General features: G+C 62.0%; 54 protein-coding genes. 25 read left to right on the top strand and 29 right to left on the bottom strand.

Annotation, left to right across the window (positions count from 1 at the left end; translation table 11 throughout):
• Positions 1-98: 98 nt before the first annotated feature.
• Entirely contained in the window at positions 99-500 is a 402-nt protein-coding gene (locus tag VEJ16_09275) for a hypothetical protein (GenBank protein HYB09849.1), read from the bottom strand.
• Positions 501-735: 235 nt separating this feature from the next.
• On the opposite strand from VEJ16_09275, the gene VEJ16_09280 reads away from it, so the two are divergent.
• The 7 genes from VEJ16_09280 to aqpZ all read left to right on the top strand — a co-directional run bounded on the left by VEJ16_09280 (position 736) and on the right by aqpZ (position 6714).
• Positions 736-1665: an SPFH domain-containing protein gene (locus tag VEJ16_09280; protein ID HYB09850.1), complete on the top strand. Its 930-nt coding sequence runs from the start codon at positions 736-738 to the stop codon at positions 1663-1665.
• The gene (locus VEJ16_09285) at positions 1665-2108 is read left to right on the top strand and encodes an NfeD family protein (GenBank protein ID HYB09851.1); all 444 of its coding nucleotides are present in this window, start codon (positions 1665-1667) and stop codon (positions 2106-2108) included. The genes VEJ16_09280 and VEJ16_09285 overlap by 1 nt, the downstream gene beginning before the upstream one ends.
• Before the next feature lie 43 nt (positions 2109-2151).
• Entirely contained in the window at positions 2152-2535 is a 384-nt protein-coding gene (locus VEJ16_09290) for a VOC family protein (GenBank protein ID HYB09852.1), read from the top strand.
• Between the two features lie 75 nt (positions 2536-2610).
• Complete coding sequence (locus VEJ16_09295; protein ID HYB09853.1) at positions 2611-4134, top strand: UbiD family decarboxylase; 1524 nt, start codon at positions 2611-2613, stop codon at positions 4132-4134.
• A 6-nt stretch (positions 4135-4140) separates the two neighbouring features.
• Complete coding sequence (locus VEJ16_09300) at positions 4141-4443, top strand: hypothetical protein (GenBank protein ID HYB09854.1); 303 nt, start codon at positions 4141-4143, stop codon at positions 4441-4443.
• Between the two features lie 80 nt (positions 4444-4523).
• Positions 4524-5867, top strand: a complete 1344-nt coding sequence (locus VEJ16_09305; GenBank protein ID HYB09855.1) for a TldD/PmbA family protein — start codon at positions 4524-4526, stop codon at positions 5865-5867.
• A gap of 145 nt (positions 5868-6012) precedes the next feature.
• Positions 6013-6714, top strand: a complete 702-nt coding sequence (aqpZ, locus tag VEJ16_09310) for an aquaporin Z (GenBank protein HYB09856.1) — start codon at positions 6013-6015, stop codon at positions 6712-6714.
• A gap of 24 nt (positions 6715-6738) precedes the next feature.
• Here aqpZ and VEJ16_09315 read toward each other — a convergent pair whose 3' ends face one another.
• Positions 6739-7629 (bottom strand): YegS/Rv2252/BmrU family lipid kinase, encoded by an 891-nt coding sequence (locus VEJ16_09315; protein HYB09857.1) that lies wholly within the window; start codon positions 7627-7629, stop codon positions 6739-6741.
• A gap of 211 nt (positions 7630-7840) precedes the next feature.
• Between VEJ16_09315 and VEJ16_09320 the strand changes: the two genes are divergently transcribed.
• From VEJ16_09320 to VEJ16_09350, 7 genes are all read left to right on the top strand, one after another.
• Entirely contained in the window at positions 7841-8614 is a 774-nt protein-coding gene (locus VEJ16_09320; protein ID HYB09858.1) for a UDP-2,3-diacylglucosamine diphosphatase, read from the top strand.
• Positions 8614-9645 carry a glycosyltransferase family 1 protein gene (locus VEJ16_09325; protein HYB09859.1) on the top strand — a complete coding sequence of 344 codons (1032 nt, stop codon included), beginning with the start codon at positions 8614-8616 and terminating at the stop codon, positions 9643-9645. The genes VEJ16_09320 and VEJ16_09325 overlap by 1 nt, the downstream gene beginning before the upstream one ends.
• A gap of 318 nt (positions 9646-9963) precedes the next feature.
• A complete protein-coding gene (locus tag VEJ16_09330) occupies positions 9964-11790 on the top strand; it encodes an ABC transporter ATP-binding protein (protein HYB09860.1) in 1827 nt (608 codons plus the stop codon).
• Between the two features lie 3 nt (positions 11791-11793).
• The gene (locus VEJ16_09335; protein ID HYB09861.1) at positions 11794-12543 is read left to right on the top strand and encodes a lysophospholipid acyltransferase family protein; all 750 of its coding nucleotides are present in this window, start codon (positions 11794-11796) and stop codon (positions 12541-12543) included.
• On the top strand, positions 12540-13856 hold the full coding sequence (locus VEJ16_09340; protein ID HYB09862.1) for a 3-deoxy-D-manno-octulosonic acid transferase: 1317 nt from the start codon (positions 12540-12542) through the stop codon (positions 13854-13856). Before VEJ16_09335 ends, VEJ16_09340 begins: the two co-directional genes overlap by 4 nt.
• Positions 13843-14838 carry a tetraacyldisaccharide 4'-kinase gene (gene lpxK, locus VEJ16_09345; protein ID HYB09863.1) on the top strand — a complete coding sequence of 332 codons (996 nt, stop codon included), beginning with the start codon at positions 13843-13845 and terminating at the stop codon, positions 14836-14838. Before VEJ16_09340 ends, lpxK begins: the two co-directional genes overlap by 14 nt.
• Positions 14831-15736 carry a lipid A biosynthesis lauroyl acyltransferase gene (locus VEJ16_09350; protein HYB09864.1) on the top strand — a complete coding sequence of 302 codons (906 nt, stop codon included), beginning with the start codon at positions 14831-14833 and terminating at the stop codon, positions 15734-15736. Before lpxK ends, VEJ16_09350 begins: the two co-directional genes overlap by 8 nt.
• Before the next feature lie 181 nt (positions 15737-15917).
• On the opposite strand, the gene VEJ16_09355 is transcribed toward VEJ16_09350, so the two are convergent.
• The 3 genes from VEJ16_09355 to xseA form a co-directional block, all read right to left on the bottom strand.
• Positions 15918-16676 carry a ferritin-like domain-containing protein gene (locus VEJ16_09355; GenBank protein HYB09865.1) on the bottom strand — a complete coding sequence of 253 codons (759 nt, stop codon included), beginning with the start codon at positions 16674-16676 and terminating at the stop codon, positions 15918-15920.
• Between the two features lie 640 nt (positions 16677-17316).
• Positions 17317-18174, bottom strand: coding sequence for a M23 family metallopeptidase (locus VEJ16_09360; GenBank protein ID HYB09866.1), 858 nt, complete (start codon positions 18172-18174; stop codon positions 17317-17319).
• Complete coding sequence (gene xseA / locus VEJ16_09365; GenBank protein HYB09867.1) at positions 18171-19712, bottom strand: exodeoxyribonuclease VII large subunit; 1542 nt, start codon at positions 19710-19712, stop codon at positions 18171-18173. The genes VEJ16_09360 and xseA overlap by 4 nt, the downstream gene beginning before the upstream one ends.
• A 55-nt stretch (positions 19713-19767) precedes the next feature.
• Between xseA and purD the strand changes: the two genes are divergently transcribed.
• Positions 19768-21063: a phosphoribosylamine--glycine ligase gene (gene purD, locus VEJ16_09370; protein HYB09868.1), complete on the top strand. Its 1296-nt coding sequence runs from the start codon at positions 19768-19770 to the stop codon at positions 21061-21063.
• Between the two features lie 73 nt (positions 21064-21136).
• A complete protein-coding gene (locus tag VEJ16_09375) occupies positions 21137-22195 on the top strand; it encodes an MBL fold metallo-hydrolase (GenBank protein ID HYB09869.1) in 1059 nt (352 codons plus the stop codon).
• A gap of 146 nt (positions 22196-22341) precedes the next feature.
• On the opposite strand, the gene VEJ16_09380 is transcribed toward VEJ16_09375, so the two are convergent.
• Positions 22342-23853: an adenylate/guanylate cyclase domain-containing protein gene (locus VEJ16_09380; protein HYB09870.1), complete on the bottom strand. Its 1512-nt coding sequence runs from the start codon at positions 23851-23853 to the stop codon at positions 22342-22344.
• A gap of 513 nt (positions 23854-24366) precedes the next feature.
• On the opposite strand from VEJ16_09380, the gene VEJ16_09385 reads away from it, so the two are divergent.
• The 3 genes from VEJ16_09385 to VEJ16_09395 are packed head-to-tail and all read left to right on the top strand — an operon-like array spanning position 24367 to position 25329.
• Positions 24367-24612, top strand: coding sequence for a hypothetical protein (locus tag VEJ16_09385; protein HYB09871.1), 246 nt, complete (start codon positions 24367-24369; stop codon positions 24610-24612).
• 50 nt (positions 24613-24662) lie between these two features.
• Positions 24663-24848 (top strand): DUF4169 family protein, encoded by a 186-nt coding sequence (locus VEJ16_09390; GenBank protein HYB09872.1) that lies wholly within the window; start codon positions 24663-24665, stop codon positions 24846-24848.
• Positions 24849-24906: 58 nt separating this feature from the next.
• Positions 24907-25329: a VOC family protein gene (locus VEJ16_09395; protein ID HYB09873.1), complete on the top strand. Its 423-nt coding sequence runs from the start codon at positions 24907-24909 to the stop codon at positions 25327-25329.
• Positions 25330-25336: 7 nt separating this feature from the next.
• On the opposite strand, the gene msrB is transcribed toward VEJ16_09395, so the two are convergent.
• From msrB to VEJ16_09410, 3 genes are read right to left on the bottom strand one after another with little or no spacing between them, the layout of a single operon-like run.
• The gene (gene msrB, locus VEJ16_09400) at positions 25337-25768 is read right to left on the bottom strand and encodes a peptide-methionine (R)-S-oxide reductase MsrB (GenBank protein HYB09874.1); all 432 of its coding nucleotides are present in this window, start codon (positions 25766-25768) and stop codon (positions 25337-25339) included.
• A gap of 55 nt (positions 25769-25823) precedes the next feature.
• Complete coding sequence (locus VEJ16_09405) at positions 25824-26288, bottom strand: carboxymuconolactone decarboxylase family protein (GenBank protein HYB09875.1); 465 nt, start codon at positions 26286-26288, stop codon at positions 25824-25826.
• 28 nt (positions 26289-26316) lie between these two features.
• A complete protein-coding gene (locus tag VEJ16_09410; GenBank protein ID HYB09876.1) occupies positions 26317-26781 on the bottom strand; it encodes a nucleoside deaminase in 465 nt (154 codons plus the stop codon).
• Positions 26782-26929: 148 nt separating this feature from the next.
• Here VEJ16_09410 and VEJ16_09415 point away from each other — a divergent pair, with 148 nt between their 5' ends.
• From VEJ16_09415 to rsmD, 3 genes are read left to right on the top strand one after another with little or no spacing between them, the layout of a single operon-like run.
• Positions 26930-27640, top strand: coding sequence for a gamma-glutamyl-gamma-aminobutyrate hydrolase family protein (locus VEJ16_09415; protein ID HYB09877.1), 711 nt, complete (start codon positions 26930-26932; stop codon positions 27638-27640).
• Positions 27641-27652: 12 nt separating this feature from the next.
• A complete protein-coding gene (locus VEJ16_09420) occupies positions 27653-28435 on the top strand; it encodes a pseudouridine synthase (protein ID HYB09878.1) in 783 nt (260 codons plus the stop codon).
• Positions 28416-29024 (top strand): 16S rRNA (guanine(966)-N(2))-methyltransferase RsmD, encoded by a 609-nt coding sequence (rsmD, locus tag VEJ16_09425; protein HYB09879.1) that lies wholly within the window; start codon positions 28416-28418, stop codon positions 29022-29024. The genes VEJ16_09420 and rsmD overlap by 20 nt, the downstream gene beginning before the upstream one ends.
• A 21-nt stretch (positions 29025-29045) precedes the next feature.
• Here the strand turns inward: rsmD and mutL are convergent, their stop codons facing one another.
• The 7 genes from mutL to VEJ16_09460 form a co-directional block, all read right to left on the bottom strand.
• Positions 29046-30920, bottom strand: coding sequence for a DNA mismatch repair endonuclease MutL (gene mutL / locus VEJ16_09430; GenBank protein ID HYB09880.1), 1875 nt, complete (start codon positions 30918-30920; stop codon positions 29046-29048).
• 176 nt (positions 30921-31096) lie between these two features.
• On the bottom strand, positions 31097-32518 hold the full coding sequence (locus VEJ16_09435; protein HYB09881.1) for a glucose-6-phosphate isomerase: 1422 nt from the start codon (positions 32516-32518) through the stop codon (positions 31097-31099).
• A 143-nt stretch (positions 32519-32661) separates the two neighbouring features.
• Positions 32662-33219, bottom strand: a complete 558-nt coding sequence (locus tag VEJ16_09440; GenBank protein HYB09882.1) for a DUF3035 domain-containing protein — start codon at positions 33217-33219, stop codon at positions 32662-32664.
• Between the two features lie 62 nt (positions 33220-33281).
• Positions 33282-33803 (bottom strand): signal peptidase II, encoded by a 522-nt coding sequence (gene lspA, locus VEJ16_09445; GenBank protein HYB09883.1) that lies wholly within the window; start codon positions 33801-33803, stop codon positions 33282-33284.
• 22 nt (positions 33804-33825) lie between these two features.
• Positions 33826-34833: a bifunctional riboflavin kinase/FAD synthetase gene (locus tag VEJ16_09450; protein ID HYB09884.1), complete on the bottom strand. Its 1008-nt coding sequence runs from the start codon at positions 34831-34833 to the stop codon at positions 33826-33828.
• Positions 34834-35024: 191 nt separating this feature from the next.
• Positions 35025-35498, bottom strand: a complete 474-nt coding sequence (locus VEJ16_09455) for a MaoC family dehydratase (protein HYB09885.1) — start codon at positions 35496-35498, stop codon at positions 35025-35027.
• Positions 35499-35701: 203 nt separating this feature from the next.
• Positions 35702-37087: an amidase family protein gene (locus tag VEJ16_09460; protein ID HYB09886.1), complete on the bottom strand. Its 1386-nt coding sequence runs from the start codon at positions 37085-37087 to the stop codon at positions 35702-35704.
• A gap of 331 nt (positions 37088-37418) precedes the next feature.
• Between VEJ16_09460 and VEJ16_09465 the strand changes: the two genes are divergently transcribed.
• On the top strand, positions 37419-38129 hold the full coding sequence (locus VEJ16_09465; GenBank protein ID HYB09887.1) for a Crp/Fnr family transcriptional regulator: 711 nt from the start codon (positions 37419-37421) through the stop codon (positions 38127-38129).
• Positions 38130-38366: 237 nt separating this feature from the next.
• On the opposite strand, the gene VEJ16_09470 is transcribed toward VEJ16_09465, so the two are convergent.
• From VEJ16_09470 to VEJ16_09485, 4 genes are all read right to left on the bottom strand, one after another.
• The gene (locus tag VEJ16_09470) at positions 38367-40598 is read right to left on the bottom strand and encodes an adenylate/guanylate cyclase domain-containing protein (GenBank protein ID HYB09888.1); all 2232 of its coding nucleotides are present in this window, start codon (positions 40596-40598) and stop codon (positions 38367-38369) included.
• A 222-nt stretch (positions 40599-40820) separates the two neighbouring features.
• The gene (locus tag VEJ16_09475) at positions 40821-41219 is read right to left on the bottom strand and encodes a (deoxy)nucleoside triphosphate pyrophosphohydrolase (protein HYB09889.1); all 399 of its coding nucleotides are present in this window, start codon (positions 41217-41219) and stop codon (positions 40821-40823) included.
• An 84-nt stretch (positions 41220-41303) separates the two neighbouring features.
• The gene (gene argJ / locus VEJ16_09480; GenBank protein HYB09890.1) at positions 41304-42533 is read right to left on the bottom strand and encodes a bifunctional glutamate N-acetyltransferase/amino-acid acetyltransferase ArgJ; all 1230 of its coding nucleotides are present in this window, start codon (positions 42531-42533) and stop codon (positions 41304-41306) included.
• 86 nt (positions 42534-42619) lie between these two features.
• On the bottom strand, positions 42620-43543 hold the full coding sequence (locus VEJ16_09485) for a peptidylprolyl isomerase (GenBank protein ID HYB09891.1): 924 nt from the start codon (positions 43541-43543) through the stop codon (positions 42620-42622).
• Between the two features lie 281 nt (positions 43544-43824).
• Here VEJ16_09485 and secA point away from each other — a divergent pair, with 281 nt between their 5' ends.
• Positions 43825-46611 carry a preprotein translocase subunit SecA gene (gene secA, locus VEJ16_09490; protein ID HYB09892.1) on the top strand — a complete coding sequence of 929 codons (2787 nt, stop codon included), beginning with the start codon at positions 43825-43827 and terminating at the stop codon, positions 46609-46611.
• 172 nt (positions 46612-46783) lie between these two features.
• Here secA and VEJ16_09495 read toward each other — a convergent pair whose 3' ends face one another.
• The 3 genes from VEJ16_09495 to VEJ16_09505 form a co-directional block, all read right to left on the bottom strand.
• A complete protein-coding gene (locus tag VEJ16_09495) occupies positions 46784-47740 on the bottom strand; it encodes an acetyl-CoA carboxylase carboxyltransferase subunit alpha (GenBank protein HYB09893.1) in 957 nt (318 codons plus the stop codon).
• A 246-nt stretch (positions 47741-47986) separates the two neighbouring features.
• Positions 47987-49144 carry an FAD-dependent oxidoreductase gene (locus VEJ16_09500; GenBank protein HYB09894.1) on the bottom strand — a complete coding sequence of 386 codons (1158 nt, stop codon included), beginning with the start codon at positions 49142-49144 and terminating at the stop codon, positions 47987-47989.
• 9 nt (positions 49145-49153) lie between these two features.
• Positions 49154-49846 (bottom strand): HAD family hydrolase, encoded by a 693-nt coding sequence (locus VEJ16_09505; GenBank protein HYB09895.1) that lies wholly within the window; start codon positions 49844-49846, stop codon positions 49154-49156.
• A gap of 164 nt (positions 49847-50010) precedes the next feature.
• Between VEJ16_09505 and VEJ16_09510 the strand changes: the two genes are divergently transcribed.
• The gene (locus VEJ16_09510) at positions 50011-50775 is read left to right on the top strand and encodes an AraC family transcriptional regulator (protein ID HYB09896.1); all 765 of its coding nucleotides are present in this window, start codon (positions 50011-50013) and stop codon (positions 50773-50775) included.
• A gap of 276 nt (positions 50776-51051) precedes the next feature.
• Here VEJ16_09510 and VEJ16_09515 read toward each other — a convergent pair whose 3' ends face one another.
• The 6 genes from VEJ16_09515 to VEJ16_09540 form a co-directional block, all read right to left on the bottom strand.
• A complete protein-coding gene (locus VEJ16_09515; protein HYB09897.1) occupies positions 51052-52029 on the bottom strand; it encodes a CoA ester lyase in 978 nt (325 codons plus the stop codon).
• 238 nt (positions 52030-52267) lie between these two features.
• Positions 52268-52396: a hypothetical protein gene (locus VEJ16_09520; protein HYB09898.1), complete on the bottom strand. Its 129-nt coding sequence runs from the start codon at positions 52394-52396 to the stop codon at positions 52268-52270.
• A gap of 11 nt (positions 52397-52407) precedes the next feature.
• Positions 52408-53781 carry an OFA family MFS transporter gene (locus VEJ16_09525; GenBank protein HYB09899.1) on the bottom strand — a complete coding sequence of 458 codons (1374 nt, stop codon included), beginning with the start codon at positions 53779-53781 and terminating at the stop codon, positions 52408-52410.
• 322 nt (positions 53782-54103) lie between these two features.
• Positions 54104-55006 (bottom strand): site-specific tyrosine recombinase XerD, encoded by a 903-nt coding sequence (locus tag VEJ16_09530; GenBank protein HYB09900.1) that lies wholly within the window; start codon positions 55004-55006, stop codon positions 54104-54106.
• Positions 55007-55224: 218 nt separating this feature from the next.
• Positions 55225-57099 carry a hypothetical protein gene (locus VEJ16_09535; GenBank protein HYB09901.1) on the bottom strand — a complete coding sequence of 625 codons (1875 nt, stop codon included), beginning with the start codon at positions 57097-57099 and terminating at the stop codon, positions 55225-55227.
• Positions 57080-57220, bottom strand: coding sequence for a hypothetical protein (locus tag VEJ16_09540; GenBank protein ID HYB09902.1), 141 nt, complete (start codon positions 57218-57220; stop codon positions 57080-57082). Before VEJ16_09540 ends, VEJ16_09535 begins: the two co-directional genes overlap by 20 nt.
• Between the last annotated feature and the right edge of the window lie 61 nt (positions 57221-57281).

Raw genomic sequence — 57281 nt, forward strand, 5'->3', positions numbered from 1 at the left:
CGAGCTTCGACGTTACACCGTTCCAACCACTTGCGAACTCGAGGACCGCGCGAGCCGTGAGGTCGCGATTTATCGCGTTAACGCCTCGGAATGACCGGTCACCCCGTCGCCCGTCGCTCGCCGAGGATGCCGAGCCAACCCGATGCAGCAATGCCCCAGGCACTATTGGCGATGAGGGGAATGAGCGCTGCCGTGAAACCCCAATCGAGTCCGAATACACCAGCACCAAGCGAAAACGGATAGATCACGAACCATACGCCGGCCGAAGGCCCAAGGCCGAATACGAGGCCGCGGAGCCACCAAGGTGCGCCCCACGGGATAAGGAAAAGGAAACCCCAGAGCCCGCCCCACGTGATCGCCTGATAGAGCCATTCTTTCGAAATGTCGGGATGATCCATCAAACCCATGACGCCGAGCAACACCAGTGCGCCGCGATTGACCAAGCCGCCGATGGCGCCGGCGGAAAAGGCGAGGGCAGCGGAGCGCAGCAATTCTCTCATCGCAAACGACCCATCCGGTTAAATCGGCGCAAAAGCGCGCCCGAAACAGTGGCACTCAAGTTCGATCGCCCGGATTTGGCAAGCCTTCTAAGTGCTAATTAACGAATTCGCTCTAAATAAGTAATTACTTAACAATGGTCGCGCGACTGGATCATTTCGGATCGCCGGATTATTCTCCCGCCCGTCGGGAAGCTTCGATGGACTTGCAATAAGATCAAGGTGACAGGAGTACAGGATGTTTGCTGGGTCGGCACTTTTCGCGATTGCCCTCCTCATCCTTGCGATCGTGGTGTTGTTTATGGGGGTCGTGACGGTACCCCAAGGGCGCGAATACACGGTCGAGCGCTTCGGCCGTTATACCCGCACGCTCCGTCCCGGCCTGAGCCTTCTCATGCCGTTCATCGATCGTATCGGCGCGCGGATGAACATGATGGAAGCCGTGCTCGACGTGCCCTCGCAGGAAGTGATCACGAAAGATAACGCCGTCGTCACGGTAAATGGCATCGTGTTCTTCCAAGTGCTCGACGCGGCGAAGGCCGCCTATGAAGTGAACCGGCTCGAGGTGGCGATTCTCAACCTCACCATGACCAACGTCCGCACGGTGATGGGATCGATGGACCTCGACGAGCTCCTGTCCCAACGCGACCGGATCAACGCGCAACTTCTGACCGTTGTCGACGACGCGACGACGCCGTGGGGCATAAAAGTGACCCGCGTCGAGATCAAGGACATCACACCACCCAAGGACCTCGTGGAGTCGATGGGTCGCCAGATGAAGGCGGAGCGCGACAAGCGTGCCGCGGTCCTCGAGGCGGAGGGTCTGCGCCAGTCCGCCATCCTCAAGGCGGAAGGGGCCAAGCAAGCCGCGATTCTCCAGGCCGAGGGTCGCCGTGAGGCTGCCTTTCGAGACGCCGAAGCGCGCGAGCGCGCCGCGCAAGCCGAGGCCAAGGCGACCTCGCTTGTTTCGTCCGCGATCGCGGAAGGAAACGTACAGGCGATCAACTATTTCGTGGCGCAGAAATATGTCGATGCGCTCGCCCAGTTCGCCCAGTCGCCCAACCAGAAGACGTTCTTCCTGCCGCTCGAGGTCACGAGCCTGGCCGGGCTCGTGGCCGGCATCGATGCGCTCATCCGCGACGCAAGTGCTAAGCGCGGGGGCACCTGATGAATTCCTTCGCCAGCATCCAGTTCTGGCATTGGTGGGTGCTCGGGGCCCTGCTGCTTGCGCTCGAGGCGATGGCGCCGGGTGCAATATTCCTTTGGCCCGGCATCTCTGCGGGGATCGTCGGCCTGCTTCTTCTCGCCTTCGGCGATATTTCGATCGAGGCGCAGATTGTCGTTTTTGCGATCCTGTCGCTTGTCACCGTTGTGGGCTGGCGCGCTTATCTGCGCTGGCGGCCGGTCGGTACGGACGACCCGCGCCTCAATCGTCGTGGTGAGCAGTATGTCGGCCGCGAGTTCACCCTAGCCGAGCCAATCGTGAACGGCAGGGGTCGCGTGCGGATCGACGACACGCAGTGGCGCGTCGAGGGGCCAAATAGTGACGCAGGTACCACGGTGCGCGTCACGGCCGTGAATGGCGCCATCCTCATCGTCAAGCCGAATTGATGCCAGCGGACGACTCGGTTCGCCCGCCGGGCGGTAAGGCACCGTGATCGATCACGTCTCCATCACCGTGCGCGATCTCGGCACGGCGCAGAAATTCTACGACTCGGTAATGGCTGCCCTCGATTTTCCCTGCGTCTACCGGACCGACCGCGCGATCGGCTATGGCGTGCGCGATCGCCCGGCAAGCAAGGATCCCTACATTTCGATCTTCCAGAGCGACCGCGTCGTCGCGGACCACCGGCACTGGGCATTTCGCGCCAAAAGCCGTTCCGCGGTCGACCGTTTTCACGCCGCGGCCCTTGCGGCCGGGGGTCACGACGATGGCGCGCCCGGGCTTCGCCAGGACTACCACGCCGACTACTACGCCGCATTTGTGCGCGACCCGGACGGCAACCGCATCGAAGCTGTCTGTCACATACCCGTGTAGTAGCGCGCGGCGACCCGCTTGACGCAAAGCGGGGCGCAGGCGTTGATAGCAAGACAACCGACGGAGGGACGCGGGATGCCCTACGGCTCACTCCGGGATTTCATGGCGCGGCTGGAGCGGGACGGCCGGCTCGTGCGGGTCAGTGCACCCGTTTCGCCCATCCTCGAGATGACCGAAATTCAAACTCGGCTCCTCGCCGAGGCGGGGCCGGCAGTCCTGTTCGAGAACGTGGCGACGGCCGAGGGCAGGCGGTTCGAGATGCCGGTGCTCGTCAACCTCTTCGGAACGACCGAGCGTGTCGCTTGGGGCATGGATCGTGCGCCGGGCGATCTACGGCGCCTGGGCGAAACACTCGCCTTCCTGCGCCAACCGGAGCCGCCAGGCGGCTGGCGCGAGGCATTCGACATGTTGCCGCTTCTCAGAACGGTGATGGCGATGAAGCCACGGACCGTTTCGCGAGCGCCCTGCCAGGACGTCGTTCTGCAAGGCGACGAGATCGACCTTCATCGCCTGCCCGTCCAAACCTGCTGGCCGGGCGAGCCGGCACCGCTTATCACGTGGCCGATTGTCGTCACGAAAGGCCCCGGCCAGTCTCGCGAAGACGATTACAACCTCGGCATCTATCGCATGCAGCTCACCGGTCGAAAAACGACCTTCATGCGATGGCTCAAGCATCGCGGCGGCGCCCAGCATCATGCGCGTTGGAAGGCTGCCGAGGAAACCGGGGGTAGAGCGGTACCGTTGCCCGCGGCTGCGGTCATCGGTGCGGATCCGGGCACGATCCTCGCCGCCGTGACGCCCGTGCCCGATACCATGAGCGAATACCAGTTCGCCGGCCTCCTGCGCGGCCAAAAGGTCGAGCTCGTCGACTGCAAGACCGTTCCCCTGAAGGTGCCGGCACAGGCGGAGATCGTCCTTGAAGGGCACGTCTCGCTCGACCGCTACGGCGATGAAGGGCCCTATGGCGATCACACAGGCTATTACAACGCGATAGAGCGCTTTCCCGTCTTCACCGTGAGCGCAATCACGATGCGTTCCGACGCGATCTATCTGTCTACCTTCACCGGTCGCCCGCCCGACGAGCCGTCCGTGCTCGGCGAAGCGTTGAACGAGGTGTTCATTCCTCTCCTCCAACAGCAATTTCCGGAGATCGTCGATTTTTGGTTGCCCCCCGAGGGCTGCTCGTATCGCATTGCCGTGGTCGCGATCAGGAAGGCGTATCCAGGGCATGCGAAGCGGGTCATGATGGGCGTGTGGTCTTATCTGCGCCAGTTCATGTATACAAAGTGGGTCATCGTCGTGGACGACGACATCGACGCGCGGAACTGGAAAGACGTAATGTGGGCGGTGTCGACGCGAATGGACCCCGCGCGCGATATCACCCTCGTCGAAAACACGCCGATCGATTATCTCGATTTCGCTTCGCCGGAGTCTGGGCTCGGCTCCAAGATTGGCCTAGATGCCACGAATAAATGGTCGCCGGAGACGACGCGCACTTGGGGTGACAAGATTCGCATGTCGGACGACATCGTGGAGACCGTGACCCGCAAATGGCCCTCCCTCGGCCTGCCGGGCAGCGGCAAGCCGATTTGGAGGTGACCGCCGGTGGAAGCGGTTCTTGAGTACCGCAACGTCATCGGTTACGTGCTTCTCGTGGCGTTGGCGGCTTTGATCGTCCTCCGCCTCCGGGCGGGGCGCGGTCGGCGAATGAATACCGGCCTGAGGCGACGTGTGGCGGCGGAGCGCTTGGCGGAACGCCGCAGTGCTCAGGAGACGGACCGTGGCGCGGCATTGCCCGAATTACCCGGCAAACGGATGAGCTTCGGCGAAGCACGGCTTCAGTTCTATGTCATGGTCATGGCCGCCCTCGCCATGATGATCGTATGGCTGGTCCACCAAATGGCTTGAAGGTCCGACTGGCCTTATACGCCCCCTATTCAGTATAAACGGCCGCGTTCCCGTGACCTCTTATTCCGGCGGAGTATTCCATGGTGCACGACGACGAAGCCCTCGATCTACTCAGTGCGCTGCTCGCCCAGGCAAAGAAATCGGGTGCCGACGCGGCGGACGGCCTCCTTGTTCGAAGCGCGTCATTGAGTCACACCCAACGGCTCGGCAAGGTCGAGAAGCTCGAACGGTCGGAAAGCCGGGACCTTGGCCTGCGCGTTTTCATCGGCGCGCGCCAGGCCGTGGTTTCGACGACCGATCACGACGCCAAGTCGCTCGACGCGCTCGTGGAACGCGCCATCGCGATGGCCCGCGTGGTCCCGGAGGACCCCTTCTGCGGATTGGCGCCCGAAGCGATGATTGCGCGGAACATCCCCGTCCTCGACATCTGCGACGTAGTCGAGCCGTCGCCCGAAACGCTCATCGAGCGCGCACGCGAATGCGAGGCGGCGGCACGGGCCGTCCCGGGTGTTACCAATTCCGAAGGGGCCGACGCGGGATGGTCTACCGTGAGCGTGGCCCTCGCCGCCTCGAACGGCTTTGCCGGCCACTATCGCACATCCGAGCATTCGGTCGGCGCCGCCGTGCTCGCGGGCCAGGGCACTGGAATGGAACGCGATTACGATGCGTCTTCCTCCGTTTATGGGAGCGACCTCGAAGCGGCGGCGGCCGTCGGCACGCGTGCCGGGGAGAAAGCCGTGCGGCGATTAAATCCGCGCAAGATAAAGACGACGAAGGCGCCGGTCGTCTTCGATCCGCGCGTTTCCAACAGGATCCTCGGCCACCTCGCGGCCGCGATAGATGGTAGTGCCATCGCCCGCGGCACCAGCTTCCTCTTGGACAAGATGGGCAAGCGCATCCTGCCTTCCGGCATGAACGTGATCGACGATCCGCTACGCCCGCGCGGATTCCGCTCGAAGCCGTTCGATGGCGAGGGCATTGCGACGAAGCGCCGTGCCGTCGTCGAAGACGGTGTGTTGACGACATGGTTTCTCGACCTGCGTTCTGCACGCCAGCTCGGCCTGACCACGACCGGCCATGCCGCTCGCGGCACCTCTTCGCCGCCGGTGCCGGCACCGACCAATCTTTATCTCGAGCCGGGAAAAATCTCCGCGACGGGGCTCATCAAGGAAACGGGCAGCGGCCTCTACGTGACCGAGCTGATCGGCTTCGGCGTCAACGGAGTCACCGGCGACTACAGTCGAGGGGCTGCAGGCTATTGGATCGAGAACGGCGCGTTGGGCTATCCGGTGAGCGAGATCACCATTGCCTCGAATCTGAAGGAGATGCTTTTAAACCTCACGGCGGCGAGCGATCTCGTCTTCCGCTACGGCATGAACGCGCCGACATTGCGTATCTCGGAAATGACGATCGCGGGAGCTTGATCGCGTTATCCTTGGCTCGCACTGGCGGCATTGAACTCCAGCGGCGAAATCCTCACAATCGAAGGCCAAATATCAAGTGCTTTGCGAATGCCGTGCAGGGGGTCGCCGGCAAAAATCGAGTGTCCAATTTCAACGGGGGCCAGACATGGACATGACGCGACGACTTGGCGCTGAGTTCATAGGAACCGCATGGCTCGTTCTTGGAGGTTGTGGGAGTGCCGTGCTGGCAGCGGCATTTCCGAATGTCGGCATCGGGCTCCTGGGCGTCGCCTTCGCTTTCGGGCTGACGCTTTTAACGATGGCCTTCGCGATCGGCCACATATCCGGCTGCCACATCAATCCGGCCGTGACGGTAGGCCTTTGGGCCGGAGGACGTTTTCCGGCCCGGGAGATCATTCCCTATGTAATTGCCCAAGTGCTGGGTGGGATCGCAGGGGCTGCAATCCTCTACGCGATCGCGAGCGGCAAGACGGGCTTCGACGTATCCGCCGGATTCGCGGCGAACGGTTATGGCGATCATTCGCCGGGACATTACGCCTTGCCGGCATGCATCGTCTCGGAAGTCACGATGACCTTCGCATTCATTTTCGTGATCCTGGGTTCGGTCCATAAACGCGTGCCCCAGGGCTTCGCGCCGATTCCGATCGGCCTCTGTCTCACGCTCATCCATTTGATCAGCATTCCCGTCACCAATACCTCGGTCAATCCCGCACGCAGCACGGGGCCAGCCCTCTTCGTGGGCGGCTGGGCGCTCGATCAGCTTTGGCTGTTCTGGCTTGCCCCTATTGTGGGCGCGGTGCTTGGAGGACTCGTCTATCGCTGGATCGGCGGCATGTCCGGAGACTAACTTGGCAGAACCGGATTTGCGAAACTAGGCCGCGGTCACCAGCGCAAGGGGTCGCTCGGCAAGCGCCACCGATAATGGCAGCGAGGCGATCAGATCCCCGTCGGCGTGCACCCCCTCGCCGTCGGGTCCGTGAACCGTAAGCTTGGTCGCCGGAAGGATGACGACGTCGCGAAGCCGGTCCAGCCTGTCGGTTATGAGCGCCCAGGCATAGCGTACGAGGTTCCAGCGCCCCGGCCGCTCGAAGATCGCCACATGAAGTTGCGGGTCCTCGAGGCGCGCGCGTGCTGCGATCACGAAACGCCCACCATAATAATGTCCCTTGGCGACGACGATCGCAGCAGCGCTGAAGCGCTCGTGGCCGATCTCGACTTGGTAACGTTGCGAGCGATAGGACATGAGCTGGCCGAGTGCAGAAAGCGCATAGGCGGCTTTGCCGATCAGCCGCTTGAGCTTGAGATCGAGTTCCTCGACGACACGGGCGTCGAATCCGACGCCGACCATGAGCGCGAAACGCCGCCCGTTCGCGGTCCCCAAGAAGATGGGACGCGGCGGTCGGAACGCTATCGCCTCGGCGATCGCGTATGCATCGCCGTCGAGACCCACTTCGGCCGCCAGCACATTTGCCGTGCCGAGGGGTAGAAGTGCGAGCGGCAGGGCACTCTCGGCCAATCCGTTTATGACCTCGTTGATCGTACCGTCACCCCCCGCCGCCACGACCAAGTCGTAGCGCCCGGGCTCGGCCACGCGAGCAAGTCGCTCGGCATCGCCCCGCTCGCGCGTCCGCACCACCGTGACCGCACACCCGAGTTTTTCGAGAAGTGCGATCACCCGAGCAAATTGCCGGCGCCGGCGCCAACCGGCCGCCGGATTGTAAATGACAAGCAGGCGGCGCGGCCTCAAAGGATCGATCGGCAAGTTCGGGGAACCTCGTCCGGACGAAAAGGAAAGATCGATGTCGCTTTTATTAAAGATGATCCTTGAAAATTCGTGAAGTGACAGTTTTATGTACAATTTTTTACACATATTGTCATATAGTTTGTATGACTATTATTGTCTTGCTCTATATATTGATGTAGTCTTTCAAATCGCGAATCGGTTCTTTTCGGGCACGCTTAGGCATGGGCGGATGAGTAGAGCACAGCATTTCCGAACCATCTGGATTTCGGATATCCATCTCGGTACGCGTGGCTGCAAGGCTGAGTTCCTCCTCGACTTCCTCAAGCATACCGAGTGCGACATGCTCTACCTCGTGGGCGATATCGTCGACGGGTGGCGCCTTAGACGCTCCTGGTACTGGGCGCAGACTCACAACGACGTGATCCAGAAAATCCTGCGCAAGGCACGCAAGGGAACGAAAGTCATTTACATCCCCGGCAATCACGACGAGGTTTTGCGCGACTATGTCGGCCTCGTGCTTGGCGGCATCCAAGTCCTGGAAGACCATATTCACGAAACCGCGGACGGCAAGCGGCTCTTGATCCTGCACGGCGACGAGTTCGACGGCGTGGTCAAGTACGCAAAGTGGCTCGCCCTACTCGGCGACGGTGCGTACGCCGCATGCCTCACGTTGAATCACTGGTTCAACCACGTTCGCCGGAAGCTCGGCTATCCCTATTGGTCGCTCTCCGCTTATCTTAAGAACAAGGTCAAGAACGCGGTCGAATATGTTTCGAACTTCGAGACGGCGGTGGCGCAGGAGGCGCGGCGTCGCGGCGCCGATGGCGTGGTCTGCGGCCATATCCACAAGGCCGAGATGCGCGTCATCGATGGTGTGCTTTACTGCAACGATGGCGACTGGGTCGAAAGCTGCACGGCCCTCGTGGAGCATCCTTCGGGCCAACTCGAAATCATCGATTGGACCCGAGCCAAGGAGCTCGTTCTCTATCACGCGGCGGAGTAATGCGAATATTGTTGGTCACCGACGCCTGGTACCCGCAGGTGAACGGGGTGGTGCGCACACTCGACACCGTTGCAGCCATCCTTCGCCAGCAAGCCCATGCAGTTCACCTTCTCACGCCCCAAGGTTTTGCCACACTCCCCTGCCCGACCTACCCGGAGATCAGGTTGAGTCTTTTCCCGGGCCGGCGCGTCGCCCGGGTTCTCGACGAATACGCGACCGGTGCAATACACATTGCAACTGAAGGACCTCTCGGAATCGCCGCACGGCGCATCTGCCTCCGCCGCGGCCTTCCTTTCACGACCTCGTTCCACACAAGATTTCCCGAATACGTGAATGCGCGAATTCACATTCCGGTCGGGTGGCTCTATGCCTGGTTGCGGCGTTTCCACAATTCGGGCGCCGCCGTCATGGTGGCGACCCCGACGCTTCATCGCGAACTGGCGGAACGTGGCTTCGAGAATATTCGGAGCTGGAATCGCGGCGTCGATACGCACCTCTTTCGGCCCCGTGACAAGAGCTTCCTCGATCACCTTCCACGCCCGATCTGGCTCAATGTGGGCCGCGTCGCGGTCGAAAAAAACATCGAAGCCTTCCTTGCTCTGCCGCTCGATGGCACCAAGCTCGTGGTCGGGGACGGCCCGCAACTCGCCGAACTCAAGAACAAATACCCCTACGTTCGCTTCGCCGGCGCCAAGCGCGGCGAGGAGTTGGCCCGGTTTTATAGTGCGAGCGACGTCTTCGTCTTCCCGAGCCGTACCGACACCTTCGGCCTTGTGATCCTCGAAGCACTCGCTTCGGGGCTTCCCGTCGCGGCCTTGCCAGTTGCCGGCCCGGTCGATGTTATCGGCGGCTCGCGAACCGGCATCCTCGACGAGGATCTTGCCAAGGCATGCCGAGCGGCCCTTGAGATTCCGCCTGAGCGCTGCGTCGCCTACGCGCAACAATTCTCCTGGGAGGCGTGCGCGCGCCAGTTCCTCGAAAATCTCTACCCTGCCTCCCAGAACGATCTCGCACTTGCCACAGGCGACTAACGACAAAAAACGGGTCGCAACGCGGCGATTGCCCACGAGCCCGGAAAAATACGTCGGGAGATGTATATTCGCGGGTGCGCCCTTTCGCCACCGTCAGATCACGCCAAATCGGTAAAACCTGTGGAACAGCTTTTGCTGCGGCCGAAAACACGGCTCCGGCCGGAGCGACGCGTCTTCGACCAATCGAATAAACGCGTCGGCAGGGCTTGAAAATCCGTGCCGATTGAGGCAAATGGCCCTTCCGCGCGGCCCATGCTATGGTCGCGCCGTCGGACGCCCCCCGGGGCCGCCGCTGGTTGGTTTTGGGGATACAGATCCTTGGCTAAAAAAGCGAAATTGAAATATCGGCTGGACTCGACGACGGTTTCTCTGGTCACGCGTCTTGCGCGCGATCACATCCGGCCACTGGTGCCACGGCTTATCTTCTCGCTCGTCTGCATGGCTATTGCTGCCGCGATGACGGGTGCTATGGCCAAATTGATGGAGCCGATCCTCGACGAAGTGTTCAAGTCGGCCAACGTCGTCCGGCTCAACCAGATCGCAGTCCTCATTCTCGTCGTGTTCGCGGTCAAGGGTCTCGCCACGTACGGCCAGGGCGTGACCATGAACTACGTCGGGATGCGCATCATTGCCGACGTACAGCGCAAGATGTTCGAGCACGTGATCGGCGCCGATCTGGCGTTTTTCCATTCGAATTCGACGGGCACCTTGATTTCGCGCTTCACGAACGACGCGAACATGCTGCGTGGCGCAGTGTCGAATGCGCTCACCGGCATCGGCAAGGATACGCTTACGCTTGTCTCGCTCATCGGCGTCATGTTCTACCAGGACTGGGTGCTCGCGCTCGTTTCATTCTTCGCATTCCCGACTGCCATCTGGCCGATCGTCCGGCTGGGTCGACGCATGCGCAAGGTTTCTGCAAACACTCAGGCGGAATACGGCCAATTCACGACGATCCTCGAGGAGAGTTTCCAAGGTGCGCGCCACGTAAAAGCATACGGGATGGAGCATTATGAGGCCTCGCGTGCCAATGCACTCGTCGAGCGCCTCTTCCAACTCGCGCAGAAGGCAGCGCGCACGCGCAATGCCTCCTCGCCGATCATGGAAATGCTGGGCGGCTTTGCGATCGTCGCCGTGATCTTCTACGGCGGCTATCAAGTCATCCACAGCGTGCGCACGCCGGGCGCCTTCTTCTCGTTCGTGACGGCACTCCTCCTCGCCTACGAGCCGTTGAAGCGCCTCGCCAACTTGAACGCAAGCCTCCAGGAAGGCCTGGCCTCGGCACAGCGTATCTTCACGCTTCTCGACGAGAAGGCCACGATCGTCGATCGTCCGGGTGCTGGCACGCTCAAGGTCGAAAGGGGGGTCATCCAATTCGAGCGTGTGCGCTTCGGCTATGGGCAAGGCCACACCGCCCTTCACGACCTCACGCTCGAAGTGCCGGCGGGAAAGACCGTGGCGCTCGTCGGCCCATCCGGGGCCGGCAAGTCGACCATTCTCAACCTCATTCCGCGCTTCTACGACGTGGGGGCGGGCCGCGTTACCATCGACGGCGCCGACGTGCGAGATGTGACCCTCACCTCCTTGCGCGCCAATATCGGCCTCGTCTCCCAGGAGATCTCGCTCTTCGACGACACGGTGGTCGCGAACATTGCCTATGGCAAGCCGGACTCGGGCCAGGCGGAGATCGAGCGGGCGGCGCGCATGGCCGGCGCTCATGACTTCATTGTCCAACTCCCCAAGGGATACGAAACACAGGTCGGCGGACACGGCGCTCGCCTTTCCGGCGGTCAGCGCCAACGCATCGCGATCGCTCGCGCGATGCTCAAGGGAGCGCCCATTCTGCTGCTCGACGAGGCGACTTCGGCACTCGATACCGAGACGGAGCGCGCGGTGCAGGCAGCCCTCGCCGAGCTCATGCGGGGGCGCACCACGCTCGTCGTCGCCCATCGCCTTTCGACCGTGGTCGATGCCGACCTCATTTATGTGATCGACGATGGCCGGGTCATGGAAGCCGGCAATCACGCCGAGCTGCTTGCACGCAAGGGCATCTATGCGCGGCTTTATGCCCTCCAGATGGCGGAGGAAGGCACGGTCTCCGAAGTTCCCGCGCCGGATATGCGCGGAGCACGTGCTCGAGCTTGAGCCATGCACCCCCTCAAGAAGCTCGCGCGATCGGATGCGGTGCGGCGCGGACTTTGTTGGGCAGTCGCCCGCTATATCCGATTCGTGCATCTGACGAGCCGGTGGGAGGTACACGGCGGCGCAGCGCCACAAAGGCTGTGGGCCGAAGGCAAGCCTTTCATTCTCGCCTTTTGGCATGGCCGGCTGCTCATGATGCCCTATTGCTGGAATCCGCGGGTACGCATCAATATGCTGATTTCCCAGCACGCTGACGGGCAGCTGATCGCGCACACGGTCAAGCATTTCGGCATCCACACGGTAGCTGGCTCCTCCTCGAAGGGAGGGACAGCAGCCCTGCGGGCGATCCTCAGGGTGCTAAAGGCAGGCGAATGCGCCGGATTCACGCCCGATGGCCCCCGCGGGCCCCGTATGCGCGCGAGCGCCGGTGTCGTCAGTGCGGCAAAGCTTTCAGGCGTACCGATACTTCCCTGTGCCTATGCCGTGCGCCGCCGGCGCGTTTTGCGGAGCTGGGACCGTTTCGTCCTCGCGTTTCCGTTCACGCGAGGTGTGTTCGTATGGGGCGAGCCCATCGACGTATCGCGCCGGGGAGGTGACCGGGCGCTCGAGACAGCGCGCCGGCTTGTCGAGGACCGTCTCAACGCGCTCACGCGCGAGGCCGATCTTCTGTGCGGCGAGATGCCGATCGAACCCGACCCCACCCAGCCGCGGGATAAGGCGGCATCCTATGCGGTTGCCGGCGGGCAGCGAGCGTGAGCGCGCTCAACCTTTATCGCGCATTTACCGTCTTGGCGGCGCCCGCGATCATTGGATACCTCGGGTTTCGCCGCCTGCGTGGCAAAGAGGATCGGGGGCGATTTTCCGAACGCCTGGGAAAGGCGTCCCAATCGCGCCGGCCGGGGCCGCTCGTTTGGATTCACTGCGCCAGCGTGGGCGAGGCGCAATCGGCCCTCGCCCTCGTCGCGCGTATTCTCTCCCGGGAAGAGGGTGCCACCTCGCTCGTCACCACGGGTACTGTGACCTCGGCGCGGCTTCTTGCCAGTCGTTTGCCGGGGCGCGCCATTCACCAGTACGTACCTGCGGATCACCCCGCGTGGGTGCGCCGGTTTCTCGATCATTGGCAACCCGATATCGGGCTTTGGATCGAAAGTGAGCTGTGGCCGAACCTCGTGATCGAGACGGCGGCGCGAAATATACCGATGGTGTTGATCAATGCGCGTATGACCGCGCGCTCTTTCGCCAACTGGCGCTTGGTGCAGGGTGCCGCGCACGAGTTGCTTGGATGCTTTCAGCAAGTCCTTGCACAGTCCGAGGCGGATGGCGAACGCTACCGCGCCCTCGGCGCGCGCCAAGTCGCGGTAACGGGTTCGCTCAAATATGACGCGGACCCGCTGCCGGCCGGTACGGCGGAACTCAAGCGTCTTGCGGTCGAAATTGGCGACCGGCCCTCTTGGCTTGCGGCGAGCATCCATCCCGGTGAGGAGAGCGCGGTCGCCGCGACTCATCGCCTGCTCAAGGTACGGCATCCCGGACTGCTCACCATCCTGGTGCCGCGCCATGCGGGACGCGGCACTGAATTTGCCGCTATCTTGCGCGCCGACGGCCTCGTGGTGACGCAACGCTCTACCGGCGAACCCTTCGCACCCAACACCGATATCTACCTTGCCGACACGATGGGCGAGCTTGGCATATTCTATCGTCTTACCCAGATCGTTTTCGTAGGCGGCTCGCTCGTACGCCATGGCGGGCAGAACATGCTCGAACCGGCGCAATTCGGTTGCGCACTACTCTACGGTCCGCACGTGCATAACTTTCTCGCGATCGCCGCCGATTTGTCGGCCGCAGGTGCTGCGCAGGAGGTGCGCGACGCCAGCGAGCTTGCCGAAGCAATCGGCGCGCTTCTCGTTGACGAGACTGCCCGCGCCAAGCGTGGTGCCGCGGCAAAGCGCACAGTCGAGGCCGGCCGGGGCGTGCTCAACGACGTGATGGCCGCACTCGCCCCGGAACTCGAGGTCCTTGCCCGGACGCCGAATTCGGCCGCGAATGTCGTTGGCCGTGCGCGCGCCTGATTTCTGGCACCGTCCGGAGAGTGCGGTCGGCGCCATGCTTGCACCGTTTGGCGCGCTCTACGACACGGCTGGGCAGCTCCGTTCCGCTTTGACGAGGGCTCAAAGGCTCCCGCGGAGCGTCATTTGTATAGGCAACCTGACGGCGGGCGGGGCCGGAAAGACACCAACGGCAATCGCCATTGCGCGTTGGTTTCTCGCGCGCGGCAAAACACCTCACATCCTGACCCGGGGCTATCGCGCGCGCGCCGCCGGCCCGCTTCGGGTCGATCCCGATCGCCATGGTTTTCGCGACGTTGGCGATGAATCGCTTCTGCTCGCAGCGATCGCTCCGACCTGGATCGGCGGCAATCGCATTGCAAGCGGGCTCGCGGCATGCGACGCGGGGGCGGATCTTCTCGTCATGGATGACGGTTTGCAGAATCCTACTTTGGCCAAGGACCTTTCACTGGTCGTCGTCGATGGCGGATACGGTATCGGAAATGGGCGCGTTTTTCCGGCGGGGCCTTTGCGTGAAAGCGTGGCGCACGGCCTGACGCGTGTCGACGCCGCCGTGATGATCGGCGCCGACGCAACCGGCCTCTCTCGCGTTTTCGCGAGCCGTCTTCCCATGCTCGAAGCACGACTCGTTCCCAACCCGTCGGCAAGTGCACTCGCGGGCAAACGCGTGCTGGCCGTCGCCGGAATCGGACGGCCTTCAAAATTCTTCGCAACGCTCGAAGGACTCGGGACCACAGTCGTGAAACGCGTCGCCTTCGACGATCATCATGCCTACCATGCCGATGAGATCATGCGGCTCGTCGAGGAGGCACAGGTTTTGGAGGCACAACTCGTAACGACGGAGAAGGACTTTGTTCGTTTTCCACTGGAAGCGCGACCGATGGCGACGGCGGTGCCGGTCCATATCGAGTGGAGCGATGAGGAGGCGCTCGAGCGCCTCCTTAGCCCTTTCCTCAGGGCCGATGGCCTGAGGCCCCATGCTTGAGTGGCGGACACCTGTCTCGAGAGCGCTCGGTACGGTCGTGCACTGGATCGAGGGCGTCGCCCTTCTCGCGGCGTTTGCCATGTTCCGCCTCATGCCGCTTGACTGGGCGTCGGCGTTGGGTGGCCATCTTTGCCGAACGTATGGGCGATTTCTGCCAGTATCGCGCTATGCCAAAAGGAACCTTCGCGCCGCCTATCCGGAGAAATCGGATGCCGAAATCCGCAAGATCTTCGTCGATATGTGGGAAAACCTCGGCCGCATGTTCGGCGAATATCCCCATCTCGGTGGAATACGGCTCTATGAGCCGGGTAGCCGTGTCGAGGTGATCAATCCCGAATATCTCGACCACCTTCGCGATGACGGCAAGCCCGGCATCTTTTTCTCGGCACACATTGGCAATTGGGAAATCGCCTCGATGGGGGCTACGCAGCGCGACCTCCCGCTCATACGTATCTACCGTGCCCCCAACAATCCGCTGGTCGACCGACTCGCTCGCTGGACGCGCCGCAAGATTACAGGTGAACTCTTGCCCAAGGGTGAGGAGGGTGCTCGGCGCACTATCGCAATGATGCGCAAGGGCGGGCATCTCGGCATACTCGTCGACCAGAAACTCAATAACGGCATTCCAGTACCCTTCTTCGGCCGGCCGGCGATGACCGCACCCTCATTGGCCCAGCTCGCCCTCAAGTTCGATTGCCCCGTCATTCCGGCCCGGGTCGTTCGCTTGAACGGCGCCCATTTTCGCTTGTTCATCTATCCCCCGCTCGAAATCGTCAAAACCGGCGACCGCGCGCACGACACACTGGCGCTCATGATTCGCGTGAACGCGATCATCGAAGGCTGGGTTCGCGAATACCCCGGACAGTGGCTTTGGCTACACCGACGATGGCCGGACTAAAAAGGTACCGCCGCCAAGTCGGGTGAACGCTAATGTAAATAAAATTGAAGACGGACTCTGATGACCACGCGATCGCATTCCACTATTGTCGAACGAAGGCGGCGCCATTCCGATTATTGCCACCATCGTCACTTCTAGCCAGACTGACAAAGCGGTTGCGCTAAATACCCCTCACTTTGCTTCAAGTCCGCCAGGATTGTATCCGCGCCGCTAACGCCTCGGGGTTCACCCTTGCGCTGATTAGAGCTTCAGAAAATAAGCCGACATGACGACTAAAGTCGGATTTCACTTGCTCAAAGAGTGGCGTGGGCTCAGCTCTTTCGCGGCCAAGATAGCTACGACAAAGCCGTACATGGTTCGCTTCGTCCGCTCGAATTCGACGCAACACGCTGCTAACCACGTCAATCTCGCCGAGCTTCCCTTGCAGGAGGGCGGACAACACGATGCACGTGAGTGAATCTATCACCACAATCACGCGGAAACGAGTTGCTGCGTCCGATCCACGATTTTGACGGAAGAATTCTGCGGCATCTGGGGTGCGGTTGGCCAAACGACAATCCGAACATACTTCCTCAAGCGCCCGCAGCAGCAACACATGTTGTCGCTCCTCGACGCAAATATCTTCAGCGATACGCCTCGCCGGCAGATCGACGGTTGTATTCTGCGCGTGCATTCCAAATAAAATAACAGCCGATTCTTCACCGCAAGAGACCATCGGCAGCATCTGTAAGATGAGCGTTTTCTCCTGATGGCTCAGATATGGACCGTTAGTTCTAATTTTTTCGATCAACTGATCTACGGTGTCTCGACCCAACGAGGTCATTTGCCGGGACGGCCGAGTCGCCGGCGAACGTTCTTGCATGTAGCGGGAAAGCAGGCGATCCACGCCGAGGCAGGACTTTCGTGCATTTGGGTCGCGCTCGTCAGCGTCAGACCTCATTTTGTGACCGATCCTAACTTACGAGGGTTGGCCGAACCATCGCACTGAATGTGTTTGCAACGGTACGCCAATTTCGAAATCCCTAGCGACAACATCGTGATTGCCCTCACTGTGACGTTGGGGGCGCTGTGGATCGCGCGAAGATATGCGGGCAAGTTGGCCTGGGTGGAATCGTCTGATCCATCACATGGGTTCCCTGCGTATACCTAGCAGATCAAGGGTCTGACCGCAGCACATTCTTACGAATTTGACCCGGAGGGACCAGTGTGGCGAATCCGAAATTCGCCACATCTGGGCGCTGGACCGTGAGCGAATTTCGGATTCAAAGCCACGCTCGTAATATGTCGTATCTAGTGTGGTATTCGGATTTGAAGTTCCCAAGCGCGGATGCCACCAAAATATGAGAAACTTCAAATCCACCACACTAGGTCGCGCACCAAACGGAAGGTGAGCGAAATTACGCTTCCTCTTGCCTAAGCTACAAGCTCGTCACCCCAGGGACGAAAATCGCGGTAAGGCTGGATCTCCACGAATGAGCGCTCGGTTTCTTGCGCTTATTGCGATCCATGAGTCGTCAGCGCGTGTCGTCGGGTGGAGAACCTGGCTTCGCCGGCAACGAATGCAGACCGGCCACGCGTCGTCAGTCGCCCCCTACGGTCGCCGGTTTTGACTCTGCGTCTACCGGCAAGGCCGGCATGGGCGGGACGAGAAGCTGAGGGTCGAGACGCACCGTCTGCCAATTCATCCCCCAGTGAAGATGCGGGCCCGTAACGCGCCCCGTTCGACCCATGCGCGCGACCTCCTGGCCCTGGCGCACGTGCTCTCCCACCTTCACCTCGATCGCCGAGAGATGGAGGAAGATCGAACTCAGGCCGAGGCCGTGATCGATGATGAGCGTGCCGCCTGTCAGGTAAAGGTCGGACTCGGCCAGGGTGATGACGCCGTCGGCGGGCGCGCTGAGGGGTGTGCCGACCGGCCCTGCGATGTCGACGCCCATATGGGGCGCGCGCGGCTCCCCATTCAAGATGCGTTGACTGCCGTAGACGCCGCTAATCGGCCCTTGCACCGGCCAGATGAATCCCGTCTCGAAGAGAGGCTCGCGGATATCGGTGGAGCGCGCCTTGTTGAGGAGCGCTTGGTCGTCCTGAATGCGCTTCAATATCTCGGGCGGCGGCGTCACCATTGCCGGTGGCAGGCCGTTGATGCGCTGGATGTCGTAGCGACGTTGTACGACGGCGAGCACGCGCTCCTCGGTCTCGCCATCCGGATGGCGCACTGTGAGGATCGATTCGGGCTTCGCGTCGCGGTCGAATCCGAAGACAAAATGCCCATCGTCCGCGACCTTGACCGTTTTGCCGTCGAGCGTCACATCCGCCTTGGGTTCGGTGACCCCGAAGACGAGCCCACCCTGCGTCACTTTCCCTTCGATGCTTAGCGTGCCAGCAATTGCCGGCGATGCCGCGAGCGAACAAGCGATGACGATCACACGTATATTCACAACAACGATCCTTGCTTGGATTTGACTTTATCCTTGGCGCCCGAATGGCTTGGATTTGTTTCGCGCCGGGTACCGGTTTCGGATCGCCGAGGTTCCATCTTGCCGATAACGGCGCCCGCGACGCCATCGTGAAACTCGATCGAGACCGCCATTCCTGCCGAAGTGGCGGCGGCCGCGGTGACTGAACCACCCGTCGAGTCGCGGACGAGCGCGTAGCCGCGATCCAGAACACGCCGGTATGAGAGATTGTCGAGACGCTTGCCGAGCCCATCGATGCGCTCTGCGACGCGATCGAGCAACCGCACAGTCGCCGGACGCAAACGTAGCGCCAGTCGATCCGTCTCCCGTCCCTGACGCTCGATCTCGGCAAGGAGTTGGGCCTTGCGCAGGCGCGCAGCACTTGCCGAGAATTCCTGCTCCTTCGCCTTGATGAGCTGCTTGAGCGTGCGGGCGAGATCGGGAAGGCTGCCGAGTCGCTCTTGCCGCCGCGCCACGAAGCCGGTGGCGGCATTCATGAACCGCTCCGACCAGTCATCGAAACGTTGGCTTGCCTGTTCGAGAAGTCGAACAGGATCGGGCAGGCCGCGCGCGAGACCCTCGAGCCGGCTGCGCCGTTCCTCCACCATGCGATTCCATGCCCGGACCAGTCGCTGGCCGTTCTCCATCGTTTGGGCGAGCAGCTCGCCTCGCACCGGTACGGCGATCTCGGCCGCAGCCGTCGGCGTCGGCGCACGGCGATCGGAGGCGAAATCGATGAGCGTGGTGTCGGTCTCGTGGCCGACTGCGGAGATGAGGGGTATCGCACTCGCCGCAGCAGCGCGCACGACAATCTCCTCGTTGAAGGCCCAAAGATCCTCCAGGCTGCCCCCACCGCGCGCAACGATCAGAAGGTCGGGACGTGGAATCGTACCGCCGGATTGGAGGCGGTTGAAACCTTCAATCGCGCCCGCAACCTGTTCGGCGGCCCCGCTCCCTTGCACCGCGACGGGCCAAAGGATGACTCGGCGCGGAAAGCGATCCGCGAGGCGATGAAGGATGTCGCGGATCACGGCGCCGGTCGGCGAAGTGACGACTCCAATGACCTCAGGAAGATAAGGGAGTGGTTTCTTGCGCGCCGCATCGAAAAGTCCCTCGGCCGCGAGCTTTCGTTTGCGATCTTCGAGGAGTTTCAGCAGTGCGCCTTCGCCTGCAAGCTCCATCGTTTCGACGACGAGCTGATATTTTGAGCGTCCCGGATAGGTCGTGATCCGCCCCGCGCAAACGACCTCCATCCCGTCCTCGGGCTTGAGCCCGAGGCGCGCTGCCGTCCCACGCCAGCATACGGCGTCGAGAACCGCGTTGGCGTCTTTGAGCGAAAGATAAAGATGGCCGGAGGTATGCCGCTTGAATCCCGATATCTCGCCGCGCACGCGCACATGCTCGAAGCGATCCTCGAGCGCGCGCTTGAGAAGGGAAGATAGCTCGCTCACCGAGAATTCGGGAAGGTTCGGGAGGAGCGAGGACTCGAGCGAATTTTCCGTCATGATCGTCGGACTCATGTTACAAGACGCCCCGGAATCGAACCAGCGCAATAAGTGAAATCGGGACGGAACCATGCGCATTCTGGTGGTGGGCTCGGGCGGGCGGGAGCATGCGCTCGTCTGGGCGATCGCCGCTTCGCCGATCGTCGATAAAATCTATTGCGCGCCGGGCAACGCCGGCATCGCACAGCACGCCGAGTGCGTGCCGATCGCCGCCGAAGACCTCGACGGGATCGTTCGGTGGGCAAAGACTGAACGGATCGATTTCGTTGTGATCGGGCCGGAAGCGCCACTTGTTGCGGGGTTGGTCGACCGGCTCGAGTCGGCTGGCGTCAAGTCATTCGGACCCACGGCTGCCGCGGCAGCTCTCGAAGGCTCGAAGGGCTATATGAAGGACAGGTGCGCGAAATGGGGCGTGCCGACTGCGGCCTATGGCCGCTTCGACGACGCGACGGCGGCAAAGGCGTTCATTCGGGACCGAGGTGCGCCGATCGTCGTCAAGACCGACGGGCTTGCGGCCGGCAAGGGCGTTACCGTTGCGCGCAGCATCGAACAAGCGAACGAAGCGGTCGATGCAGCACTCCTCGCGAAGCACTTCGGCGACGCCGGAAGTTCCCTCGTCATCGAGGAATTCCTCGAAGGCGAGGAGGCGAGCATTCTCGCTTTCGTAGACGGTGAGCACTTCGTGACGCTGCCCTCGGCGCAAGATCACAAACCCGCCTTTGACGGCGACCGAGGACCAAACACGGGCGGCATGGGCGCCTATTCGCCGGCACCCGTCGTGACGCCGGCACTTCAGAGGGAGATCGAGCGCACGATCCTCGCCCCGACAGTCGCCGGCATGAAAGCGGAGGGCCGGCCTTTCAAGGGCGTTCTCTATGCCGGCATCATGGCAACCGGCGTCGGTCCGAAACTTCTCGAATACAACGTGCGTTTCGGGGACCCCGAGTGCCAGACGCTGCTTATGCGGCTCAAATCGGACATTGTCCCGGCCCTCGTGGCCTCCCGTGACGGCCAGCTCGAGTTTTTCGACATGCGTTGGCACGAGGAGCCGGCCCTTACGGTTGTGATGGCAAGCAAGGGTTATCCCGGTACTTACGCAAAAGGCAGTACAATTCGTAATCTCGACGCCGCGGCGAACGTCGAGGGTGTTGCGATCTTTCATGCCGGGACGGCGTTCAAGAACGGCGCACTGATCGCCACGGGCGGTCGTGTGCTCGGCGTCACGGCGCGGGCCAACACCATCGCCGAAGCACGCGAACGCGCATACAAGGCTGTCGACCTTATCGATTGGCCAGAAGGTTTCTGCCGCCGCGACATCGGCTGGCGCGCCATCGAACGCTTGCAGAATTTGCCATCGAAAAATTGACCTTTGCCGCGGTGCGGCATAGCTTCCGGTCGGGTGATGGCGGAGGAGAGCCATTCCCGGATCGGAGATCATAATGAACGGCACGCCTGCGCTCAGGACTGCAACCCGTGAGGCGCTTGAGTTTCCATTCCCGAACGTGCCCGCACCAGGTACGACCGTCGAGGTGGCACCCGGCGTGCGCTGGCTGCGGATGCCGCTACCCTTTGCACTCGACCACATCAACCTTTGGATGCTCGAGGACAATGGCGGGTGGACGATCGTCGACACGGGTTTCGGCCGAGGAGACGAGACGCGAAATCTCTGGGAAAAGGTGTTTGCTTCGACCCTCGCCGGCCGGCCGGTCAAACGCGTGGTCGTGACCCACTTTCATCCCGACCACATCGGTCTCGCCGGGTGGCTCTGCGAGAAATTCGCGGTCGAATTGTGGACGACCCAGGCCGAATGGCTCACCGCCCATCTCGTGCGTCAGGGTTGGGCGGGCGGCGACATCGAGAAGCGCATCGTCCATTACAAGCGAAACGGCATGGCGGCGGAACAACTCGACGCGTTCCTCAGACGCGGCAATCCTTACGCGCAGAACGTCTCGCCAGTGCCGCCCACCTATCACCGCTTCATGGAAAACGACGACATCGAGATCGATGGGCGGCCATGGCGGGTCATCATCGGGCACGGCCATGCGCCAGAGCATGCCTGCCTCTACAGTCGCGATCTCGACGTTTTGATTTCAGGCGATCAGGTCTTGCCCAAGATCACGACCAACGTGAGCGTATGGCCGGATCAACCCGACAGCAATCCTTTGAAACTCTATCTCGACTCGATCGGGTATTTCCGCCCGCTCCCGGCAACCGCGTTCGTGCTGCCATCCCACGGCTTGCCGTTTCGCGGCCTGCATTTGCGCCTTGACGACCTTGCCCACCACCACGACGAGCGGCTCGCGCGAACGGTCGACGCCTGCGCGACACCCCGCAGCGGTGCAGAGATAATTCCGGTTCTTTTCCGCCGTGCGCTCGACATTCACCAGCTTTCCTTCGCGATGGGCGAGGCGTTGGCGCACCTTCACTATCTTGTGGGTAACGGCCAGCTCATGCGCGAGTTCGATAGCGACGGGGTCTATCGGTTCGTCATGGCCTGAGAGCCCCTCCCTTGCGGATTCATCGATCTTTTGCGCCGCTGCTCCCACCAGAAGGCCGATTTGGGCGGTCGCTGTCGCGGTCCTCGATTGTGCCTTGAACATTCACACCTCCCAACGCTGGGGCAGGGGGTGCCGCTCGCTCCCTGCTACTTAATGCGTTCGAGCAAAACCGCAATTCCCCCACTGGTACTTCCAACCCCTAACCTGATAACGCCCCGGAACCTGTCTTTGTCAAAGTTGCCCGATACCGGCATCTCTCCAACTTTTCCTGTAAACGAGCCGTCGCTAGCAATGTTCCCCGAAAACGACATTTGACCCCTCTGACCTTTGAGTTGCCCGGATACTGTGTTGTTAGCGACCGTTACCATGATGTCCCCATCACAGTAACCTGCGGCTTGGCAGTTGCCGCGAAGAGAAGACCCCTTCCATGCGCCGTCATATAGTTTGTTGGGAGAAGGCGAGCTCGTGACTATTTTGCTTACATCGGGCGCGACCAATACCTGTTGCTGAGACGGGGCGATCGAAGCAGCAGGAGAAGTCGGCGCTACAGCGATGGCTTGCTGTTGTGGTGCGGGGACCGGCGCGGTCGAAGTCGAGGCGCCCACAGGAACTGGCGCCTCGCGGTCCGGCATCGGAGACGGAACTGTCTTAGTCGCCGCGGCCTGCTGCTTCAGTGCGGGGGTCGGCGTAGTCGAAGTCGAGGCACCCGTAGAGGCCGGCGGCACGTGTGTTGGACTTGGGTACGCACTTGTTTTGTTCGCCGCGGCCTGCTGCTGAGGCTTCGATTTCGGGGCGGCCGGGATCGGCTCGGTCGTACTGACTGGCGGCGGAGATTCCGGCGTGAGCACCCACAGGCGCTGCCGCGCCAGCTCGGCGACAGCACCGGTCGGGAACAGCCGTAGGTACGCCTCATAATCCGCTGGATCGGCACTGTTTCGGATTGCCTCCCAAACTTGGGCGTCGAGCGGCGGCAGGTCCTTCGTGGATTCAGGCAGCGAAGATGCGGCCTGAACGGCGGACTGGGGAGCACTCGGTGTCGAGCCGGTTTCAATGACGGATGCAGCATGCTGCATGTAGAAGGCACCGGCGGCGCCGATCACAATGAGAAATGCCGCTCCCGCGATCAGTTTGGTTCGCTGCGACTGCCGAGCGGCTGCAATGCGATGACGCTCCAATCGCAGCCGATAGATCCGCACGGGCTCCGTGATGTTCCTGACCCGCTGCTTGCCGAGGAACTTGCACGGGAGCGTGATCTTGTTTTGGACCTGGTCGAACACTGTGCCGGAGATATTGATCGAGCCTGGTCGTGCCAGGTTTTCCAGGCGGGCGGCGATGATCACGCCGTCGCCGTAAATATCCTCCTCGTCGACGATAACGTCGCCGAGATTGATGCCGACGCGAAACTCCATCCGCTGGTCCTTCGGCGTGCTCGCGTCGCGCTCGACCATGCCGTGTTGCACTTCGATAGCGCAACGCACCGCCTCGACGACGCTCGGGAACTCGACGAGTACACCGTCGCCGGTCGACTTGACCGTTCGCCCGTGGTGTTCCCTGATTTTCGGGTCAATCAGCTCGCGGCGGTGGGCTTTCAGACGTGAGTGCGTCCCCTCCTCGTCCGCCTCCATCAACCGACTGTAGCCGGCGACATCGGCAGCCAAGACGGCGGCAATCCTACGCTCGGCGGGCTGTAATTCCACGGCATCGTCTCCAAGCCGTGGAAAAAGTTGTAGCACGCACTTTGCTGCCGCCTGCGTGATTGATTTCACACGCTCCCACTCGCCATTTCTTCGGGCGGAATTTCACGGTGTTCGTGCGTTTGACCCGCAAGCCATTTGTAAGCATCGCGAGCGAGGAGCAACCACACCGTCACTGAACGCACGTCAGGGACAGCCTGCGGCGGTAAACAAGAATTACGCCTGTCGCCAAACGCCCCTGAATTGTCACACGCCCTGTAGCGCGCTTGTATCCTCCGCCGCCAAGCGATCTTTCTCACAAGCCATTGTTCTGGGCCGATTTTTATTGCCGAACGGTCGCTTTTCGTGGGCAACTTCCTTCAAACCGCCACGACATAACCTAAAATTGAGTTCCCCGCGTTAACCATTCCTTAATAACCGTGGTTCAGGCTTGATTCGGGCCAATTTTTATTCGCACGCGTCGGGGACGCATCGCCAATGAGCATCTGGCAACGCCAAAAGCGGCCTGAAATTTCGGAAGGAGCCGCCTTCCGTCACCCTCAACCCGGTGCGGTCACCGAGACCGCTCGTGTCCTCTCGCTCTGCAGCGACCCGCTCGGCATACCCCACGTCCGCTTCATGGTGAGCTACGAGAAGAGCGAGCGCACGATCCTCGAGGACGGACCGCGCATCCTCTCCCTGACGGCGTTTGCTTCCCGTTACCGCGAGCCCTCCGCCGCCTAGCACAAAGGCGGAGCCTTGCCGGCCTTGGCCGCTTGCGGCAAGCTGGGCCCGTGGCCGAAATCGTCAACCTTCGGAAAATTCGCAAAGCCAAGTCGCGGGCTGAGTCCGAGCGCCAGGCAGCCCAAAACCGCCTGCGCTTTGGCCGCACGAGGGCCGCCAAAGACCGGGACAGCCTGGAAACAGCACGGCAGGCCCGCGCCCTCGACCGTAAAAAGCTCGACGATCGGGATTTCTAGACGAGCCGCGCCGACGGGCTTATGTCACTTAATAGTGCCAATTTCACGTGAGGCGGGCATGAAGCACGCCATTCCATTCGGCATTCGTGGGCTCGATCACGTGGTTCTGCGCGTGCGCGATTCGGCCCGGGTCGAGCGTTTTTATTGCGACGTGCTCGGTTGCACGGTCGAAAAGGTCCAGGCCGATCTCGGTCTCACCCAGCTTCGCGCGGGGAACACCCTCATCGATCTTGTGGACATTGGCGGCAAGATCGGGCGGGAAGGCGGGGCCGCACCCGGCAAGGAAGGGCGCAATTTGGACCATTTCTGCCTCAGGATCGATCCCTTCGATCCGAACGCGATCGCGGCACATCTGCATGCCCACGGAATTAAGCACGGGGAGCCACAGGCGCGCTTCGGCGCCGACGGCGTAGGCCCCTCGATCTATCTCGACGACCCCGAGGGCAACCGCGTCGAGCTCAAGGGCCCGCCCTCGCGGTAGCCCGCGGCTACTTCTTTTCGATCAGCCTGAGCGAAGCGGAGTTCATGCAGTAGCGCTCACCCGTCGGCTGCGGCCCGTCCGGAAACACGTGGCCGAGATGGGCATCGCACTTGCTGCAAAGCACTTCCGTTCGCGTCATAAAGAATTTGCGATCGGTTTTGAGGGTGACGGCGTCTCCGTCGACCGGCGCCCAGAAGCTTGGCCATCCCGTGCCCGAATCGAACTTCGTGTTCGAATCGAAGAGCGACCGACCGCAGCAAACACAGACATAGATGCCAGGCGTCTTCGTGTTCCAGAACTCGCCGGTGAATGCGCGCTCGGTCCCTTGGCGGCGGGTCACCTCGTATTGGAGCGGGGTTAATTTCGCCCGCCATTCGGCGTCATCCTTTATCACCTTGTCGACCTTCACCTTGTTCGTTTTTTCCTTGACCTCGACCATATTCACGCACTCCAAGAAAGAGCCGTTGGACGAAACCTGCCCTTCGAATCCAAGATCATTGCGCTGCTTGCGTCGATTTGGGCATTTCGGGCTGTTGGCGGAAAGAGACCGCGATTCGATTCCAGCCGTTGATCGCAACGATTGCCATGGTGAGATCGACGAGTTCCTTCTCGCTGAATTCTTCGCGAGCTTCTTCATAGACCGCGTCCGGCACGTGGTCCCTTGCGATGAGGGTCACGGCCTCGGTCCAGGCGAGTGCCGCGCGCTCGCGCGCGGTGAAAAAAGGCGCTTCTTCCCAGACAGCGACCGCATAGAGGCGGCGCTCCGTCTCGCCGGCCTTGCGTGCGTCGCGCGTGTGCAAATCGACGCAATAGGCGCAGCCGTTGATCTGCGAAGCGCGCAGCTTGACAAGTTCCAAGAGCGAATGCTCAAGGCCGCACCCGTCGACATAGGCTTGTACGCCACGCATCGCTTTGACCGCATCCGGGGCCACGCTGTAATAGCGTATACGCTCTTCCATTGCTCACTCCCTCGCGTTGGTGTGGCGGTCACGGTTCGTCGACCGCAACCGATAGCTTCGCCGCACGACGCAATTCGAAAAACCTGCGCAACAGGTCTCCCGCGCGGGTTTCCTCGATCCCGCCGTAAATCTCGGGGCGATGGTGGCAGGTCGGCTGGGCATAGAAGCGCGCGCCATGCTCGACTCCGCCACCCTTTGAATCATAAGCCGCAAAATAGAGCCGGCGAAGGCGCGCGAATGAAATGGCAGCCGCGCACATCGCGCAGGGCTCGAGTGTCACGTAAAGATCGCACGCTTCGAGTCGCGATTGGCCGAGTATGCGGCAGGCGTCCCGGATCGCCAGCATTTCGGCATGCGCCGTAGGATCGACGAGCTCAACCATCCGATTGCCGGATGCGGCCACGACGTTGCCGCGCGCATCGGAAAGGACGGCGCCGACCGGCACTTCCCCCTGCAAGCCGGCCCGCTCAGCAAAGTCGAGGGCGAGCGACATGAGGCCCTGTGCTGCGGCGGTCATGGCGAAACCATGGTAGCACCGCACCGCGGCGTCAAGCCACCAGGGCTATCGATTTCGGGCGATTACCCCGGTCGAGCCACCCTCCCGATTGCACTCCTGCCCGGCAATCCCTACATTGCGCCCCATGACCCGCCCAGCCATCGGCCTTACCCTCGATTCCGAGCCGCCCGGCGGCTATTCCAAGCTGCCTTGGTACGCCTTGCGACAGAACTACTCCGACACCATTGCGGCGGCCGGCGGTCTGCCTATCCTATTGCCCCACGACCCCGATCGCGTGGAAGATTATCTCGATCGGCTCCGGGGACTTGTGGTGACGGGCGGAGCTTTCGACGTCGATCCGTCACTGTTCGGAGCGACAACGAAACACCCGACCGTGAAAACGAAGGACGGCCGCACGGCCTTTGAAAGCGCGATCCTCAAGGGTGCGCTCAAGCGCGATATGCCGGTCCTCGGCATCTGTGGCGGTCAGCAACTCCTCAATGTCGTGCTCGGCGGAACGCTCATCCAGCATATCCCCGCGGAAGTCGACGATGCTCTCGCCCATGAGCAGCCAAATCCGCGCACTGAGCCAGGCCATGTCGTGCACGTCGTTAAGGGAACGCTCCTTTATCGAATCACGGGATCGGAGGCGCTCGCCGTCAATTCAGCGCACCACCAGGCTGCCAAGGATGTCGGACGCGATGTGATCGTCAATGCGACCGCCGACGACGGCATCATTGAGGGCATTGAGCATCCGCGCTATCGCTTCTGCCTCGGCGTGCAATGGCACCCCGAATACCTCATCAGCCCCGGGGACGGCCGGATCCTAGACGCCTTCGTCGCCGCCGCCGCGTAGCGCCGGCTGGGCATGCCTGAGCACGAGCTTGCCAAAGCTGAGCGCATCGCCAAACGGCTTGCGCGCGCCGGCCTCTGCTCGCGTCGCGATGCCGAACGTTGGATTGACGAGGGACGTGTCGCAGTAGATGGAAAGGTGTTGACGACACCCGCCGTCGTGGTGACCGACGACAGTATCATCACCGTCGACGGCAATCCTCTCCCCCAAGCGGAACCCCCGCGGCTTTTTCGTTACTACAAGCCAAGGGGCCTCGTGACCACAAACCGCGATCCCGAGGGACGTCCAACGATTTTCGAAAGGCTTCCCCCGGGGCTGCCGCGACTTGTCGCCGTTGGCCGGCTCGATATCGCATCCGAGGGGTTGCTGCTTTTGACCAACGATGGCGAGCTTGCGCGGCATCTTGAGCTGCCGTCCACGGGCTGGCGTCGGCGCTACCGCGCACGCGCCTTTGGCGCCATCGACGAGAAATCGCTGCGATCGCTCGGGCGCGGCGTCACGGTCGACGGCTTCGAATACGGCCCCATTGAAGCGAGTCTCGACAAGGTTCAAGGGGCGAACGTATGGCTCACGGTGATCTTGCGGGAAGGCAAGAACCGCGAAGTGCGCAAGGCGCTCGAGCATCTCGGGCTTTCTGTGAACCGGCTCATTCGCACGGCCTATGGCCCCTTCGAGTTGGGGAAACTCGAGCGCGGTGGGGTCGAGGAAGTGCCTCGGGGGCATTTGGGAAACCAGCTCGGCCCGATCTACAAGACGCTTCGCACCAAGGTCGCAGGCCGTGCGCATCGTCGCGGGTAGGCATCGTGGCAGGTCGATTGCAGCACCTGCGGACGATTCGGTTCGCCCGACGTCGGATCGGGTACGTGAGAACCTTTTCAATATCCTCGCGCATGGCAAATTCGCGCGTGCCGATGGCACCTCCCCACTCGAGGGTGCGCATGTGCTCGATGCCTTCGCGGGCAGCGGCGCACTCGGTCTGGAATCCCTGTCCCGCGGAGCGGCCGACGTCGTGTTTCTCGATCGTGACCTGAGTGCGCTTGAATGCATCCGGCGCAACGTCGCCAGCCTTCGCGAAGAAAAGCGCTCAACGCTCGTGCAAGGGGACGCCTTGAAGCCGCCACTGCCGGCGAAGGTGCGCGGCAACCCGACGCCGCGCGACCTCGTCTTCGTCGATCCACCCTATCGCACCGCCGCCGCAGCACCCGCTCTTGCCGCCCTAGCCGCCGCAGGGTGGATCGTCGACTCTGCGATTGCGGTTGTCGAACTCGATCATCGCGAACCGTTTGCCATACCGGAAGGTTTCGTCGCCGAGGACGAGCGAAGCTATGGTGGAACCAAAATCCTCTTCCTGCGGCATGCTGCGCCGAAAACCGAGTCTTCGCTGTGAGCGTCGGGGACGTCGAAAGCGTTATCGCCGGCCGAAGAGCTTCTCGATATCGGCGAGCTTGAGCTCGACATAGGTTGGACGACCGTGATTGCATTGCCCGGCGTGCGGTGTGACCTCCATCTCGCGCAAGAGTGCATCCATCTCGGCAATTGACAGATGACGGCCGGCCCGCACGCTGCCATGGCACGCCATCGTTCCGCACACATCGCCGAGCTTTTCCTTGAGGGACAGGGCCTGGCCGAGTTCCGCGAGCTCGTCCGCGAGGTCGCGCACGAGACTCTGGACATCGCATGCCCCAAGGAGTGCTGGAACCTCGCGAACGACAACCGCACCCTCGCCAAAAGGCTCAAGCACGAGGCCGAGTTCCGCAAGCTCCGCGGCGCGGGAGGTGAGTCGCTCGGCGGCAGCGGGATCGAGCTCGATGACGTCCGGGATCAGAAGCGCCTGGCGCGCGACCCCCGTCGTTTCGAGGGCGCGCTTCATTCGCTCGTAGACTAGTCGCTCATGCGCCGCATGCTGATCGACGATGACGATTCCGTCCGCGGTCTGGGCCACGATGTAGGTTTCGTGGAGTTGCGCGCGAGGTGCCCCAAGGGGGTACTCAACAGGTTCTTCCCCGGCGGTCGCGCTTGCTTCCCCCGCTTTCGCCGCCGGGGCCGTCGTGACGCCAGGGAGTTGATTTTTGTGCTCCGGTACTGGAGCGAGGTAACCTGCCGCCGCCTCTGCAAGGCCCTGCTGGAAATAACGCGGCGGAGTCGCCGCTTGCCGGCCGTAGCTTGTGTGCCCGGTGCCTGTGTGCCCAAATCCGGTCGTCGTCGCACCCGTGTGAGGCGTCACATGTGTCATTGGACGGAACGCGCCGAGAGCGGCAGTCGCAATCGTGGTCGAAGCACGGTAACCCGCTTCGGCGAGCGCGTGCTTGAGCGCACTCACGATCAGTCCACGCACCAACCCCGCATCGCGAAACCGTACCTCGGCCTTCGCCGGGTGGACGTTGACATCGACCAATGCCGGCTCGAGCTCGAGAAAGAGGGCGAGCATCGGATGGCGATCCCGCGCGAGAAAGTCCTGATAGGCGCCACGCACGGCGCCAGCCAGCAGCTTGTCGCGTACGGGGCGGCCGTTGACGAAAAGATATTGGTGTTGGGCCGTGGCGCGGTTGAGGGTCGGCACCGCCGCGTGTCCGGAGAGCCGAATGCCCTCGCGCAGCGCCTCGATCTTGAGGGCGTTGTCCGCGAACTCGCGCCCCATGATGGCGCCGAGCCGGCCGTGCTGCGCATCGAGGAGGTCGCCCTGGACTGCCGAGAGGCGCACGACGGCGCGCTCGCCGTCCGAGAGGGTGAATTCGCCGGCGGGATGAGCCATGGCAAGCCGGTGGACCACGTCGATCGCCGCGTGCAGCTCGGTACGTTCGGCCTTCATGAATTTGAGGCGCGCAGGGGTTGCGAAAAAGAGGTCGCGGACTTCGATGCGCGTGCCTGGCGGGTGAGCCGCCGGTTGGATCCGGCCTTTGACCCCGGCCTCGACGGCAAGGCTCCACGCCTCGCTCGCACCCTGGACACGACTTGTAAGGGTCATCCTGCTTACGGCGCCGATGGAGGGCAATGCCTCGCCGCGAAATCCGAAATAGGCAATATGGCTAAGATCGTCGTCGGGAAGCTTTGAGGTGGCATGGCGCTCGACCGCAAGCGACAAATCTTCGGCGGTCATGCCGCAGCCGTCGTCGGTCACGGTCATAAGTGTGCGCCCGCCCTCGCGCAGCATCGCGTCTACGCGCCGCGCTCCTGCATCAAGGGAATTTTCGATCAACTCCTTGAGTGCTGCGGCCGGACGTTCGATCACCTCGCCGGCCGCAATCCGGTTAATGAGATCGGTCGGCAGCACGCGCAATGCCATAACGATCCTCCGCGCTCGTGTGGTGGATTTGAAGTTCCTGTCATTCTGGTGGTACGCGCGTTTAGGAACTTCAAATCCGAATACCACACTCGATACAACATATTACGGGTGTGGCTTTGAATCCGAAATTCGCTCACGGTCCCGCACCTGATGTGGCGAATTTCGCATTCGTCACACTAGACGTTTTTTGCCGCGAGGTAACTGCGCGCCCGGCGCTTGCCGTCCTCGACGGCGGGCTGATCGTAAGGATTCACGTCCAACAAGTCGGCAGCGATGATAACCTCGAACATATAGTGCATGAGCAGCGCCCCAAGCGATCGTTCATCGATTGTGTCGAGGGCAATGACGCGGGCCGGCCGCCCCGCAGCGACAAGCGTGTCGTGGGTCGCACGCTGCTCCGCGGAAAGGAGGTCACCCATGGTACGGCCGGCGAGATAGTCGAGGCGCCCGTCCGCCGCCAGGTCGTGCGGAATTCGTCGACCCTTGCCCTCCTCCGCCGCGACAATGAGCGTGAACATCTTATCGGCTGGACCGTCAAGATAGAGCTGGAGCTGGCTATGCTGATCGACTGTGCCGAGGGCACGCGCAGGTGTCATGCCTTTGCCGTTCTTGCCCAGGCTTTCCGACCAGAGCTGGCGGAACCACATGCCGAAGGCCGCCAACCTGTCCACGTAGGGCATGATTACGGTCGTCGAAAGTCCGTGATTGTTCTGAAGCGCCACCGTGATCGCGGCACCGACCGCTGGTGCAAAGTGCGCCGGCGTCGATGCGGCGAGCATCGATTTGACAATCGGCACCGCTCCCTCTCGCACGGCGGCGATGTCGACGCCAGCGACCCGCGCTGGCAAGAGGCCCACCAGCGAAAGGACCGAAAAACGCCCGCCAATCTCCCGATCGTGATCCAGCACGGTAATTCCGAAACGCTCGGCCAACCGACGCATAGGGTTGTCGCCGGGCTCGGTGATCACCGTGAAGTGACGGCCGGCATCTTTTTCACCCACCGCCTCTCGCAGTCCCGCGAGGCACACGAGGAATTGCGCCACCGTTTCGGGTGTGCCGCCCGATTTCGAGATGGCAAGAAATCCGGTACGCCGCAGGCCGACCGAACCGAAGAGGCCTTCGAACCGCTCGGGATCGATGTTGTCCAGGAAGTGGAGGCGTGGCGCCCCGGGCGGGGGGCCGAAGCCTTGATCGACTAGGGCAGCAAGCGAATGTCCGCCGAGGCTCGACCCGCCGGTGCCGAGGACCACAAGCTCGCTGAACGACGCGCGCAGACGCTGAGCATGCGTTTCGATGAGCGCCAGGTCGTCGCGGGTTTCGGGTAGCCGGAGAATTGGAAAGCCATCGGCATACTGCGCGCGCAAACGCTCAAGTACCGGAGCGGTCGCTGAGAGGGCGGCGGTGTACTCCGCTTCGGAAAGGCCACGGCGGCCGATTCGAGTCTCGAAGCATGCGTCGGCAATCTGCCGGTAGGCGACTCCGTGAATACCGCCGGGAAAATCAAGCCGAGGGATTGCGCTCGTCCCCAGCGCCGCAATCGGCGACGCGGCAGGTCGGGGTTTTTTCAGCTCAGTTCTCGAGCGCCGCCGATGATTCAAACCAGACCTCTCAAATTGTGCGGCGGCATTGGCGGGCCGACGCGCTCAGCACCGCGGTGTAGCTCTCACAGAAGCGCATGCGAAATCGAGACTCGGCCCTTAGCCGCGTCCCGCAACGATTTCTGGCGGCACCCTGCCGCCGCTTAGAACACCCCGCCGCTCGTGTCCTGACGCTCCATGGTCGGCTGGTTGTTATCGTTGAATATGCCGCCGAGGAAGCCGGAGTCCGACTTCTTCGATGGGTCCTGCGCCTGCTCAGGGGCGGGCTTCACGAGGTTGTTAACGAAGGCATTCTCCTGGTTGGAAAGATTAGTGGTCTCTTTGTCCACCTTTTGCCTTATGGCTGGATCGACCGACGAGGCGCCCGCATGCTGCAGAAGCGCCGATTCACCGAGCGTGCGGCCGGCCTTGCGTTGCACATTCGCTTCCTTGTCCTGGTTGAGCCCGAACACAGCCTGGCGGCCTTGCTGGGAGGCCGTAAAATCGCTCGTCCCGCTCGCACTGGACGGCGGACGGAGGCTGTAATCGGGTGGAAGCGTTAAGGGCGGGCGCTTTGTGCTGAACTCGTCTGGCGCGTCGAGGTTTTGCTGGCGCGCACTCGCGTCGCCGATCCCGACCGCAGACTTGATCGAATCGCACGCACCCAAACCGGCAAGGGCCAGGATTGCAATCAGAGCCCCTAGACTACTTCCCTTCCTCATCGACCTCGAACCCTCTTGCCAAATTGCCCTTTGTGACCTCGCTGGGCACCCCATCGGCGACCTTAAGTTTTACGGCTTTCTCGCCGGCTAAACAAGGCTTCGGCCAACAGGACGGCGACACCCACGTTTATTGCGGAATCGGCCAGATTGAATGCCGGAAAGTGGTATTCGCCCCAGTGAAAATCGATGAAATCGGTCACTGCCTGCTGGAAAAGCCGATCCACCACGTTGCCGAGGGCGCCGCCCGCGATCAAGCCGACAGCTATGGAAATCCATCGGTTGGCCGCCCGGCGCTGCCAAATGAAGAGCCAAATGACAACCGCAAGCGCCAGGGCGGAGAGGCCCCAAGGCGCCCACGACTCCTCGCCGCGGAGCATCCCGAAGCTGATACCTCGGTTGAACACGAGGACGAGATTGAGGAACGGAAGAAGCGGAATGACGCGCGGGGGCTGCATCACGCGCTCGACGATGAACCACTTGCTAAGCTGATCGAGAAGAATGACGGCGAGCGTAATCGCCACTGTAAGGCCGCTCGTCTGCTGACGGACTTGCGCATCGGTGTCCCGATGCTCTCCTGTTATCATGAATTCGAACCTTCCAGTCAGATCATGGCGCCTTTTTCGGTTTTTCCTTGGCAGGCCGGAACGGCGTTGCCGGCCAATTGTGTTCCCACCGCTCGGACGCCAAGATGATGCGCGCGCGACGGCTGTCCTCTGTCATTTCGGCGATCAGATCGTCAACGCTGTCGAACTTCATCTCCGGTCTGAGATGATCGACGAGTGCGACCCGGAGATGCCGACCATAGATTTCATCTGAAAAGTCGAAGAGATGCGTTTCGAGCAGAAGCGTGTTGCCATCGAACATCGGTCGCACGCCCAAGTTGGCGACACCGGCATGCCACTGGATTTCATGGCCGCGGTCGATGCCCGCGCGCACGGCATACACCCCACGCGCAGGCTCGAGGAAGCCATCGAGTGCGAGATTGGCCGTCGGATAGCCAAGTACGCGGCCGCGCCGATCGCCGGGTTGAACGCGCCCTTCGATCTCCCAATAGCGGCCGAGAAGAAGGGCTGCGCGCGTTGGATTGCCGGCCTGGAGGTAATCTCGCACGCGCGTCGACGAGTATATCTCCTCCGCCGGCCCACGCACTCGGGTCAGGCAAGTGACGCCGAAACCGGCGATCTCGCCGAGGGACGCAAGGATTTCGGCGTTACCGCCGCGCCTGTGGCCGAACGCGAAATTGTCGCCGACGACCGCGTGGCGGATGCCGAGGCCGGCGACCAGCACGTCCGCGACGAAACGCTCCGCGGTGAGCCTCGAGAGCGTTTCGTCAAAGCTAAGGACAAATAGCTCGTCGACGCCTAGCGATTGGATCAGACGCGCCTTGATCCGAAACGGTGTAAGGCGGAATGGAGGCTGGTCGGGGCGGAAAAAGCTTCTTGGATGGGGCTCGAAGGTCAGGACGGCCAGCGGTGCGGCCATACCCCGCGCCATCCTTCCAGCTTCGTCGATGATGGCTTGATGGCCGCGGTGAATGCCGTCGAAATTGCCGATTGCAACGACGGCACCTCGCGCATTTTCCGGTAGCTCCGAGTAGTGACGAAACACGCGCATGGCTTCGGAACCCGCTCGATCTCCAGCACCTTGGCAGTGCTTGGCTTATAGCGATGCGGGGGCCGAGCGTCCATCGCCGCGGCGTGCCGCGACGAAAGGGCGCCTTCGCGAGTCTAAATGCTTTTTACCGGATTGAGCCGCCGCGCCAGAACCGAGCGGGTCGTCATGTTTGCCGCACTAAACGTGACGCGTCAGGCGCCAGCGCGGGAAGGCACCATGACCTGGGCCTCGCCCTCGAGCACCACGCGGTTGTTCACCGTGCAAACCGTCAAAAGCGTCGCCTTACGCTTCGAGATGTCGACTGCGGTAATCGTGACTCTCGCATTGACGGTGTCACCCGAGCGCACGGGCGCTTTGAATTTGAGGCTTTGATTGAGATAGATGCAGCCCGGACCGGGGAGCTTCGTGCCGAGCACCGTCGAGATGAAGCTTGCGGTCAGCATGCCGTGCGCGATGCGTCCTTCGAACATCGTGTTGGCTGCGAATTCATGGTTCAGGTGAACCGGATTGAGATCGCCCGAGATGCCGGCGAATAGCACGATATCCGCGTCGGTCACGGTGCGCGCGTAAAGCGCGTTCATGCCGGTCTTCAGATCCTCAATGTAATAACCGTGCAGCTCGTCAAGTGCCGCTTGCCGCCGGTCGTCAACCATCTCCAAGGCCATTGGGCTATCCCTTTTCGTTGTGCGTCAGGCGCCCGCACGTGATGCGCCGCAATATTATATTGCGGCGCACTGTAAATAATTTATGAAAAAAGGCAAAGAAGTTTAGGGCGTTCGAGCTATCATGAAAGACAGATTCAAGCTATTCCAATAACTTATCTTTAGCGCCTGTGAAGTATCGCCGATGGAAGCGAGTTTCGCAGATGCTAAGAATGGCCGATTCGGGGATCGATCGGCAGTTTTTGGGCAAGGCCAGCATCGGCCTCGAAAATTGCCGCCGCCTCGAGTAGGGCGGCCTCCCCGCGCGGACGGCCAATGATCTGGAGACCAACAGGTCGGCCATCTGCCGTGAAGCCGCAGGGTATTGAAATAGCCGGGCAACCGGCCAGCGTGCCCGGAAACGCAATTGTCAGCCAGTCCATGTAGTTGTCGAGCTTGTGCCCCTCGATTTCTTCGACGTAGCGCTGCTCCACGGGAAACGGTGGGACGGCTGAAGCAGGGCAGGCAAGCAAATCGTAATCGGCGAAGAACGCGGCCATGCGGTTGAGAAGGGCGCTCCGCGCCAAGGTGGCGCGCCCGATGTCCTCGGCCGAAAGCTTGAGGCCTTTTTCGATGTTCCAGATCATCTCAGGTTTCAACCGATTACGATGTTTGAGGAGTTTTTCCGCATGTCCCGTCACGAATTTGGCAGCACGCAATGTTTGGAAGATGGCGCCCGCGTCGCGCAGGTCGGGGCACGCCTCCTCGACGGAAGCGCCCAACCCTTCAAAGCGTCGCACGGCCTTGGTGCAGATTTCCTTGACCTCGCGCGCGATCGGGAGGCTGCCGAGGTCGGCGCTGAAAGCTATACGCTTCGCCATCGTGGGTGCGGCGACATGGTCGCTGAAGGAGCGTGCGGGCGGATGCACGGCAAGCGGATCGCGGGGGTCGGCGCCGACCATGGCGTCGAGCATGAGGGCGAGATCGCCCACATTGCGCGCCATCGGCCCGTCTACCGCGAGCGTGTCGAACGCGTCCGCCTTGGGCCCGTGCGCCACGAGGCCCGGGCTTTGTCGCAGGCCGACGACGCCGCAGAAACTGGCTGGCGTGCGCAGGCTACCGCCAAGATCCGAACCGTTGGCGAGCCAAACCTGCCCGACGGCGAGGGCGACCGCAGCCCCGCCCGACGAACCCCCGGCCGTCAGCACCGTGTTCCAAGGATTGCGCGTCGGGCCGAACACTTCGTTGAAAGTGTTCCCGCCGGCCCCGAATTCGGGCGTGTTCGATTTTGCGACCACGACCCCGCCATTGCGTTCGAGGGTTTCGACGACGACATCGGAATGCTGCGAAACATGATCCGCGAAAATTGGCGAGCCCCAAGTCGTCCGCACGCCCGCAACCTCGACGAGATCCTTGATTGCGATGGGCAGGCCTGCGAGCAGGGAACCGCGCGAAACTCGGGAAGCGTACTTGCGCGCGCGCTCGGGGCAGAGCGTGGGGAGCGCGTTGACCGCTCGATCCGTCGCCTTGATGCGGGCAAGGGCCGCATCGATGAGTTCGTCCGGCGAGACATCGCCGCGCTTGAGGGACCGAACCGCCTCGCGCGCGGTCATCTTGTAAAGTTCCGCTGTCATGGCGCGGGAGTGGACCAGAGCCTTTAAGGCTCGTCAATCGCCGAATGCCGGCTCATGCCCGCGTCCATGCGAACGGCCGGAGGCTTTGTTTTCTCGACCGTCGGCCAGGGGGCACATTGTGTGGTTTTCTATTGCCGGGCAGGCAGCCTATAATCGGGCCGGGAGCGGCTGCTTTTATTCGCACGATGAGTCGCCGGTCGTTGTTTTTAGCGCCGTCGGCCACCAGGGCGCATCATTGCCCACTCAAAAAACCCCGCCCGTTCCTCGGCGCCAGCCCGAGGCGCGGCGATCTCCAATGAGGGGGATCAGGATGCCGAAAACCAAAGAAATTGCCCACACGCTCAAGCCGATCGCACTTTTCGATGAAATCCCCGAAAAAGTTCGTGTGGACTACGAACATCGGTGCGCTTGGCGGCGCTGCAAACCCGAAGAGCAAATTATCGATCGCTCGAGCGACACCCACGAGGTGTTTTTCGTCGTTGCAGGCAGCGTAAGGATCGTGAATTTCTCGCTCTCCGGCCGCGAGATCAGCTTCGATGATCTCCACGCCGGGGACTTCTTCGGCGAGCTCGCCGCGATCGATGGCAAACCGCGCTCCGCGAGTGCCGTGGCCTTGACGGAATCGGTGCTGGCCATAATGCCGCCCGAGACTTTCCGAGCGATGGTGACCGAGCATCCAACGCTCGCCCTCGCCATCATGCGTCGCCTGGCGAAGATAATCCGCGTCTCCACCGGGCGGATCATGGACCTCTCCACGCTAGCGGCCCACGATCGAGTTTGTGCCGAACTCGTGCGTCTTGCGCGGCCCAATCTCAAGAGCGACGGCACGGCGCGCATAAGCCCAATTCCTATCCACTCGGATATCGCCAGTCGTGTTTCGACCACGCGCGAAACCGTCGCCCGTGTCCTCGGCGAGCTTGCAAAGCATCGCCTGCTCAAGCGCGAACACGATGCCCTCGTCGTCCTCGATTTTGAGGGGCTCGAGGCGGCCGTCGAAGAGATCGCCGACGAAGTCGGGTGAGGTGATCGATTTCCGACCGCCACAGCGCTTAAGCCGGGTGAAAATTTCCTCCAGGCCTGTGACCCAGGTCACTGAGGGCAGGCCGCGGCCCGTTTAGGGTTAAGGTTAGATTGTAGCCCCGATCCTTCCTCCTTCATTCGGGTCCTTCAATCCGGGAACCTCACTCCTCCTGCAAGACGCCTAGGGCCGGGAATTTTTCCCGGCCCTACTTTATTCGGCTTTCGCCCGAAATGATGGCTACTTCGTGAGCGCCACGTAAACCCCGTCCCAGTCCGCCGGCGGAGGGGCCTTCTCGAAATCCGCAAGGCGTTCCTCATAGACCCCATAGAACGCCTGAAGCATTTCCGGCGCTTCGGCACGGCTCGCTTCGAGCGCTTGGCGTGCCCGCGCCCAATCCTTGGCGCGATAAGCCGCGATGAGGGCGTCGTGGTCCGCCTTGAGCGCTGAAAAGGTCGGATTGCCCGACATCGTCTCATCGCCCAGGAGCGCGAATATGCGGACCGGCTGGGTCTTGCCCTTGACACGGATGAGGTCGAGTTCCAATGCCGCGAGTGCGGACGCCGAAGCCGCGGTCGTCTCGCCGATCACGATGTCGACGCCGTATGTCTTCGACTGACCCTCGAGCCTCGAGGCGAGGTTCACGTCGTCGCCTAGGACCGAATAATCGAACCGCTGATCCGATCCCATGTTGCCCACACAGCAGACGCCGGTATTGAGGCCGATGCCGACGCGCACCTCGTGAAAGGCCTTGCCCTCGGCTTGCGCCTGGTGGCGCCACTCGTCGTTGAGGCGGACGAGGTCGGCACGCATGCTGAGTGCGGCGCGGCAAGCGCTGAGCGCATGTGCCGGATCGTCGAGTGGGGCGTTCCAGAACGCCATGATCGCGTCGCCCATGTATTTATCGATCGTCCCGCCGGAGGCGAGGATGAGATCGGTCATGGGTGTGAGGAAGCTGTTGATGAAGCGCGTCAGGCCGTGAGCGTCGAAGCCCTCGGCGATCGTGGTAAAGCCGCGAATATCGCAGAACATGAGCGTCATCTCGCGCATTTCGCCGCCGAGCTTAAGTCTTTCAGGGTGGTTTGCGAGTTGCGTGACGATGGCAGGCGCCAAATATCGACTGAACGCGGTTCGCACGCGTCGGCGCTCCGCTTCGGTGCGCAGATAGAGAATGGCGGACGACGAAAGATAAACGAGAAGCACGACGAGCGAGGGAGTCACGGGATCGAGCAGGAGCTTGTACTGGCTATAGGCGTAGACCGAGACGCCGACCGCCGCTACCAGCGCCCCCGCACCGACGAGTGCAGCCCATTGTGCGCCGACCTTGGGCAGCCGCGCGGTGAGGAAGAGGCCGAGGCCTAGCATGTAGAGGAGTTCGAGCCCCGGCGCCCAGTCGGGCCGCTTGAGGTGATCGTCGAGCAGGATCTGTTCGACGAGCTGCGCATGCACTTCGACGCCGGGTGCGACCGGATCGAGCGGGGTCGAGCGAAGGTCGAGCAGACCGGCAGCACTTGCGCCGATGAAGACGATGCTGTCCTTGATCAGACTGCTGTCGAAGCCTGGCTCGAAGACCTTCCAAGCCGGCACGAAACGCTGCGCCACGTGGCCGGTATAGTGCACCCAGAGCCGGCCGTTCCCATCGGTTGGCACGATCAGGTCGCCGATCTTGATCGAATTGATGCCGGTGTGCGCGCCGAACGCCGTTTCCTGATTCGCACCCGAGGATTTGACGATATCCGTCTTAGCCCCTTGCGCCACCCGCAATGCCTCCGCGGCGAGGGTGGGATAGATCCGGGTCCCCATCGCAAGAAGAAGCGGCACGCGGCGCGTGATGCCGTCCAACTCGACAAGATCGGTGAAGGTACCGTTGCCGGTTGCGGCTGCCTCGAGGATCGGCAAATTCGTTACCGCACCCGGAAATCGGAACACGAAGGGATGGGGGTCGTCTCCGGCGAAGGCGAAGCTTGCCTTGGCGGCGGGCACGCGGGTACCGGTGCGCTGGTTGAGGGCAAAGCCCGTGGCAACGCGGGCGCGCTTCATCGCTTCGGCAAGCACTTCGTCGTGGTCGGGTAAGCTCTTGAGCCGCAATATCGCTGGATCGTCAGCCGGCAAGGCGCTCAGGTCCGCGAGCAGGCGCGTTGGCGAGGTACGGTCCGGCTCGGCGAAGACGATATCGAACACGATCGCCGCAGCACCTAACTCATTGAGGCGATCCACGAGCTTGGCGACGAGCGTGCGCGGCCACGGCCATTGGCCGAGGCGCGAGAGGGATTCGTCGTCGAGGTCGACGATGCGCACGGGTGCTGGCTCATAGGCGCGCGGCTCCATGCGCAAATAGCTGTCGAAGACGAGGAATCGGAGCTGGGTGAGGATTGCAGGTTCGCTATACCAGCCGGCTAAAGCGACCGCCATGATCGCGAGCGGCAAGGTCCAGTGAAGCTTCCGCTTGAGGTATCCCCACGCCCAATGCATTACACAATGCTAATATTAAGTGGGGCTTTGCGCCATAGACCGAGTGCGACGGCAGCATGGCTAGTGTGGCGAATCCGAAATTCGCCACATCTTGGGTGCGGGAGTGAGCGAACTTCGGATTCAAAGCCACACTAGCAATATTTTGTATCTAGTGCGGTATTCGGATTTGAAGTTCCTAAACGCGCATACCACCAAAATGACAGGAACTTCAAATCCACCACACTAGAGCAGTTCCTGAAGCACGGGGATCAACGGAGCGTCCGCAGGCGGCATGGGGTAATCGCCGAGGCGCTCCGGGCGTACCCATTTGAGGTTTTGCCCCTCCTTCCCTCTCGCTGTCCCGTTCCATACCCGGCAGACATAAAGCGGCATGAGAAGGTGAAACCGTTCGTAGCGGTAAGACGCGAAGGTGAGCGGGGCAAGGCAGCTTTCGGAGGTATCGATGCCGAGTTCTTCCTCGAGTTCGCGCACGAGGGCGGCCTCCGGGGCCTCGTCGTCCTTGGGTTTGCCGCCGGGGAATTCCCAGAGCCCGGCCATCGGCTTGCCGGCTGGACGTTGGGCGAGCAAAACCCGCCCGTCGACGTCGACGAGAGCCACCGCCACCACAAGGACGACGGGCAACGGATCGCCCGCTTCCTGGCCTCCACGATGCGCCAGTACCTCCTCGCAGCCCTTCATTGGCGCGCCCCCTTGACCGCGAATTGGCTAGCTTCGGTAGCTTCCATTTATGCGGATATAGCCCTCTGTTAGGTCGCATGTCCAAACCGTGGCCTTGCCGCGCCCCACGCCCACGTCGACCTCGATCAGGATATTGTCGCCCCTCATGTGCTGGACCACGGGTGTTTCGTCATAATCCGCAATCGGTACGCCGTTCTCGGCGATCCGCACCCCACCCATCGAGATGGCGAGCTTGTCGCGCTCGGCCTTCTCGCCCGCCTTGCCGACCGCCATGACTACACGACCCCAATTGGCGTCTCCCCCTGCGATCGCGGTTTTCACCAGCGGGGAGTTGGCAATCGAAAGCGCAATGCGCTTGGCGGCGCGTGCGGAGGCAGCACCGCTCACGCTGACCGTAATGAATTTCCTTGCACCTTCGCCGTCGCGGACGACCTGTTGCGCCAAATCGACGAGGACCTCTTCGAGAGCGCGCTTGAATGGACGAAGGACCGGATCGCGCGCCGATTTCGGCACGGGGTGGACGACGCGCCCGCTTGCGCAGACGAGCAGCGTGTCGCTCGTCGAGGTATCGCTGTCGACCGTGATGCAATTGAACGAGCGTTCGTTGGCACCCGAAACGAGGTCTTGCAGGATCGACGCAGGGATCGCCGCATCGGTGAAGACAAATGCGAGCATCGTCGCCATGTCAGGCGCTATCATGCCCGAGCCTTTGGCAATACCGTTTATCGTGACCGGATTGCCCGCGACCTGTGTTGTGCGGGTCGATCCCTTTGGAAACGTGTCGGTGGTCATGATCGCGGCGGCCGCGTCGGGCCAATTCCGCGCGTCGAGAGCGGCGCGCGTTGCGTCAAGCGCGTCGACGATCTTCCGCTCCGGCAGGAACTCACCGATCACGCCGGTCGAAGCGACCATGATTTCCTCGGCGACACAGCCGATGCGCGCGGCGAGTGCGCCTACACTCGTTTCGAGTGCGCGCATGCCCTCGGCACCGGTGAAGGCGTTGGCATTGCCCGAGTTCGCGAGAATCGCCCGACAGCGCCCGCCTTTGAGCGCCTTGCGACACCAGAGGACGGGGGCCGATGCGGTGAGCGAGCGTGTGAAGACGCCGGCGACCGTGGCCCCAGGGTCCAGTTCTGCCAGAAAGAGATCCTTGCGGCCGGCGTAGCGGACCCCGGCGGCACTTGCACCAACCCTGACGCCTGCCAAAGGCGGCAAATCCGGAAAGCGTTGCGGCGCAAGCGGGGAGCGTTCGGGCATGATGTCGCCTATATTCGATTTGCAGGTTCTTAGGTTCTTTGCTGCGGCGCGTGACGATCGGACGCGTTCAACTCGAGCGATTGAAACTAGTCCGGTGAAATCCCGCTGTCCGCCGGCTTATTCTCCTCGGTCTTCGGAGAGCCATCGGGATTGAAGCGGACGATCTTCGCTTTCTCTCGCAGATCACTGACCACCTGGGCGATGACATCCCGGCTCGCCTCGCGTTCGAGGTCGTCCTTCGCCTCCTCGAAGGTCGGCGGGGTCGACGTGCGCGACTCCTCGACCAGGATGACGTGGTAGCCAAATTGCGTTTTCACCGGCGTTTGGGTGTAGTCGCCCGGCTTGAGCGCAAAGGCCGCATCCGCGAATTCCGGTACGACGTCGCCACGCTTGATGAAGCCCAGATCGTCGTTCGCTTCTGCCGAAGTCCCGGTCGAATATTTCTTCGCGACGTCCGCGAACTTCGCGCCCGACTTGAGCTCCGCGATCGCCGCCTTCGCCTCGTCTTCCGTTTTGACAAGAATTTGACGGACATGGATCTCCTGCTCGGGCGGATTGTTTTTAAGGTATTCCTGATAGCGCTTTTTCAGCACATCGTCGGTCAGCTTGGCCTTGACCGCGCGCGTCAGGTAGACGTTCTGGATCACCTGGTCCTCGAGCCGTGCTAGGCGCTCCTTGACTTCGGGGTCGTTGGCAAGGCCATCCTTACGGCCCGCCGAGGTGAGCAACTTGCCGTCGATCAAGCGCTCGACGAGGGCGCCGAAGACGATCTCCAACGGGAAAGACTGGTATTGGGCCGGCAGGTCCTCCCTGGCCGCCTCGACGTCGGAACGGTGAATATCCACGCCGTTCACGATGGCGACGACCGGATCCCCCGCCTTGTCGGCAGGCTTTGCAGGTGTGCCCGTTGCCGATCCTTGCGGAGCGGGGGCGCTTTGCGCAAGTGCCGAACCCATGAAAAATGCAAGTGCCGCGGCCGCCGCTAGGGCGCGGGCGAAGGGCGAAATCATGACGGGCCTCTATCAGGGACGGCTTTAATGCGGGCGCACGCTCGGGCACCTTGCCATCCATGTTGGCGCCCTTGGGCTTTAGAATGCTCGCGCCGATAAATGCACAAAGCCCTTCCGCGAACAAGAGAAGGTTGTTGGCCTCGACGTGGCGGCGGCAAGGGGGCAACCTTGTCGCTGGGCGGCCGTCGTTCTCATTGACACTACCCCTTGACCCTCCTATCTCTGCAGCGGGTGTGCGCCGCAAGGTGCCCCGTATTTTATGCGTCTTCGAGGTCCGTCCCATGTTCGGCGCCATCGCCCGGCGGCTGCTCGGCACCGCCAACGATCGTTTTCTGAGGAGCCTTCAGCCTCATGTCGACAGGATCAATGCGCTCGAAGCCGAGCTCGAGAAACTTCCGGATGCCGAACTAAAGGCGCGCACGGATCTTCTGAGAGGCCGTCTCGCCGACGGCGAGCAGCTCGACGATGTGCTGCATGAGGCCTTCGCGACGGTGCGCGAGGCCGCCAAGCGAACTTTGGGCCAGCGCCATTTCGACGTGCAGCTCCTAGGCGGCATGGTGCTCCACAAGGGCATGATCGCGGAGATGAAGACGGGCGAAGGCAAGACGCTCGTCGCTACACTTGCGGCCTACCTGAACGCGCTCGCCGGCGAGGGCGTTCACATCGTCACGGTTAACGATTATTTGGCCCGGCGCGACGCCGAATGGATGGGACAAATTTATCGCTTCCTCGGCCTATCGGTCGGCGTCATCGTGCACGGGCTGTCCGACGAGGACCGCCGACTTTCCTATGGCGCCGACATCACCTATGGCACCAACAACGAGTTTGGCTTCGACTATCTGCGCGACAATATGAAGTACCGGCTCGAAGACATGGTGCAGCGCCCATTCAGCTTCGCGATCGTCGACGAGGTCGACAGCATCCTGATCGACGAAGCGCGCACGCCGCTCATCATCTCCGGGCCGGCGGAAGACAGTTCCGAGCTGTACATCAAGGTCAATGCCCTGATCCCGGAACTCCAGCCCGACGACTACGAAAAGGACGAAAAGGCGCGCCAGGTCACCCTGACCGAGCAGGGTGTCAACCATATCGAGGAGCTGACGCGCGCCCAGGGCCTGCTCAAGTCAGGCGGCCTCTATGACGTCGTGAACATTGCAATTCTTCACCATGTTGGCCAGGCCCTCCGTGCCCACAAGCTCTTCCAGCGCGACACCGACTACATTGTCAAGGGCGGCAAGGTCGTCATCATCGACGAATTCACTGGGCGGATGATGGAGGGTCGGCGCTATTCGGAGGGCCTGCACCAGGCGCTCGAGGCGAAGGAGGCTGTCGAGGTCCAGACCGAAAACCAGACCCTCGCGTCGATCACGTTTCAAAATTATTTCCGTATGTACCCCAAGCTTGCCGGCATGACGGGTACCGCTATGACGGAAGCCGAAGAGCTTGGCGACATTTACAAGCTCGAGGTGATCGAAGTTCCGACCAACGTTCCGGTCGTCCGCAAGGACTGGGATGACGAGGTTTATCGCACCGCGCGCGAAAAGAACGACTCCATCGTCGCTTTCATCGAGGAGGCGCGGGCGAAGGAGCAGCCCGTTCTGGTCGGCACCGTCTCCATAGAGAAGTCCGAGCTGCTTTCCGAACTCCTCAAGAAGCGCAAGATACCGCATCAGGTGCTCAATGCGCGCTACCACGAGCAAGAGGCGTTCATCATCGCGCAAGCAGGCCGGCCGGGTGCAGTTACGATCGCGACTAACATGGCGGGCCGCGGGACCGACATCCAGCTGGGCGGCAACGTCGAGATGCGCGTGAAGCAGGAGCTCGCCAATATCGAGGAGCCGCAAGCGCGGCAATCGAAAGAAGCCGATATTCGTGCTGAGGTCGCCAAGTTCCGAGAGGTGGTCGTCGGGGCGGGCGGCCTTCTGGTGGTCGGCACGGAGCGTCACGAGAGTAGGCGTATCGATAACCAGTTGCGCGGCCGGTCGGGCCGCCAGGGCGACCCGGGTGCATCGAAGTTCTTCCTTTCGCTCGAGGACGACCTGATGCGCATTTTCGGCTCCGAACGCATGGACGGCATGCTCCAGAAACTTGGCCTGAAGGAAGGCGAAGCGATCACTCATCCATGGATCAACAAGGCCCTCGAAAAGGCGCAGCAGAAGGTCGAGGCGCGCAACTTCGATATCCGTAAGAACCTGCTGAAGTTCGACGACGTGATGAACGACCAGCGCAAGGCGATCTATGAACAACGGCGCGAATTGATGCACCAGGACGAAGTCGCGGCGACGGTCGAGGAAATGCGCCAGGACGTGGTGCACGACATCGTCACCAAATCCATTCCAGAGCATTCCTATCCCGAGCAATGGAACACGGCGGCCGTGCATGACGACTGCATGCGCATTTTCGACCTTGACCTGCCGATCGTGGAGTGGGCGAAGGAAGAAGGTATTGGGGAGTCGACGATCACCGAGCGTATCGAGAAGGCCGCAGCGTCCAAGATGGCTGAGAAGGTCGGCAAATATGGGCCAGAGATCATGCGCATGGCCGAGAAAAGTATCCTTCTTCAGCTATTCGACCAGGTGTGGAAGGAGCATCTCTTGGCGCTCGACCACTTGCGGCAAGCGATCGGGCTGCGCGCTTATGGCCAGCGCGATCCTCTGATCGAATATAAGCGCGAGGCCTTTTCTGCATTCGGGGATATGCTGCATCGCTTGCGCGAGACGGTGACGGGCGTTCTCTGCCATCTCGAGCTGCGCGTCCAAACGCCCGAAGCCTTGATGCCGCGCACACCGCAACCGCGCGATATGCACGAACAGCATGACGAGATGTCCATGTTCGGCGAACCAGCACCAGCAGGTGACGGCGACGCCGGCCTGATGCCCGGTCCTGTATTGCGCGGTCCGGCCACGGGTCCGAACGATCCGCCACCCGTGCCCGGCATGGTGTGGTTTGCGCCGGGCGGGCGCTGGATCAATCCAAACGACACGAGTACCTGGGGCAAGGTCCCACGAAATGCGCCTTGTCCCTGCGGCTCGGGCAAGAAGCATAAGCATTGCCACGGGAAGGCCTAGTGTGGCGGATCCGAAATTCGCCGCATTAGGGGGCGGGACAGGGAGCGAATTTCGGATTTAAAGCCACACTGGTAATATGTTGTATCGAGTGCGGTATTCGGATTTGAAGTTTCTTAAGGCAGATGCCACCAAAATGACAGGAACTTCAAATCCACGGCACCAGGCGAGCCTGCTAGGCTAGTCCTTTCTGACCCATATCGAGAAACTTGGCGCGCCGGCGGGCCTTGAGCTGGTTCCCGTCCAGCTTTTCGAGTGGACGAAGCGCTTCTTCGATGGCGCTGCCGACTGCAGCAACGGCCATTTCGGTCTCACGATGCGCACCACCGAGAGGTTCGGGGACGATTTGATCGACGACACCGAGCTTGAGGAGGTCTTGCGCGGTAAGCCGCAAGGCCTCGGCCGCTTCTTGTACGTGGTTTCCGTCGCGCCAGAGGATCGAGCCGCAGCCTTCGGGGGATATGACCGAATAGACCGCGTGTTCGAGCATGAGCACCGCGTTCGCCGCGGCGAGCGCCATGGCCCCACCTGAGCCGCCTTCGCCGATGATCACAGCCACGAGCGGAATCTTGACCTCGAGGCAGGTCGCAATGCTTTTGGCGATCGCTTCGGCTTGGCCGCGCTCCTCGGCACCGACACCCGGATAAGCGCCGGCGGTATCCACGAGCGTGATCAGCGGTAAATGAAACCGCTCGGCAAGTTGCATAAGGCGCTGCGCCTTGCGATAGCCTTCGGGCTTTGCCATGCCGAAATTGTGGCGAACGCGAGTCTGGGTGTCCGCACCTTTTTCGTGCCCGATGACCATAACCGAGCGGCCGCGAAAGCGCCCCAGTCCACCGACGATCGCACGGTCCTCCGCGAAACTCCGATCCCCCGCCAGCGGCGTGAAATCCTCGATCAGGCTCTTTACGTAATGAGAGAGATGCGGCCGCGCCGGGTGCCGGGCCACCTGCACTTTCTGCCAAGCGGTGAGCTTGCCATAGGTCAGGCGCAACAGCCTGTCGAGCTTGAGCTGGAGCCGCTGCACCTCCTCCGCGATATTGATGTCGGTGCTGTTGGAGAGGTGCCTCAGCTCCTCGATCTTGCCTTCGAGTTCCGCGATAGGTTTCTCGAAATCGAGGTAGTGATTCATGGCGGATACCTAGCACAGCTCCTCCGGTGCGGCGACGCGAAAAACCGTGCCGGATTGCCCAACCGGATTAGAGGCGTTAGGGGAACGAATTGTCTCGAATTCTAGAAAAGGTGGTATGTTTTCTCGTAATTTACCTTGTATATTCATGTAACGTTCTAGTCAGTCATCCGTTAAAGGCAAACCCGCGTCGTTTGCCATGGCATGGAAGATCGAGCCGTGTGCGATGCTTGCTATCCGCCGGGCAGGTCAACTCTCGGCTCGGCCGCGGCCGCTGAGAGGTGCCAGCCGTGCTGGCGAGATGAGATCGAGAGTTATGCCCAATCGTTTCATGGCGTCGGGAATGTCGCCGCCCGTCGCCAATGCGGCTGCGAGGTGCGCCCCACCAGGCGATGCCATCACGCCATTACCACCCTGCCCCGCGTACCAGATGAAGCTCGGCTCGACGGGGTCTGGGCCAATGACAGGCTCTTCGTCGGGAGCGAAGCTCCGCAAACCTGCCCAGCGACTGTGAATATGCCGAACCCGCATCGTGGTCGCCCGTTCGATGCGATCGGCTGCAGTGGCGACATCGAATTCGTCGGGCTGACAGTCGCAAGGCTCGATCGGCGTCTTATCGACGGGCGAGACCATGATGCGTCCGCCCTCCGGCTTGAAGTACCAAGTCTCAGCAACGTCGAACGTCATCGGCCAGGCCGCAAAATCGCAACCGATCGGTGCATCGAACGTGATGGCCGTCCTCCGGTAGGGCGTAATGCCCCGACGTGGAAGGCCGGCAAGTTCGGCCACTCGGTCGGCCCAAGCGCCGGCCGCGTTCACGAGGATCGGTGCGGTCAGGACAGTTTTGGCGCATTCGACCTGCCAGACCCGGTCCTGCCGCCGAATGACCATCGCTTCGGCGCTGAAAAGGAACTTTGCACCGTTCCGCCTCGCAAGCCGTAGAAATCCCTGGAGCAACGCATTCGCATCGATATCGGCACAACCCGGCTCGAAGAGCGCGAACGTGTAGTCCCCGATTTTGAGGACAGAGCAAAGTTCTAACGCCGCCGTCGCGGGCATCAACTCGCAACTGACGCCGCGTCGTCGAAGTTCGGTCTCACTTCGCCTGAGATCGGCTTCCGTATCGGACGTGGCGAGGAAAAGGGCGCCGAGGGGCCGCAACAGCGCATATTCAGCGAAGCCGTCGGGCGGGTTCTCGAAGAAGGGGCGGCTGGCGGTCGAGAGCTTCTGCCAGCCAGGCGGGCCGTAGTTCTCTGCGATGACGGCAGCCGACCGGCCGGTGCTGTGGTATCCGGGCTGCGCCTCGCGCTCGACAAGGGCGACCCGGCCAAGGCAGGAGAGTTCGTAGGCGACGGAAGCACCGGCAGCGCCGCCGCCGATCACAAGGAAATCGAAAATCTCAGCCATCGACGGCATTCATGCTCGAGGACGGGCCGGTGGCGGGAGTGCTGCGATTTCGCCGACGGTTCTCGGCAGATCGACCAAGTTCGGGATGACGCGGGTGGCCGCGGCTGGGTCGTCGCCGGTCTTGTCGCGATCGACCCAGACCCGCTTCACGCCACAACGACGGGCCGGTTCGATGTCGTGGAACCAGCTGCACGCCGCATGAATCCAGTTGCCTCGTTCGATGCCGGTCTCTTGCTCGAAGTGGGTAAAATGTCCGAGTGCGGGCTTGTAGCTTCCCACCGTCTCGGCGGTGACGACAAGATCGGGGCGCAGCGGAAATCGCTCGAGCGTTCGCGCGAAGAGGTCGTTGTCGCAATTCGTCAGCATGGCAAGTTTCCAGCCGGCGTCACGAAGCGTTCTGAGCGCGGGCCCGACATCCTCGTAGAACGGCATGCCGCCCCATTCCCGGACGAGCACATCCGATTGTCCTTGCGGCAGGCGGAAGCCGATCTGTTGAGCGCCCCGCTCCAAGGCAGCGATAAGGACGTCCTTGTAGAGACGGTGGGGTCGTTCGGCTTCAAGTGGCCGCTCGAACGCGTGATAGGCGCGAATTAGTTCATCGGTTCGCGACCCCGCGAATGGCGCGAGGGCCCGACGGTGGCCCGTCAGCCAATCGACAAGCGTTCCGAAACAATCGAACGTGACCCAGCGATCGTTTGCCATCGCTCCCCTCCATCATCGCGGACGATCCCGCACCCACCAACACGCCGACAGCTGCCAGTAGCACGCTTTTATCGGGCTGTCTTGACCGTCCCTGCGGCGGCGTTGACCGATCCTCCGAAATTTGTAGGATGGCGACTGCGGCGTCCCACGGGGAGAATGCGATCATGCACAGCCACGCTGCGGCACTTTCGCTGCGATCCTACGGCAGCGGCATGCGCACCCACACCCACGCGTTTCATCAGATCGTCCTGCCGGTATGCGGTACATTGGATGTGCAGATCGGCGACGCCGCGGCCCCGGTTGGGCGTCGCTGCGGCATGGTGATCGTTGGCGGAACCGTACATTCCTTCCGCGCGCTGGACGAGAATCGCTTCGTCATATTCGATGTGCCGCGCACCAACTTTCTTCCGGACGCGATCGTGGCCCGCGCGTCCCTGTCGCCGTTTTTCGCAATCGACGAATCGCTCGAGCAATTCGTGCGCTATCTTGCTTCGATGATGTCTTCGGGCACCCTCGACGACGAGTCGACCTATCACGCCACTGCCTTGTTGGCCCAATCGATCGGCCGGCTGCCCTCGACCCTCGAACGCCGGGATGGCCCGATCGGGCGGGCCCTCGCGACTATTGATACGAGATATGCCGAAGCATTGACCGTCGGCGACCTGGCGCGGGCCGCCGGTATGGGTATGAGCGCGTTCCACGCACGGTTCCGACGCGAGACGGGCACCACACCGGCCAATCGCCTCGCACAGGCGCGCCTCGATCACGCGTCTCGTCTGCTGCGTGAAGGAGACTCGTCGATTGCGGAGGTCGCGCTCTCGGTCGGTTTCTCCGATCAGAGTGCGCTGACGCGCAGCTTCCGCCGGCGGCGCGGAATCACACCAGCAGCACTGCGCCGCAGGTCGGGTGCCGCGCGTCCGTCATCTTAAGCGCCGCCGGCGACGAGGCGGCCGAAGGCCGAGACTCGGCCATCCACGGCTTTCAGCGATTAGGCAGAAGTGCGTGGATGCCCGGGTCAAGCCCGGGCTTGACCCGGGCATCCATGTCTTCATTGCGAGCATGACGATCGGAGAAGGCCGGGGTCGTTTGTCGGACACAACGCACTACCGTGCTTTGAATCCGAAATTCGCTCCCGGCCCCGCCCCCTAATGTGGCGAATTTTGGATACACCGCATGAGCCCGTCGTCCTTCAACGGCTCGTTCGGCTATTTGCCGCCGATCTGTTTTGCCTTCTCGACCAGGACCTGGGCTTGGCGGATGGATGCGATGTCGATGAGCCTGCCGTCAAGCGAGACCGCCCCTTTACCTTCCTTCTGGGCCTGGGCCATTGCGTCGATAATGCGCTGGGCTTTCTTCACGTCGGCTTCGCTCGGGCTGAACACCTCGTTCGCAAGCTCTATTTGGCTCGGGTGAATTGCCCATTTTCCCTCGCAGCCGAGTACCGCCGAGCGGCGCGCCTGCGCGCGAAATCCGTCGGGGTCCTGGAAATCGCCGAACGGTCCGTCGATCGGGCGCAACCCGTTGGCGCGTGCGGCCACGACGATGCGGGCGATTGCATAGTGCCACATGTCGCCCCAATGCACCTGACGCGCGCCACTCGTGTCCTTGTCAGTCAGCACCGCATAATCCGGGTTTGGTCCGCCGATATTGGTGGTCCGCGCGCGAGTTGACGCCGCATAGTCGGCCACCCCGAAATGCAGGGACTCGAGCCGTGAGCTTGCCGAGGAGATCGCCTCGACATTCTGCATGCCAAGGGCGGTCTCGATGATCAGTTCGAAACCGATGCGTTTCTTGCGTCGCATGGCAGTCTCGATCTGGGTCACCAGCATGTCGACCGCGTAGACATCCGACGGCGTCCCCACCTTGGGGATCATGATCATGTCGAGCCGTTCGCCCCCTTGCTCGAGCACGTCCACGATGTCGCGATACATGTAATGGGTATCGAGGCCGTTGATGCGAAGCGAAAGTGTTTTCGAGCCCCAATCGATGTCGTTGATCGCTTGGATGACGTTCTTACGCGCTTGCGCCTTCTCGTCGGGGGCGACCGCGTCCTCGAGATCGAGGAAAACCACATCGGCCTTTGAAGCTGCCGCCTTCTCGAACAGCTTCGTGTTGCTGCCGGGTACCGCGAGCTCGCTGCGATTGAGCCGCGCCTTGGCTTGCTCGACGATCTTGAAGCTCATCGCAACCTCTTTTCCAATCCATTTCAACGATTTGTCGCAAGATCACCAACGCAATGGGCGAGGGCGGATGATCGTTCTGCAGCGCAAAAACGATATGCCGTCGCAGCCGCCAAAAGTCAATCAGCGCGCAATGTTGCGGGACTAAGGTTTCGCCGAATTCGAAAAAAAGGGGCACCCCATCGCCACTATCGAGCGGCGATGGGGTGTCATGCATTATCGAAAATGTTTGGTGCGCAGCCTACTGGAAGAGCTTGAGCGCGTTCGCAAGCGTCTGAAGCACACCCCAGACGAGCGGTATCCCGACGAAGCCCCATGCGAGCACAAGCTTCACAACGTTTCCGGATCGTGTGTTTTGCGACGAAATCATATTAGCCTCCCTCAATCGGCCATTGCCGCGTCGGCGTCCTCGCTCAAGTGGTGCCGTTCGTGCACCGCCTGGACGAAGAGGTTGCAGAAGAAGCCGATCACCAGCAGAAACGCCATCACGTACATCGTGACGTTATAGGCTTGTGCCTTCGCCACCACATGGGTGACGTTGTATTCACGGATATAGTTGACGAGCGCGGGACCGAAGATGCCAGCCATCGACCATGCCGTGAGCAAGAGACCGTGGATTGCGCCCACGTAGCGCGTTCCGAACATGTCACGAAGGTAGGCCGGCACCGTCGCAAAACCGCCGCCATACATGCTGAAGATCACCGCGTAGAATGCGACGAACAGCGTTACGCTGCCGATTGCGCCGGTGGAGGGGACGAGCGCATAAAGCAGCGTGCCGAGTGCAAAGAACACGAAGTAGGTGTTCTTGCGGCCGAGGTAGTCCGATGTCGAAGCCCAGAAGAATCTTCCACCCATGTTGAAAAGACTCATCAAGCCGACGAACCCAGCCGCCGCAACCACACCCACGCGGCCCTGGAACACTTCCTGGATCATCGCCGACGCCTGGCCGAGCACGCCGATTCCCGCCGTCACGTTGAGGCACAATACGCCCCAGATCAGCCAGAATTGGGGCGTCTTGAGGGCGTCGTAGACATAGACGTCTCGCGTCGTCACGAGCTTCTTGGGCTCGGCCGGCGCCACATAGCCCTCGGGTTTCCAGTCGGCGGCTGGAATGCGGACAATCGCGGCACCCACCATCATGAAGCACATATAGACGATACCCATGACAACGAAGGTCGTACTGACCCCGACATCGGTCGGTGTCGAGAATTGCTGCATGAGCCACACGGAAAGAGGAGATGCGATGAAGGCGCCACCGCCAAATCCCATGATCGCCATGCCCGTCGCCATGCCCGGACGATCGGGGAACCACTTGATCAGTGTCGAAACGGGAGAGATATAGCCGATGCCGAGCCCGAACCCGCCCAAAACGCCGTAGCCGAAATAAATCAGCCAAATATTGTGCAGTTCAGCGCCGATCGCCGAGAGAATGAATCCCCCACCCCAGCAAAGAGCGGCCGTGAACATCGCCCGCCGCGGGCCGCCAACCTCAACCCACCGGCCGAGGAGTGCCGCCGAGGCGCCGAGGACGAAGATGGCGATACTGAAAATCCACCCGAGCTGCGGCAGGTTCCAATCGTCGGGCGCCGATTGGCTGACGCCGAGCAGCTTGGTCAGCGGCAGATTGAACACGCTGAAAGCGTAGGCCTGACCAATGCAAAGATGCACGCAGAGTGCTGCCGGCGGCACCAACCACCGATTGAAGCCCGGCCCTGCAATGGTGTGTTTTCTGTCGAGTACCGACAAAAAGGTCATTTCGTTTCTCCCTAGAACGTCAAACACAGCCTTCTTCCGTCACCCTGCCCAGCCTCTCGGCCCGCTGTCGTTGCAGCGCACAGGGTCCTCAACGGCAAACCCCTTCGAATGCCGTTCGCACGTTTCCCCCTCGGGCCCAATGGGGTCCTTGGGAGGCTTTTCCATTTCGCCGATTTGCGCCGAGACGAAGGGCGTTGGCGGCCGATGGCTTAACTGCTCGTAGCGCCCTCGGCCAAGCCGCGGACGCTGTGGCGTCTGGCATACATTATAACCGGTGCCGCAGCGGCCTTCACGCGAATATCCGGCTTCGTAGCTACCCGAATCAGGCTCGGTCCTTTCGGCTTTTGGCGAGCGGGTGGTGGTGTTGGACGAGGCTTCTCAGCCGTTCTTCGAGCACATGCGTATAGATTTGCGTCGTGGCGATATCGGCATGGCCGAGGAGCCGCTGCACGCTGCGCAAATCCGCACCATGGGCGAGGAGGTGGGTGGCGAATGCGTGGCGCAGGACGTGCGGTGAGACTTTGGCGCGGTCGAGCCCGGAGCTGAGTGCGAGTTCCTTTAAGAGCTGACCGAAGCGGTGCCGCGTGAGATGTCCGGCCGATCCAAACGAGGGGAAGAGCCAACGGGATGTTTTGCCACGCCCAAGCGTTGTCTCTCGAACGGGAAGCCATGCTTCGAGCGCTTGGCGCGCCGGCTCGGAGAGCGGCACCAAGCGCTCTTTGCTGCCTTTGCCACGAACAGTGATAAGCCGTCGGTCTCGAGCAATGGCCGCAAGGGGAAGACCGACGAGTTCGGAAACACGCATGCCGGTTGCATAGAGGAGTTCGAGGAGGAGGACGAGCCGGACGCCTTCTGGGCCCGGCCTGAGGCGCGCACCGCCCAACAAGGCTTCAACCTCGCCCTCACTCAAGAACTTCGGCAGCGGCCGACCTAGGCGCGGACTGTCGAGGGCCACAGTCGGATCATGGGCGCACAGCCCTTCGGCGTAACGAAAGCGGTGGTATTGCCGCAGTGCAGACAGCCGACGTGCGGCCGTGCGAGGAAGAAATCCTGCATGCCCGAGACTTGCGAAGTAGTCGCGCAGCGATGAGGTGTCCGATTCCTCGATTGCGCGCCCGCGTTTGCGAAGGAAGCTCTCGAAATCGGCGAGGTCGCGGCGATAGGCGTCGACCGTATTGGCGGAAGCACCGCGCTCAGCGATCAGCATTTCGAGAAACGCCTCGATTTGAGGCGACCCGGAGGCCGTACGCTTCTTGGCCGGCCGGCCGCGATGCCTGGACGATGCGCTCTTTTCCGCCTCTGACAAAGCTAAGCCGCTAACGGACAGAGCTCGACCAACGTCGCCTTTCCCGCCCCTCCGGCACGCGATCGCTGGCTGAGATCCGATCGAGCGTGCGAGATCGACGGGCGAGAGGGTGGCTTTCGATTCGAACCAATCATCATCTATACACCCGCTGCAACGGCGGCCTCTATCGCAAGACGGCGCGCCTCGGGCGCCAATCCAACCTTGCGCAGCGCCTCAACGCTCGCATCGAGCGCTACGGGATTGGTGCTCCCGGCTCCACCGGCGCCAGCCGCGATAAGTACGAGAAGCACCGTTTCGCCACGCCGGCTATCTGCTGCGGCGAATTTGAGCGCCTGCCATACGGCAATCGGCGGCATTGCCGCGGGCTCGTCCTCGGTCGAACCCAGGAGGGATTGCCAAGAAGTGCGGGGAACCGGATTGCCCAAAGCGGCAAAGAGGCCCAGAAGCTGCGCAGCGCGCTCGTCGGCGAGTTTGGCGGGGGCGTCTTTCCGTGCAACCTGTGCGGCTCTCCAAGCGCTAAAGCGGTTCTCATCCCACGGCGTTGAGCTTTCCATGGCAAGGCACGTATAGGGCCAAAGCTCGACGGCAGCGTCGAGCAGCGTGCTACCGGCCCCGACCGCCTTGGGTGCGATCGCAACCCAATTTTGCGCGGCATTGACACGGCCGGCATAGAAGAGTGCGCGTGCGGCCTCCGGTGCGAAAAAGGCGAGTTCCGGCGCCGGTGCCATCGCTTCGATCAGCGGTAAGTTCACGGCAATCGCCAACGGGTAGACCCCGGCCGAACGGGCGAGCGAAAGTGCGGTACCGATCGCTTCGGCCTTGGCAGTCGGAACTTGCGCGTCTTTGGCGGCTCGATAGAGGCGTACGCGCGTTTTTGGGCCGTAATCCGTGTCCGCTTTACCAGCCGCCCCCGCGCCGTCGGCATCGGTTAGATTCGCCTTGTCGTAGATTTGCGCGAGCCTGTCGCCGGACATAGCACCGGCGAGCGTGGCACGCTCGGCTGCGGCCAAGCGAAGGTCGGGAGGTGTATCCGGGTTCTCGGCGATCGCGCGAAGGACGGCAGGCTCGGCCACGCGCAAGGCGTCCTCCCGCAGCTGTATCTTTGCCGCGCGCATCATCGCGAAATGCAGCGGCGTGACATTGGGCAAGGCGGTCAGCCGCACCCCCTTTTCGCCCATCACGGCGTTGAGAAGCATGAAGTAGGACGGGTCTTTGTCTTCACCTTCCTCGTGGAGAAGGCTCACGCCGATATCGACCTGCTGCGTCTTTTTTTCGCTTGCTTCGCAAAAGAGCTGCAGCTTTTGCCAATATACCCCGGGGTACTTCCTGAGGAGCGAGCCCGCGTCGCGGCAGACGTCGGCTGGGGCGCCGTCGATCAGGCTCGCGTTGGTGCGCAGGCGCGCGAGCGTTTCGTCGTCGAAGGACGCGGGGATCACGGCCATCAACGACTTGAGCCCGTCGAGGTCGCCCATCTCCCCGAGCTTCTGGGCGCGAAGCGCAATGAGGCTGGCGCCCGAGTCGTCGGCTGCACCGGCGCTTGCGCCCTCGCGTTTAACCCCTTCCGGTCGATTGGCGTTCGAGAGCAGTAGCCGGTGCGCGAGATCGCGCAGCACGGGCGAGCGGATTGACGAGGGCATCGCCGCAATCAGCGTCGTGACCGTACTATGGGGCGTGCCGCGCCAAAGATCGAGCCCGAGTCCGCCTTGACCCGGATCGAGCGTGCCGAGCGCGTCATTGTCGAATCCGCCGAGCTTGTCGACTTCGATCCCTTTCGGCGATGCGACTCCGATCGGTGCGGCCGCCGGCGTGGCGGTGGGCACTTGGGGGGATAATGGCGCCTGGGAGCCCGCCCCTTCCGTCGCCAAGCCCTGTTCGGGAAGCTGAGACGACGGCTTGAGCGGAAGAAGCTGGATCGGCGCACCTTGCGCCACGTTGGTATCGGCCGCGGCGGCGCCACTCGCCCAGAACGCGAGCAACAGCCCCGCCGCAACGCTAGCGGGGAAAGCGGTCATTCGGTATGACCTTTTCGACCTTTGCTGTGGGGGCGGGAATATCCCAACTGGCGAGGAAGGCGACCCCGCCAGCCACGATGACCAGCACGGCGAGGGCGATGATACGGGAAAGCTTGAACATGCGCGTCCGTTCTTTATGTGATCGGCCTGCAGCGGGGATGCGCCGGTAGCTACGATCGCAG

The organism is Alphaproteobacteria bacterium, from assembly GCA_035625915.1.
GTDB lineage: Bacteria > Pseudomonadota > Alphaproteobacteria > JACZXZ01 > JACZXZ01 > DATDHA01.

Excerpts from the sequence above, each read along its gene's own strand:
- VEJ16_09275 (HYB09849.1), bottom strand. The coding sequence starts at position 500 with ATGAGAGAATTGCTGCGCTCCGCTGCCCTCGCCTTTTCCGCCGGCGCC.
- VEJ16_09280 (HYB09850.1), top strand. The coding sequence starts at position 736 with ATGTTTGCTGGGTCGGCACTTTTCGCGATTGCCCTCCTCATCCTTGCG.
- VEJ16_09285 (HYB09851.1), top strand. The coding sequence starts at position 1,665 with ATGAATTCCTTCGCCAGCATCCAGTTCTGGCATTGGTGGGTGCTCGGG.
- VEJ16_09295 (HYB09853.1), top strand. The coding sequence starts at position 2,611 with ATGCCCTACGGCTCACTCCGGGATTTCATGGCGCGGCTGGAGCGGGAC.
- VEJ16_09305 (HYB09855.1), top strand. The coding sequence starts at position 4,524 with ATGGTGCACGACGACGAAGCCCTCGATCTACTCAGTGCGCTGCTCGCC.
- aqpZ (HYB09856.1), top strand. The coding sequence starts at position 6,013 with ATGGACATGACGCGACGACTTGGCGCTGAGTTCATAGGAACCGCATGG.
- VEJ16_09320 (HYB09858.1), top strand. The coding sequence starts at position 7,841 with ATGAGTAGAGCACAGCATTTCCGAACCATCTGGATTTCGGATATCCAT.
- VEJ16_09325 (HYB09859.1), top strand. The coding sequence starts at position 8,614 with ATGCGAATATTGTTGGTCACCGACGCCTGGTACCCGCAGGTGAACGGG.
- VEJ16_09335 (HYB09861.1), top strand. The coding sequence starts at position 11,794 with ATGCACCCCCTCAAGAAGCTCGCGCGATCGGATGCGGTGCGGCGCGGA.
- VEJ16_09350 (HYB09864.1), top strand. The coding sequence starts at position 14,831 with ATGCTTGAGTGGCGGACACCTGTCTCGAGAGCGCTCGGTACGGTCGTG.
- VEJ16_09355 (HYB09865.1), bottom strand. The coding sequence starts at position 16,676 with ATGAGGTCTGACGCTGACGAGCGCGACCCAAATGCACGAAAGTCCTGC.
- xseA (HYB09867.1), bottom strand. The coding sequence starts at position 19,712 with ATGAGTCCGACGATCATGACGGAAAATTCGCTCGAGTCCTCGCTCCTC.
- purD (HYB09868.1), top strand. The coding sequence starts at position 19,768 with ATGCGCATTCTGGTGGTGGGCTCGGGCGGGCGGGAGCATGCGCTCGTC.
- VEJ16_09375 (HYB09869.1), top strand. The coding sequence starts at position 21,137 with ATGAACGGCACGCCTGCGCTCAGGACTGCAACCCGTGAGGCGCTTGAG.
- VEJ16_09385 (HYB09871.1), top strand. The coding sequence starts at position 24,367 with ATGAGCATCTGGCAACGCCAAAAGCGGCCTGAAATTTCGGAAGGAGCC.
- VEJ16_09395 (HYB09873.1), top strand. The coding sequence starts at position 24,907 with ATGAAGCACGCCATTCCATTCGGCATTCGTGGGCTCGATCACGTGGTT.
- msrB (HYB09874.1), bottom strand. The coding sequence starts at position 25,768 with ATGGTCGAGGTCAAGGAAAAAACGAACAAGGTGAAGGTCGACAAGGTG.
- VEJ16_09405 (HYB09875.1), bottom strand. The coding sequence starts at position 26,288 with ATGGAAGAGCGTATACGCTATTACAGCGTGGCCCCGGATGCGGTCAAA.
- VEJ16_09410 (HYB09876.1), bottom strand. The coding sequence starts at position 26,781 with ATGTCGCTCGCCCTCGACTTTGCTGAGCGGGCCGGCTTGCAGGGGGAA.
- VEJ16_09415 (HYB09877.1), top strand. The coding sequence starts at position 26,930 with ATGACCCGCCCAGCCATCGGCCTTACCCTCGATTCCGAGCCGCCCGGC.
- VEJ16_09420 (HYB09878.1), top strand. The coding sequence starts at position 27,653 with ATGCCTGAGCACGAGCTTGCCAAAGCTGAGCGCATCGCCAAACGGCTT.
- mutL (HYB09880.1), bottom strand. The coding sequence starts at position 30,920 with ATGGCATTGCGCGTGCTGCCGACCGATCTCATTAACCGGATTGCGGCC.
- VEJ16_09440 (HYB09882.1), bottom strand. The coding sequence starts at position 33,219 with ATGAGGAAGGGAAGTAGTCTAGGGGCTCTGATTGCAATCCTGGCCCTT.
- lspA (HYB09883.1), bottom strand. The coding sequence starts at position 33,803 with ATGATAACAGGAGAGCATCGGGACACCGATGCGCAAGTCCGTCAGCAG.
- VEJ16_09450 (HYB09884.1), bottom strand. The coding sequence starts at position 34,833 with ATGCGCGTGTTTCGTCACTACTCGGAGCTACCGGAAAATGCGCGAGGT.
- VEJ16_09455 (HYB09885.1), bottom strand. The coding sequence starts at position 35,498 with ATGGCCTTGGAGATGGTTGACGACCGGCGGCAAGCGGCACTTGACGAG.
- VEJ16_09460 (HYB09886.1), bottom strand. The coding sequence starts at position 37,087 with ATGACCGCGCGCGAGGCGGTTCGGTCCCTCAAGCGCGGCGATGTCTCG.
- VEJ16_09465 (HYB09887.1), top strand. The coding sequence starts at position 37,419 with ATGCCGAAAACCAAAGAAATTGCCCACACGCTCAAGCCGATCGCACTT.
- VEJ16_09470 (HYB09888.1), bottom strand. The coding sequence starts at position 40,598 with ATGCATTGGGCGTGGGGATACCTCAAGCGGAAGCTTCACTGGACCTTG.
- argJ (HYB09890.1), bottom strand. The coding sequence starts at position 42,533 with ATGCCCGAACGCTCCCCGCTTGCGCCGCAACGCTTTCCGGATTTGCCG.
- VEJ16_09485 (HYB09891.1), bottom strand. The coding sequence starts at position 43,543 with ATGATTTCGCCCTTCGCCCGCGCCCTAGCGGCGGCCGCGGCACTTGCA.
- secA (HYB09892.1), top strand. The coding sequence starts at position 43,825 with ATGTTCGGCGCCATCGCCCGGCGGCTGCTCGGCACCGCCAACGATCGT.
- VEJ16_09495 (HYB09893.1), bottom strand. The coding sequence starts at position 47,740 with ATGAATCACTACCTCGATTTCGAGAAACCTATCGCGGAACTCGAAGGC.
- VEJ16_09500 (HYB09894.1), bottom strand. The coding sequence starts at position 49,144 with ATGGCTGAGATTTTCGATTTCCTTGTGATCGGCGGCGGCGCTGCCGGT.
- VEJ16_09505 (HYB09895.1), bottom strand. The coding sequence starts at position 49,846 with ATGGCAAACGATCGCTGGGTCACGTTCGATTGTTTCGGAACGCTTGTC.
- VEJ16_09510 (HYB09896.1), top strand. The coding sequence starts at position 50,011 with ATGCACAGCCACGCTGCGGCACTTTCGCTGCGATCCTACGGCAGCGGC.
- VEJ16_09515 (HYB09897.1), bottom strand. The coding sequence starts at position 52,029 with ATGAGCTTCAAGATCGTCGAGCAAGCCAAGGCGCGGCTCAATCGCAGC.
- VEJ16_09520 (HYB09898.1), bottom strand. The coding sequence starts at position 52,396 with ATGATTTCGTCGCAAAACACACGATCCGGAAACGTTGTGAAGCTTGTG.
- VEJ16_09525 (HYB09899.1), bottom strand. The coding sequence starts at position 53,781 with ATGACCTTTTTGTCGGTACTCGACAGAAAACACACCATTGCAGGGCCG.
- VEJ16_09535 (HYB09901.1), bottom strand. The coding sequence starts at position 57,099 with ATGACCGCTTTCCCCGCTAGCGTTGCGGCGGGGCTGTTGCTCGCGTTC.
- VEJ16_09540 (HYB09902.1), bottom strand. The coding sequence starts at position 57,220 with ATGTTCAAGCTTTCCCGTATCATCGCCCTCGCCGTGCTGGTCATCGTG.